Source organism: Pseudomonas farris (genome assembly GCF_019145235.1).
GTDB classification, from domain to species: domain Bacteria; phylum Pseudomonadota; class Gammaproteobacteria; order Pseudomonadales; family Pseudomonadaceae; genus Aquipseudomonas; species Aquipseudomonas farris.
Map to the genome: position 1 here is coordinate 57,672 of NZ_JAHSTV010000003.1, position 57,161 is coordinate 114,832.

Sequence of the window (57,161 nt, forward strand, 5' to 3'; positions counted from 1 at the left end):
CCAAGCTGCCACCGCCTTTGGCGCCACTGGAGCATCCGCTGGTGATCCGCCTGTCAGCCGAAGATGACGATAACCGAGAGCCGCTGAGCCACGTTTGAGCCTGGTACGTTTCTGTTGTTTGGGTCGGTCAGCCAACCTCCCGAATCAGCCGCCAGGCCTCATCCACCGACAGTGGTTGTTTCATCCGTTCGGCGAGCATTGCCATGGCCCGCTCCTGATCGCAGGCAACGGCCGCCGCCACCACGCCGTTCTTGCCGAACAGGCCGATAAACGGTGGATGGTCAGGGTCGCCCTTGAACTCGACCTCGTCCCAGGCTTCGGCGTGTCCGAGGTAGTCGTAGTTTTTGCCGAAGTGCCAGGTCCAGAAATACGGCACGTCGAGGTAGCGCTCATCGCCGCCGAGCATATTCGCCGCCGCAATTCGCGCCTGTTGCTGGGCCAGGCGCCAGTGCTCGATCCGTTGGGGCTGGCCGTTGAGCGGGAAGGTCGCAATGTCGCCGACGGCCCAGAGCCCGTCGGTCACGCGCATTCCGCCATCCACCTTCAGAGACTGATCCTTTTCTTTTGGCAGATCGGTAAACGGGGTCGTTGCCGGGGTGACGCCAATGCCGACCAATACCAGATCTGCCGGCAAACGCTGACCGTTGTCCAACAGCACCGCTTCGACCTTGCCTGTGCCTTCGATCTGCGCGGCTTCGCCATCGGTATGAAACACCACGCCATTGGCCTCGTGCAGGGCACGAATTGCCTTGCCGACGGCATCGCCGAATTGCGCCTCGAAAGGGATGGCATGGCGGGCCAGGACAGTGACCTCCAGGCCGTACTGGCGCAGGGAAGAGGCGGACTCCAGAGCAATGAAACTGTCGCCAACAATCACTGCCCGTTGACCGGGTTTGGCGGCTGAAAGAATCTGCAGCGCCTGCGCTTTCGAACGCAATACGAACACCTGTGGCAGATCGGCGCCAGGCAGTGAAAGATGATTGGGTGCGCCGCCGGTGGCGATCACTGCGCCGTCATAGCTCAGCGATTGACCATCGGCCAGGCGCAGAGTCCGATTCGGTGCATCCAGGCCCATCACATCGCTGTTTATCCGTTCAATGCGCTGTTCACGATAAAAATCTTCATCCCGCAGAGGCGGAACTTCGTCCGGTGGCATCTCCCCGGCAATCACGAATTTGCTCAATACCGTACGGTCGTAACCGGCCTCGGGCTCGCGGTCGATCAGCAACACCCGGCCGCCGAAGCCTTTCTCCCGCAATGCCGCTGCACACGCTGTTCCTGCAGCACCGGCACCGATGATCACAAAGGTTCGCTTATCGTCCGCCGGTGGGGTGCTCGCGGTGGGCATCGGCTGGTCATCGACCCAGACCTCATCGTCGCGGACTTCAAGCGGGTAGCGCCGCAGACTGTCCAGGGACGGTGGCTCGCATAACGCGCCGTCTTCGAGCCGATAGGCTGCCTTGTGCCACGGACAGATCAGCCGCCCATGACACAACGCACCTTCGGCCAGCGGTGCTCCGGCGTGGGGACATTTGCCCTGATAGGCGCGCAATTGATCGCCGACCCGCAGCAAGACGATTTTCATCTTGTCGATCCGGACCTCAAGGCCACGGTCTTGGGGCACATCGGCGAAACGGGCGACGCGATGCAGTGCCATGATCGATCTCCAGGCAGGTGTTTCACTTAGGAGTTTGGCGCCTTTTCCGAGGTTCAGCCAATTCCCGCTGCCACCGCACGAACGGTCCGGCTATAGTTTGCCAGCCGACGATGGCCCCACCCCGCACAAGGTGCTCCGGTATGACCCGATTGACCTCTTTGAAACCTTGGCTGGCGGCCATTGCAGTCGCCCTTTGTGTGCAGTTTCCTGCACAGGCCCAAGAGCGTTTCACCCTCAGCATTCCCGGCGTTTCGGACAATCGCCTGTTCACGTCGGTGGCGGCCAGCGATGCCAACGGTTGCGGCGGCAAAAACCAGTCTCCGGCCCTGAGCTGGAACGCCGGCCCTCCGGGCACCCTCAGCTACGCCATCGTCATGCACGACCCGGACGGCCAGAAAGGCCTGGGCGTCGATCACTGGATTCATTACGGCATCAAGGCCACGACGCACCAGATCCCGGCCGGCGTCGGCGCCAAATCCGCCCTCGAAGGCGTGGGCGGCAGCAACAGCAAAGGTACCACCGGTTACATCGGTCCTTGCCCGCCCATCGGCGACAGCTCCCACCACTACCTCATTCAGCTTTACGCCCTGGACCTGGCGCCAGACGCCTTGCCTGCCGGCCTGACCCGCGCGCAGCTGATGGAGCAGATCAAAGGCCATGTGCTGAAAAACAGCAGCGTGGTGCGGCGTTATCACCGCTGAAGATTTTTTTGGTGAGTTAACCCGAAGCTGACGGGCTGTCCGTCTCAGAGGATGAATGAGTCAATTTCTTCCTGAGGTCAGCCCCCATGTCCCTCCCTCTGCACTACCTCTGCCCTGCAGCCCAGGGTTTCGCCGCCGGGTTGCTGCTGGCCATTGCCGGTTGCGGCGCTTCATCCACGTCAGACTCTAAGATAGACAGCCCGGCAGCGGTTGCGCCTCCGGTTCAAGGTGCGCTGAAAACTGAAGTGTTGGTGCGCGAGGCGGTCATGGCGGATACCGCGCAGGCCAAGCGCAGCGCGCGACCGGCACCGTCGGCCGCTTTCGCGCCCATGCCGGCCGGTGAAGTTTATCCACAGGGCTATCGGGATGAGCAGCGGGAGCAATATCAGGCGCTGGCGGATAACCCGATTCACAGCGTGATCGAGGCGCCGGTCTCGACCTTCAGTGCCGATGTCGATACCGGCGCTTACGCCAATGTCCGGCGCTTGCTTAATCAGGGGCGCTTGCCTCCCGAAGGGGCGGTGCGGCTGGAAGAAATGGTCAATTACTTCCCCTACGATTACGCCTTGCCCACCGATGGCTCGCCGTTCGGCGTGACCACCGAGTTGGCGCAATCGCCCTGGAACCCCCATACCCGCTTGCTGCGCATCGGCATCAAGGCATCTGATCGCGCGGTGGCGGAGCTGGCCCCGGCGAACCTGGTGTTTCTGGTGGACGTGTCCGGCTCGATGGACCGTCGCGAAGGCTTGCCCATGGTCAAAAGCACGCTGAAATTGCTGGTCGATCAACTGCGCGAGCAGGACCGGGTTTCGCTGGTGGTGTATGCCGGAGAATCGCGCGTGGTGCTGGAGCCGACTTCCGGACGGGAAAAAGCGAAAATTCGTACCGCCATCGATCAATTGACTGCGGGCGGCTCGACCGCCGGAGCGTCGGGTATCGAACTGGCTTATCAACTGGCGCAACAGGCGTTTATCCCCAAAGGCATCAACCGCATCCTGTTGGCCACCGACGGTGACTTCAACGTCGGCATCAGCGACTTCGACAGCCTCAAACAAATGGCTGTGGATAAACGCAAAACCGGCGTGTCCCTGACCACCTTGGGTTTTGGTGTGGATAACTACAATGAACACCTGATGGAGCAACTGGCCGATGCTGGCGACGGCAACTACGCCTACATCGACAACCTGCGCGAGGCGCGCAAAGTACTGGTGGATCAGCTCGGCTCGACCCTCGCGGTGGTGGCGAAAAACGTGAAACTGCAGGTGGAGTTCAACCCGGCGCAGGTCAGCGAATATCGGCTGCTGGGTTATGAGAATCGCGCCTTGAAGCGTGAGGATTTCAGCAACGACAAAGTCGACGCCGGAGAAGTCGGCGCAGGGCATACGGTGACAGCGTTGTATGAAATTGTGCCCAAGGGTGAGAAGGGCTGGCTGGAACCGCTGCGCTATGGCAATCCTGCGGCCGATGTTTCCGCAAAAACCGGTGAATTGGCGATGCTGCGAGTGCGTTATCAGTTGCCGGAAGGTGGGAATAGTCGCTTGATCGAGCGGCCGATCCTGAGAGGGGAGGCCGGTAAACTGTCGGCAGCCAGCAATGATCTGCGCTTTGCCGCGGCCGTCGCTGCCTTTTCCCAGCAGCTCAAGGACGGGCGTTACACAGGTGATTTCAGCCTCAAGGACACCGAAGCCCTGGCCCGTGGCGCACGGGGTGATGATCACTTCGGCCTGCGCAGTGAATTCGTGCAATTGGTGGCGTTGGCGCAGAGCCTGCGAACCCCTACCGCCTTGAATCAACAGCCCAACGACAACCGGATAGAGTGAAAGAGGCCAGCGCTGACATGTCCGATTCTGCAATCAGCTCAGCCGCCGGCAGCGACGAATCGCTGCTGGCGCGCTACCGCTCCGGCGACGGGCCGGCGTTCGAAGTTTTGTACGCCCGCCACCGTCAGGGCCTTTATCGATTCCTCCTCGGCCTCAGCGGTAAACCCGAACTGGCCGAAGAGGTGTATCAGGAAACCTGGCTGAGCCTGATCCGCAGCACCAGTCAGCCACAAGGCCGGGCGAACTTTCGTACCTGGCTCTACCAGATTGCCCGCAACCGACTGATCGATCACTGGCGCAAACACGGAATCCACAACCCCTTGCACGACAGCTATGACGAACAAACCCACGCCCTGATCGATAACGCGGCCGATCCCGAACAACTGCTGAGCCTGAGCCGCGACGGTCAACGCCTCGAAGCCGCCCTGCAAACCCTTCCTGCCGACCAGCGCGAAGTGTTCCTGCTGCGCGCCCACGGCGACCTCGACCTGCCGCAAATCGCCACCCTCACCGAAACACCGCTGGAAACCGTTAAAAGTCGCTTGCGCTACGCCCAGCAAAAACTGCGTCGGCTGCTGGCCGAGGAGGTACTGACATGACTGACGCCCCAAAAACACCGTCATCGCCTGACGATGAAGTGCTCAAGCATTTTCGCGACCACGCAACCGGCGAACCACCGGCGCATCTCGATGCCTTCATCCTCGCCACCGCACACCGCGAAGCCCCGGCACCGAAGCCGAACCTGTGGCAACGCTGGCTCCGCGCCTGCCAGCAGCCTCGCTGGCAAGTGGCATTCGCCAGCCTCGTCGGTGTGGCCCTGATGTTGGCGCTGGTGCAGCGCACGCCGGAGCAACTGCCGAGTTACGACTTCGCGCCTGCGCCTAAGGCGTCTGCACCGGCCGCCAAACCGGAAGGCGCTGCTCGCTCCCAGGCTGCACCGACCGGCGCTTTATCTGCCCCCGCACCTGCTGCGCCCATGGCGGAGTTTTCTGCACCGTTACAGCGCGAGTCGATCAATAGCGAAATGGCGGACGAAGCAAAAGTCAGTAAACGCTTAGCCGCACCGGCCAAGTCACTGGATGATCAGTTACGTGAAGTGATACATCTGCAAGAGACCGGTCAAACCCAAGCCGCCGAGGCGCTGATGACGACATTGCACAAACGCTTTCCCAAGGAAAACCTCACGGCCCGACTCAAGGATTTGCAGAAGAAATGAGGTGAACAGCGGTCGGCAAATTTGGCATCGATACCCGAAAGCGCGCACTATCGGCCCATAGCCGATGCGTTGGAGGATGCCGTGGCACAAAAAATCGACCGCATCGCCCAAATGCTCAACTGCCCGGTCAAGGGTGAGGAATTACGGCGAGCAGTGACTGAGAGTCGTAAGGAGTTTCTTCTGGCGAAGCAGGCAGAAGAAGCGCTTGAGGAAGACGTTCTTGATGATGAGTTGATCGAGGGCGAAGACGACGATGATGACTACGACGAGTTTGACTGGACGACAGAATGAAAAAACCGCTTCAGCGACCCGTTGCCGTTCTCAACCATAACCGTCCTGCTGCTCACCCTTTGCCACACACGGCCTATCAGCAACGAGCCGTAGAAATACGTGAGTCTATTGGCGTCAGCCGTAATGACCCACGTCCGGCTATTCCTGCCGAAACACTATTTGCCGAGCTTGATGCGCTCATTGATGAGGTTGAAGCAGAGCGTAGCCGCCCTTGAAAACACTCACTCAAAAATTGCAGACCCCGAAAAATCGGGGCCTGCAATTTTTTGGGTGAGTTGCCGCTATTCTGCGGCTTGTTGCGTCGTCGACTGCGGTGGTCGCGTCAAAACTTTCACCACATCATCAATCACAGCCTTACCCATCGCCGTCAAATAGTGTGCGGCCCAGGCATGGCGGTCGGTGTCTTTTGAGTAGGCAGCGTCCTCAGCAAATGACTTGGCCAGGAACAACAGGTCGGACGCCTGCGCCAACGCTTCGCTGATGGGTACACCACCGTTCACTCGAACCAGCGGTTCAACAGAGCAGTAGTGGAAGGGGGTGAAACCGATGGTTTTCAGTTCAGATTGGTCAGTCATTGTCACCTCCATTGACGGAGGTGCGGTGGAAGCGTGATTCAAGATAGCGTTGAGGGGTGAACCGAATTTCGTACGGATTTGTATTGCGCATGGTCTAGCTCCTTGACGAGGAACTGCTACTTTTTCGTTACCAAGCGAATAGGTGGCAGCTGTGCGCAGGTTGGTAAACCGGGAGTCAAGGAATCCGGCACGCCCGAAGACGTCCCACGCACAGCCGCCATAACTCAAAATTGCGGGCGTAAAAAAACGCCTGCAAATCTAATGGGGGCGCTGTTGCGCTTAACTCTCGGGTTACCAAGCCCGGTCGCTGAATTGGCAGCGACGGCAGAAGGGTAACGCGCAGGCTGATCTCCTGCAACCTCCGAGGGTCGTAGGGATTTTCCTCAGAATCAACCGGAAGAGGGATGATTCTGAAGGAGACGACTTCGAGGACGATGAGATTGGGGACGACGATCTTGACTGGGGGGCACCCTGGCAGTTGTTCGGTTAAACCGAACAACTGAATTTTCCACCAGCTAGCCCTGAGTTACGGAGGTGTGCACAAAAAAGCGCCAGACCTTAAGATCTGAGGCTTTCTCGTTTTTGCGTATGGCCAGGCGTCGTTTGAACTGGAGGCAGTGAAGCCCGTTTTGTATGGGCTTCAGTTGTGGTGTTTCGGTTAGACGTACGGTTTGAGCAGGTGCGGATAATTTGGGACTTTGTCTGGAAAGCAGTACAGCACGCGGCCTGCTACTCAGAACCTACTGCATGAACCAAGGGACTTCGGATTGGTTAACCGTTCCACTGAATGCTGACAGGCTCAGTGACGATTTTTTTGTGAGATGCTGCACAGTGCCTCAATACCTAATCTTTCACCTTCTGTCTCTTTCAAGGTCCGGCGCTGTTCGGCATAGAGTTCATATTCCGCCCACGCTTTTTCCTCTGCGGTCTGTTTACTGATTTGCCCCGCACCTTGTAGAACCTCACGACTGTTGAACTCCAGAAACTGGTCCAGCTTCTCCTGCCAGTCCCGCAGAAAAATCTGCTTGCGCATCAATGCCTGATCTTCTGCGAAATCCAGCCACATGGTAACGATGCGATTTAGAGCACTGATTTCCTCTTGATTGAGGTAATTCTTGGCGATCGTGACATCGTTTTTGCGTACTTCATCCCCTTTGAAGCTGGTCAAGCCCATATTCAGCTTGGTGGCGTCAACGCGCTGGACAATCAACTCGGCAGCTGTCAGGCCGGTGCTGGCGAAGTGAAGTTTGTTTTGGATGATTTGGAAGAACGCCGTGGTCTCCCTGTTCGATGGCGCATAATCGGCAGCCATCGCGAAAATATCCCTTACCCTTAAGTAGACCCGTCGCTCGCTGGCGCGAATGTCTCGAATGCGTTCAAGCAACTCGTCGAAATAATCGGGTACTTGCGAGTGGCCCACTGGCGGGTTTTTCAACCGTTCGTCATCCATCACGAAGCCTTTCACCAGATACTCCTGAAGTATCTGTGTGGCCCACTGACGGAACTGAGTACCGCGTTTGGAGCGAACCCGGTAGCCCACCGCGAGAATCAGCGGCAGGCTGAAATATTTGACGTTGTAAGGTTTGTTGTCGGTGGCAGTTGTTCGGTAAAACCGAACAACTGAATCTTCCACCAGTTCACCCTCGGCGAAAATGTGGCTGATATGCCCGCTGATGGTGGCTTTGGCCTTGCCATACAGTTCACAGATCATCGCCTGGGAGAGCCACAGCGTATCGGCCCCGAAGCGACATTCCAGGCGTACCTGACCGTCAACACTTTGAAACAGCAACAGCTCGCCTTGGGGGGCCGTAGGAAAGTCGGCGTCGTTCTGATCAATCATCTGGGCGCTCCACGATCAGCTCTGGTTAGTCTATGCGTCGGCTGGAAAAGAGTTCAAAGCGGTTTGACACAGTGTGTCGGAAATCAACCACCATCATGAACCCGATTGTCGTGAGTTTATGTTTCCAAGTGCCGTCATTTCATGGATTTCGAAGCAACAAAAAAGCCCCAGACCCTGCGGGTCTGAGGCTTTCTCGTTCTTGCGTATGGTGCACCAGGCGGGATTCGAACCCACGACCCCTGCCTTCGGAGGGCAGTACTCTATCCAGCTGAGCTACTGGTGCAATGCGGGCGCCATGATACTCATATGCACTGCGGGCGTCCATGCTGCTGAATCGCCTGTGCTTTTCGAAAGCGTAACCTGCGTTTGCTACGCTGATCTGAAAAAATAGGCAAATGCGGCGTTTTCGTTCTTTTTTTCGAACAGGCTATTGTCCTTTACCCCCTTTGATCCTAGGATTCGTTTGAGATTTCAAACGCTCTTGTCTGGGTGCTGAACCGCACGAGTTCGATTTGTGCGCTATTTATGTGCTTCAGCCCGGTGAATGATTTCCCTGACGGCAGCCTATAAGGCGCCTTTCTACAATCATAATTCGCTCCGCGCGTGCCGCGGTGCTGTTAAGGAAAGCCGACATGCAGCTTAAAGACACCCAGTTGTTCCGCCAGCAGGCCTTTATCGATGGCGCTTGGGTCGATGCGGACAACGGTCAGACGATCAAGGTCAACAACCCGGCAACGGGTGAAATTCTGGGCACTGTGCCGAAAATGGGCGCTGCCGAAACCCGCCGTGCAATCGAAGCCGCGGACAAAGCGCTGCCGGCCTGGCGTGCACTGACCGCCAAGGATCGCGCGAACAAGCTGCGTCGCTGGTTCGAGCTGATCATCGAGAACCAGGACGACCTGGCTCGCCTGATGACTCTGGAACAAGGCAAGCCATTGGCTGAAGCCAAGGGCGAGATCGTTTACGCCGCTTCCTTTATCGAGTGGTTCGCCGAAGAAGCCAAGCGCGTCTACGGTGACGTGATTCCGGGCCACCAGCCAGACAAGCGCCTGATCGTGATCAAGCAGCCGATCGGCGTGACCGCAGCGATCACCCCGTGGAACTTCCCTGCCGCGATGATCACCCGTAAAGCTGGCCCGGCCCTGGCCGCCGGTTGCACCATGGTGCTCAAGCCTGCTTCGCAAACTCCGTTCTCGGCTTTCGCCTTGGCTGAACTGGCCCAGCGTGCCGGTATTCCGAACGGCGTGTTCAGTGTTGTGTCCGGCAGCGCCGGCGACATCGGCAGCGAGCTGACCAGCAACCCGATCGTACGCAAACTGTCCTTCACCGGTTCGACTGAAATCGGTCGTCAGCTGATGGCTGAATGCGCCAAGGACATCAAGAAAATCTCCCTGGAACTGGGCGGTAACGCGCCGTTCATCGTGTTCGACGACGCGGACCTGGATAAGGCCGTCGAAGGCGCGATCATTTCCAAGTACCGCAACAACGGCCAAACCTGCGTCTGCGCTAACCGCCTGTACATTCAGGATTCGGTCTACGACGCGTTCGCCGAGAAGCTGAAAGTGGCCGTGGCCAAGCTCAAGATCGGTAACGGTCTGGAAGACGGCACCACCACTGGCCCGCTGATCGACGAAAAAGCCGTGGCCAAGGTTCAAGAGCACATTGCTGACGCCGTCGGCAAAGGCGCAATCGTGCTGTCCGGTGGCAAGGTGATGGAAGGCAACTTCTTCGAGCCGACCATCCTGACCAACGTGCCGAACAACGCTGCCGTGGCCAAGGAAGAAACCTTCGGCCCATTGGCGCCACTGTTCCGCTTCAAAGACGAAGCCGACGTGATCGCGATGTCCAACGACACCGAGTTCGGTCTGGCCTCGTACTTCTATGCTCGCGACCTAGGCCGTGTGTTCCGTGTAGCTGAAGCCCTGGAATACGGCATGGTCGGCGTTAACACCGGGTTGATCTCCAACGAAGTCGCGCCGTTCGGCGGCATCAAGGCGTCGGGCCTGGGCCGTGAAGGCTCCAAGTACGGCATCGAAGATTACCTGGAAATCAAATACCTCTGCCTGGGTATCTAAGCTCGGCCCGGCAAGGCATTGCTTCAAGCGCAAAGGGCACGAGAGCGCTGTCCCTTTGCGACGCTTCAAACGGAATTTTCTCTGTGGCCGGGAAAGCTGTGGCAGTCGATCATCGCATGCTGCCGTAGTTGCCTCCCCGCCGCATTTTCCTTGAACCACGCCGCCCGATGAGCGGTGAATGAGGACACTATGAGCAAGACTAACGCATCCCTGATGAAACGCCGCGAAGCCGCTGTACCGCGCGGTGTTGGCCAGATTCACCCGATCTTCGCCGAGTCCGCGAAGAACGCCACCGTGACCGACGTTGAAGGTCGCGAGTTCATCGACTTCGCCGGCGGTATCGCTGTGCTGAACACCGGTCACGTGCACCCGAAAATCATCGCCGCCGTCACCGAACAGCTGAACAAGCTGACCCACACCTGCTTCCAGGTGCTGGCCTACGAGCCGTACGTGGAAGTGTGCGAAAAAATCAACGCCAAGGTGCCAGGTGATTTCGCCAAGAAAACCCTGCTGGTGACCACCGGCTCCGAAGCCGTGGAAAACTCCATCAAGATCGCCCGCGCCGCTACTGGCCGTGCCGGCGTGATCGCGTTCACCGGCGCTTACCACGGTCGCACTATGATGACCCTGGGCCTGACCGGTAAAGTCGTGCCTTACTCGGCCGGCATGGGCCTGATGCCAGGCGGCATCTTCCGCGCGCTGTACCCGAACGAGCTGCACGGTGTGAGCATCGACGATTCGATCGCCAGCATCGAGCGCATCTTCAAGAACGACGCCGAACCGCGTGATATCGCTGCCATCATCATCGAGCCGGTTCAGGGCGAAGGTGGTTTCTACGTCGCGCCTAAAGAGTTCATGAAGCGTCTGCGCGCCCTGTGCGACCAGCACGGCATCCTGTTGATCGCTGACGAAGTGCAGACTGGCGCTGGCCGTACCGGCACCTTCTTTGCCATGGAACAGATGGGTGTTGCCGCCGACCTGACCACCTTCGCCAAATCCATCGCCGGCGGTTTCCCGCTGGCCGGTGTGTGCGGCAAGGCCGAATACATGGACGCTATCGCTCCAGGCGGCCTTGGCGGTACTTACGCCGGTAGCCCGATCGCTTGCGCCGCGGCCCTGGCCGTGATGGAAGTGTTCGAAGAAGAACACCTGCTGGATCGCTGCAAAGCGGTCGGCGAGCGTCTGGTGACTGGCCTGAAAGCCATCCAGGCCAAGTACCCGGTCATCGGCGAAGTGCGTGCCCTGGGCGCGATGATCGCAGTCGAGCTGTTTGTCGACGGCGACAGCCACAAGCCTAACGCTGCTGCTGTGGCATCGGTTGTGGCCAAGGCGCGCGACAAGGGCCTGATCCTGCTGTCGTGTGGCACCTACGGCAACGTTCTGCGCGTACTGGTACCGCTGACCTCGCCGGATGAGCAACTGGACAAAGGCCTGGCGATCATCGAAGAGTGCTTCGCCGAGCTCTGATTGAATTGTGATCTGATCGACAAAAAACCCGCCTCGGCGGGTTTTTTTATGCCGCTTGAAACCATCAGGGGCAATTGAGCTGTATCGAATGGCCATCATTGACTAAGGTGCAAGCATTGCCGTTGGAGTGTGCGATGACTGCTGTGGTGTTACCCGCTGTACCTCGTGTGCTGATTGCCGAGGCCGACCCCTGGTCTCGCGATCTGCTCAAGCAGATGTTGTTGAATGTGCGCTGCGACGCACGGCTGGACCTGTGTGCCGATGGCCAGGAGGCACTGCACCTGTTGGCGGAAAATCCTTACGACCTGGTGATCGTCGACTGGGAGTTGCCTGGCGTAGATGGCCTGAACGTCTTGCGCAGTGTCCGTCAGCGCAAACGTAATCCGCCGCTGCCCTTCATCCTGATGAGCAGCCGCAACGACAGCGCCAGCGTACGTGAAGTCTTGCCCCTGGCGCCCACGGCGTACCTGACCAAACCCTTGAACATGGAAAGCCTGACCCAGCGCCTGCAGGATTTGTTGCTGAACGCCGGTGAAGAGGTGTCGTGTGAGGTGCCGTCATTGGCGCCAGGCATGACCTTGTCGGTGTACCTGGAGCGGCGACGCGAACTGGCGGAAGGTGCGCCGTTGATGACCGATGTGCAGGTGGCGATCAAACGTAGCCTCAATCCCAATGGCCTCGATCTGACGCGGCTGGAAGACGAAATCCGCACCGACCCACAAATCACCGCTGTCTTGATCGCCGCCGCCAACAGCGCCGCCCAGCATCATGGCGTCGCCGTGCAAACCTTGGCTCAGGCGCTGCACCGCTTGGGCACCGGGCAAAGCATGAACCTGATTCTGGGTCTCGCCCTCAAGCGCAGTGCCCGGCTCAGCGATCCGCAGCTGGCGGACTATGCCGAGCGTTATTGGGAGTTGTCCCTGCACACCGCCGAATACGCGCGAACGCTGGCGCGCTTGCTGGATCTGGATCAGGCGCGCTGTTATTGCGCGGGCATGCTGCATTGCCTCGGCGACCTGGCGTTGCTGCGCTGTTTGCAGGAGTGGAAGCAGGCCGGCGGTGAGCTGGATGAATGGGAAGAAGTTGGCGATGCCCTGGCCGGATTCGGCGCGGCCTATGGTTCGGCGCTGCGGGCCCGCTGGCGCCTGCCTCTGGAGCTGCGAGAGCTGATTGCGGCGGTGTACCAGCTCGGTGGCGGGGTTTACTCCCGCGAGGCGCTAGTGATGAACATGGCCGCCCAGTTGGCGCGCCTGACCGAGCATGAGGGGATCGAAGCGTTGTCCAAGAGCCGCACGGCGCGGTTGCTCAAGATCGGATTGCCGGAGCTGATGCGTTTGCGCAAGAAGTGAATCTGACACGAAACCCTGTGGGAGCGGGCTTGCTCGCGAAAGCGATGTGTCAGCCACATTTATGCTGACTGACACACCCTCTTCGCGAGCAAGCCCGCTCCCACATTTGGTCTGTGTTGGGCCGATCAGCCAGAGATAATCCGGTTCTTGCCCTGGCGTTTGGCCTGGTACATCGCCGCATCGGCGCGGGCGAACAGGGTGTCGATGCTTTCATCCTCGTGCGTAAGGCTGCTCAGGCCTTGGCTGACGGTGATGCCGAACGTCTGGTCGTCATGGCTGAAGCTTAACCGCTGAATTTCCCGTTGCAGACGCTCGGCTACTTGCATGGCCATGTCTGGTGCACAGCCGGGAAACACCGCTGCGAATTCCTCACCGCCGATCCGTCCGAACAGATCACCACGCCGCAGCGCCGCGCGACCGCTCTCGGCGATGCATTGCAGCACCTTATCGCCTTCCTGATGACCATAGGTGTCATTGACCACTTTGAAGTCATCGATATCGAGCAACAGGAACGCCATCGGCGCGCCGTTCAACCGCGCTTGCTCGAATTCGTGATGGGCGCATTCGAAGAAGTGTCGGCGATTGCTGCTTTGGGTCAACACATCGGTGCTGGCCAGGCGCTGCAGCTCGGCTTCCATCTGCTTTTTCTCGGTGATGTCTTCGGCAATGCCGACGATGATCACTGGTTGGCCCGGCTCGGCCTGACGGTTGATGAAGCACTTGTCGCTGAGCCAGCGCACCTGGCCGTCGGCGGCGATGATGCGGTATTCGCGATCTTCAACGGCGCCTTTGACCAGCACTTGGGCGAGGCTGCGCTCGGCATAGTCCAGATCGTCGGGATAGACGCTGTCGCGCCAGTGGTTGAAGTCGGACAGCAACAGACCGGCGGGGCGGCCGAAAATCCGGTCATAGGCTGGGCTGACGTAGAGCACCTGACGGGTTTCCCAGTTGAATGCCCAAAGCACGGCGTTGACGCTGACCAGCAGAGAGCTGAACAGCTGTTCGCGTTCGCTCAGGCGTGCCACTTCACCTTGGGCATGCATCAGCGCCATCAGCGTTTGCGCGGCCTCGGGCCACTGCGGAAGGGATGTGTCTTGTAGGCTTTTATTAACCATCGGCACAAATCTCAAAGGGCGTGCCGCTATGTCGACAGCGGCCGGGAACAAAGCCCGCCTGGATGGCGAAGTGTCTTTGAGATAGGGGATTTGGAGCGAAGTTCCCGCTTGGGGGAAGGGGCCCGCTGGGCGGTATGGCTGCTTGAATTGACGACGCGTTTTTACGGGTGAGACGCGTCGTCAGGTTTTGCGTCTGCTGCGCAGCCGAACGGGGGCAAGCCCCCTCGCCACAGAGGATCAGGCGTTGGCAGGGCGCAGGGAGTAGGTTTTCAACTGGTCGGCGAAATCACGCAGGGATTGAATCCCGCTGGCCTCGGCCTCGTGTACCCAATCCTTGATGGCAGCCAGCATGTCGTGACCATTTGAGCTGGTCTTGACCCAGATCTGCTGCAAGGCCAGACGTTTTTCGTAAATTACCTTCAGCGCCTGGCTGTGCTCGAGCATGGTCTGGATGCGCATATGGTGCTTGTCGTCCAGCAGGCTGGTTTCCCGCGAGAGCAAACGCTTGGCCCGGTGGAACTGGTGACGGACCGAGTGATCGACCTTTTCCAGCTCTTGCTTGACCAGCGGCGCGATTACCAACTTGCGGTACTGGGCCATGATCTGGAAGCGGTTGTTGAGGATCGCCATCGCGGTGTCCATGTCCAGGCTGCCTTTGCCTTCAACACGGTGAGCGATGGGCGCGACCCGCTGGACCTTGGCCAGACGCAGGAAGCTGAAGACCTGGATCCAGGCCCAGCCGAGGTCAAATTCCCATTTCTTCACCGACAGTTTGGCGGAGTTAGGGTAGGTGTGATGGTTGTTATGCAGTTCTTCGCCGCCGATCAGGATGCCCCAGGGCACCAGATTGGTCGCCGCATCGCGGCATTCGAAGTTGCGGTAGCCGATGGCATGGCCCAGGCCATTGACCACGCCTGCGGCCCACACCGGGATCCACATCATCTGGATGGCCCAGATGGTGATACCGATGGTGCCGAACAGCAGCAGGTCGATGACGCCCATGATCGCCACGCCCAGCAGCGGGAAGCGGCTGTAGAGGTTGCGTTCGATCCAGTCTTCGGGGCAGTTTTTGCCGTAGATGCGCAGGGTCTCGGGGTTTTCCGCTTCGGCGCGGTACAGCTCGGCGCCTTTGCGCAGAACGGTGGACAACCCCTTGATGACCGGGCTGTGCGGGTCATCGACGGTTTCGCATTTGGCGTGATGCTTGCGGTGGATAGCCGTCCACTCGCGGGTGTTCTGCGCCGTGGTCAACCACAGCCAGAAGCGGAAGAAATGTTTCAGGCCTGCATTGAGCTCAAGCGAGCGATGGGCTGAATAACGATGCAGATAAACCGTGACGCCGACGATCGTCACGTGGGTCATCAGCAGGGTGACTGCCACCAGTGACCAGGGCGATAAGCCAAGAAAACCTTCGTACCACATAGCCTATAGGACCCTCGATAAAGAAAAAAACAGCCGTTGCATTATCACTTAGCCCACAGATAAAACCAGTCGCCCTTTCAGATAAGAGTGGCTGGATGTTTCTTTAATCTATAATTCCAGTCTTTTTGTAGGGACATGGACGCTCTAATGTCAGCCACCTATCGCGATGCTTTGCGTGCAACGCTGCTCTATCTGGTGCTTTCCGTAGCCTGGCTCCAGTTTAGTGGTTATTTACTGAACAGGTTCTTCGATAGTTCCACCGACCTGCTGCGCTGGCAACTGATCAACGGTTATGCCTGGGTGGCGTTCAGCGCCGGGCTGATCTTCATTGCACGGGCACGATTGTTTCGCTGCCTGGGTGTCGGCGCCAAATTGCGTGAGCGCACTGCAGACCGGGAGCGTTTGCGTCAGGCGGCAGCGGTGTTCGATTGCACCCGTGAAGGGGTGTTGGTCACTGATAGCAAAGGCTTGATCATCCATGTGAACCCGGCGTTCATGGAAATCACCGGCTACCCGCGCGAGGAAGTGCTGGGTCAGCGACCGAATATGTTCAAGTCGGGCCATCACCCACCGGGTTTCTACCAAGCGATGTTCGTGACACTCGACAGCCTCGGCGAGTGGAGCGGGGAAATCTGGAACCGTCGTAAAAGCGGCGAGATCTACCCGCAATGGCAGACGATCCGCCTCATCCGCGACGATCAGGGGCAGCTCAGCCAGTACGTTGCGGTGTTTTCCGACATTAGCGCGATCAAGAACTCCGAACATGAATTGACATACCTGGCCCATCACGATCCGCTGACTGATCTGCCCAATCGCCTGCTGCTTACCGACCGTGCCGGGCAGGCCGTGGCCTCGGCGCAGGTCCATAAGCGCGGTTGTGCGTTGCTGATGATCGACCTCGATCATTTCAAGTTGATCAATGACAGTCTCGGTCACAGTGTCGGTGACCAACTGCTCAAGGCTGTGGCTGAGCGCCTGAATGCCTTGTTCGGCCCGGGCAATACGCTGGCGCGGCTCAACGGCGACGAATTTGCAGTACTGACTGAAAACTGCCCACAACCGGGGCATGCCGCGGCGCTGGCTCAGCGGGTCATCGATGGCCTTAAAGAACCGTTCCAGGTCGACGGGCATCTGCTGTTCATCAATGCCAGCATCGGCATCAGCCTGTTCCCCAGCGATGCCTTGAGCGCCGAGCAATTGTTGCGCAATGCCGACTCGGCCCTGTTCAAGGCCAAGAGCGCGGGCCGCGACGGCTACGCCCTCTACACCGAAGAATTGACCGCGCATGCTCAGCAACGTGTGGAGATCGCGTTCCAATTGCGACGCGCGCTGGAGCAGCAGGAGTTGCGGGTTTATTACCAGTCCGTGCATGACCTCAAAACCAGTCGCCTGATCGGCGTCGAGGCCCTAGTGCGCTGGGAGCATCCGCAACGCGGTTTAATATCGCCGGCAGAGTTCATCCCCATCGCCGAACGCACCGGACTGATCGCCGAGATCGACGCCTGGGTCATGCGCCAGGCCTGCCAGCAGATGTGCCAGTGGCAAGCGGCGGGCGTGGTGTTGTCGTTTGTCGCGGTGAACGTTTCTTCTCGCCTGTTCGCCCGGCGCGAGTTGTATCAGCAGGTGGCTCAGGTGCTGCACGACACGGGCCTGGATCCGGCCTATCTGGAGCTGGAGGTCACTGAAAGCGCAGTAATGGAAGACCCGGAAGTGGCGCTGGAGCAGATGCATCGCTTGCGCGAGTTGGGCGTGCGGCTGGCCATCGATGACTTCGGCACAGGCTATTCATCGTTGCTGCGACTCAAGCGTTTGCCGGTGCAAAAGCTCAAGATCGATCAGGGATTTGTCGCGGGCTTGCCGGGTGATGAGGACGACGCGGCGATCGCGCGGGTAATCATTGCACTGGCTCAGAGCATGGGGATGCAAGTGCATGCCGAGGGGATCGAGCAGGTCGAGCAGGCGGCTTTCCTGCTCGAGCACGACTGCGATTTGGGGCAGGGGTACTGGTTTGGAAAGCCAGTGCCGGCGGCATTATTGGATTGGGCCCGGGCGCCAACGATTGGATGAGCGCTTGATCTGCTTTTTGTGGCGAGGGGGCTTGCCCCCGTTGGGTCGCGTAGCGGCCCCCAATTTTTGCGTCTGCTACGCAGCCGAACGGGGGCAAGCCCCCTCGCCACAGGGTTTTGTGAGCCCCTTGTCCCCCGCAAACCCTTGCCTTATCAATTAATTCATTATGGTTATATAAACATTCTTAAATAGTCTTTTTAAGAATATCAGCGCCTATCTACTATTGCCCCTACGCCGTAAGCAGTGCCCGCCACTGCCAGGCATCTCTCATTAAAGGAGCAGCACCATGAGCGCATCCCTACGTAGTGTTGACGGGCAGGACGAAGCCACCATTTTGCGTGAGATCCAGAGCGCCTTGCGCGATCTGCGCTTTGGTGCGGTGGAAATCACTGTGCACAACGCCCAGGTGGTTCAGATCGAACGCAAAGAGAAATTCCGTTTGCAGAACCCGAACAACAAACCGAGCTGAAGCGAAAGATCAAAAGAACAGGCAACCCGTTCCAGACCATAAGAAAAAGCCAACACATCAAGAATTCCAGGAGCTTTCACCATGTCGTCGATTCGTCATTTTGCTTTGGCCGCCCTGGCCAGTGCCCTTTTTGCTGGTTCCGCGGTTGCCAAGGATTACGAGCTGCTCAACGTGTCGTATGACCCGACCCGTGAGCTGTACCAGGAGTACAACGCCGAGTTCATCAACTTCTGGAAAAAAGACCACGCTGGCGACAACGTGAAAATCCAGCAGTCCCACGGTGGTTCGGGCAAGCAGGGCCGGGCGGTGATCGACGGTCTGCGGGCCGACGTGGTGACCCTGGCTCTGGCCGGTGACATCGATGAAGTCGCCAAGCTGGGCAAGAGCCTGCCGGTCGACTGGCAGAAGCGTCTGCCGGAAGCGAGCACGCCTTACACCTCGACCATCGTGTTCCTGGTGCGCAAGGGCAACCCGAAAGGCATCAAGGACTGGGGCGACCTGACCAAGAACGGCGTGGAAGTCATCACCCCGAACCCGAAAACCTCCGGCGGCGCACGCTGGAACTTCCTCGCGGCCTGGGCCTATGGCCTGAAAGCCAACGGCGGTAACGAGACCAAGGCCAAAGAGTACGTGCAGACCCTGTTTAAACACGTGCCTGTGCTGGACACCGGTGCTCGCGGCTCGACCATCACCTTCGTCAACAACGGTCAGGGCGACGTGTTGCTGGCCTGGGAAAACGAAGCCTTCCTGGCGTTGAAAGAAGACGGCGGCGCCGACAAGTTCGACATCGTCGTGCCTTCGCTGTCGATCCTGGCCGAACCACCAGTGGCCGTGGTCGACAAGAATGCCGAGAAAAAGGGCAACACCGAGATCGCCGAGGCGTACCTCAAACACCTGTACAGCCCGGCCGGCCAGGAAATCGCGGCAAAAAACTTCTATCGTCCACGTGACAAGGATGTGGCCGCCAAGTACGCCAAGCAGTTCCCGACACTGGAGTTGGTGACCATCGACAAGGACTTCGGTGGCTGGAAAACCGCGCAACCGAAATTCTTCAATGACGGTGGCGTGTTCGACCAGATTTATCAGGCGCAATAACCTGAAATGGATCAGTCAATGGACCTAATGTTGGTCAGTTGAGCGCAATCCATGTGGGAGCGGGCTTGCTCGCGAAGACGGCGGCACAGTCAGTATTGATGTCGCCTGATACACCGCCTTCGCGAGCAAGCCCGCTCCCACAGGTTTCGCACCTTTACTGCTGGCATTAGTCAACAGGCCCCGATTTCACCGTCGGGGCTTAGCGCATTTTCAACCAAGGACTTTTATGTCGCGTCGTATCTCCCCCGTCATACCCGGCTTCGGGCTGACGCTGGGCTACACCTTGGTGTACCTCAGCCTGATTGTGCTCATTCCACTGGCGGCGATGTTTGTTCATGCCGCTCAACTTACCTGGGAGCAGTTCTGGGCAATTATTTCGGCGCCACGGGTACTGGCGGCGCTGAAGCTGAGCTTCGGCACCGCGCTCTATGCCGCGATAATCAACGGCATCATTGGCACGCTGCTGGCCTGGGTGCTGGTGCGCTACACCTTCCCGGGACGCAAAGTCATCGATGCGATGATCGATTTGCCGTTTGCTTTGCCCACGGCCGTGGCCGGTATCGCACTGACCGCGCTGTACACCCCTACCGGCCTGGTGGGTCAGTTCGCGGCGGACCTGGGTTTCAAGATCGCCTACACCCCCCTCGGCATCACGCTGGCGCTGACTTTCGTGACGCTTCCATTCGTAGTACGTACGGTACAACCTGTACTGGCCGATATCCCGCGTGAAGTGGAGGAAGCGGCGGCTTGCCTCGGGGCGAAACCGTTACAGGTTTTTCGCCATATTCTGGTGCCCGCGCTGTTGCCAGCCTGGCTGACCGGGTTCGCTTTGGCCTTTGCCCGCGGGGTCGGCGAGTACGGTTCGGTGATTTTTATCGCCGGCAACATGCCGATGAAAACCGAAATTCTGCCGCTGCTGATCATGGTCAAACTCGACCAGTACGATTACACCGGCGCCACCTCCATTGGTGTACTGATGCTGGTGGTTTCCTTTGTCCTGTTGCTGCTGATCAACTTGCTGCAGCGGCGCATCGAAACCCCATAAGGAGGCGCGAACATGTCCCAATCGTCTATTGCAGCAGCCTCCTCGAACGCCGCCCGACGTGGCAGCGCCACTTCGCGGCGAATCCTTATCGGCCTCGGCTGGTTAGTATTTGCGCTGTTTCTGTTGTTGCCGCTGTTCATCGTGGTGTCCCAAGGCCTGAAGCTGGGCCTGGGGGCGTTCTTCACCGCGATCTTTGAGCCAGACGCCTTGTCGGCGTTGAAACTCACCGTGATCGCGGTGCTGATTTCGGTACCGTTGAACCTGGTGTTCGGTGTCAGCGCGGCATGGTGCGTGAGCAAATACTCGTTCCGCGGCAAGAGCATGCTGGTGACCCTGATCGACCTGCCGTTCTCGGTGTCGCCGGTGATTGCAGGTCTGGTTTACGTGTTGATGTTCGGCGCCCAAGGGCTGTTCGGCCCGTGGTTGCAGGACCACGACATCCAGATCGTCTTCGCCTTGCCGGGCATCGTGTTGGCGACGATTTTCGTCACCGTGCCGTTCGTGGCCCGTGAGTTGATCCCGCTGATGCAGGAACAAGGCACCCAAGAAGAAGAGGCCGCGCGCCTGCTCGGGGCCAATGGCTGGCAGATGTTCTGGCACGTCACCGTTCCCAATATCAAATGGGGCCTGATCTATGGCGTGGTGCTGTGTACGGCCCGGGCCATGGGTGAGTTCGGTGCGGTGTCGGTGGTTTCCGGGCACATTCGCGGGGTGACCAACACCCTGCCGCTGCACGTCGAGATCCTCTACAACGAATACAACCACGTGGCCGCGTTCGCCGTGGCGAGCCTGTTGCTGATCCTGGCGCTCTTCATCCTGCTGCTCAAGCAGTGGAGCGAAAACCGTATTAACCGCCTGCGCGCCAGCGCCGCGGAGGAATAAGTCATGTCGATCGAAGTGCGTAACGTCAGCAAGAACTTCCACGCGTTCAAGGCGCTGGACAATATCAGCCTGGACATTCAAAGCGGCGAGCTGGTGGCGCTGCTGGGGCCGTCCGGCTGCGGCAAGACCACGTTGCTGCGAATCATCGCCGGCCTGGAAACCCCGGATCAGGGCAACATCGTGTTCCATGGCGAAGACGTTTCCGGCCACGACGTGCGGGATCGCAATGTCGGTTTCGTGTTCCAGCACTACGCTCTGTTCCGGCACATGACGGTGTTCGACAATGTTGCTTTCGGGCTGCGTATGAAGCCGAAAAACCAGCGCCCGAACGAAAGCCAGATCGCGGTGAAAGTCCACGAACTGCTGAACATGGTGCAGCTGGATTGGTTGGCCGATCGCTACCCGGAACAACTCTCCGGCGGCCAGCGTCAGCGCATCGCGTTGGCCCGTGCCTTGGCGGTGGAGCCGAAAGTTTTGCTGCTCGACGAACCCTTCGGCGCGCTCGACGCCAAGGTCCGTAAAGAGCTGCGGCGCTGGCTCGCACGGCTGCACGAAGACATCAACCTGACCTCGGTGTTCGTGACCCACGACCAGGAAGAGGCGATGGAAGTCGCCGACCGTATCGTGGTGATGAACAAGGGGGTGATCGAGCAGATCGGTTCACCGGGCGACGTCTACGAAAACCCGGCCAGCGATTTCGTCTATCACTTCCTCGGCGATTCGAACCGTCTGCATTTAGGCGAAGACCGGCACGTGCTGTTCCGTCCACACGAAGTGTCGCTGTCGCGGCATGAACTGGAAGATCACCACGCGGCGCAAGTGCGGGATATTCGTCCGCTGGGCGCTACTACGCGGGTGACGCTGAAGGTTGAAGGCCAGAGCGAGTTGATCGAAGCTGAAGTGGTGAAGGATCACGACAGCCTGGTTGGATTGGCGAAGGGTGAGACGTTGTTCTTCAAACCGAAGGTCTGGCAGAAAGTCGCCAACCTTTAAAATCAAAAGCTTCGCGAGCAAGCCCGCTCCCACAGTGGATCTGCGTTGAACACACATCTGTGGCCAACCCAAAACCCTGTGGGAGCGGACTTGCTCGCGAAAGCGATCTACGCCGCAGCATCTTTCTGGCGCAAACGCACCCCCCCCACCCGCGCCTCGATCTGCTCTTTCAGCTCATGCCGCAACCCCAGCAAAAACGCCAACTCAACCACCACAAACAACGGGCCGACAATCAGCCCCGTCACATCATCGACAAACGCCGGTTTGCGTCCCTCGTAATGATGGCCGACAAACTGAATCGCCCATCCCACCACAAACATCCCGATACCGCTGGCCAGCCAGACCAGCGTAGTTTGCTGCGCGAGAACCTGACCCGCCCAAATGCACAGACCGAGCAACACGGACATCAACGCCCCAAGACGCACCTCCAGGCGCAGGTAAAACCACGCCGATGCCATCGCGACCAGCACCGCCGGCGAAATCCAGCCTCCGCCCCATTGCGGCCGTGACAGCAACACCGCGACCGCCACTACAATCAGCGGAATACCGATAAAGTGGCTGGCAATATTGCGCGGGTCACGGTGGTAGGCGGCGTATTGACTGAGATGGTCAACGAGGCTTTTCATTGTTATTCCTCCTGTAGGGTGACGGATGATGCCCCGGGTTCATCTCTCGCTCTGTCAGCCAGGCGACAATCTCCAGGAGTTTTCATGGACATGCAGGTTTGGCGTTCGCGCCTGGATACGGGGCAGTGGTTCAGTCATTTACCTGTTCCCTTACAGAATAGTCTGCTGGCTGCGGCCCGAGTGCGGCGCCTGCCGTCGGGGCAACTGCTGTTCAAACGCGGTGATCCGCCGTGCGGGCTGTATGCAGTGCTCGAAGGTTCGGTGCGCATTGGCGCGGTGAGCGAGCAGGGCAAGGAAGCGCTGCTGAGCCTGGTGGAAGCACCGCACTGGTTCGGCGAAATCTGCCTGTTCGATGGCCAGCCGCGAACCCACGATGCCTACGCCGTTGGCCAGTGCACGCTGTTGCACATCCCGCAGGCGACGCTACTGAAGTTGCTCGACCAACAACCGGTTTACTGGCGGCAACTGGCGTTGTTGATGAGCCACAAACTGCGCCTGACCTTCATCAACCTCGAACAGCTAAGCCTGATGCCAGCTCCGGCGCGCCTGGCCCATCGCTTGCTGATGATCGCCGAGGGTTACGGCGAAATCGATCCACCGCGCCGTGTTCTGCAACTGCCTCAGGAGCAGCTGGCGTCGATGTTGTCGCTGTCGCGCCAGACAACCAACCAGCTTCTCAAGGATTTGCAGGGGCAAGGGATTCTGGACCTCAAGTATGGCGAGATCGAGATTCTGGATGCCGAGCGGTTGCGAGCGTTGGCGGTGATTTGAAAAAAAGATCGCCACGGTATTGGTGGGCTTTATCCGCGAAGGCGCCTAGCCTGTGACAACGATAATCGAGGTGTGCCATGCGTGTGTTGCTAGTGGAAGACGAACCCGAGACCGCCAGTCTCCTGGCCAAAGGCCTGAGCGAAGCGAGTTACGCGGTGGACGTGGCGCTCAATGGCATGGACGGCCGGCGCTTTATCGAATCCGGCGAATACGAACTGATCATCCTCGACGTGATGCTGCCGGGGCTCAACGGCTGGCAGTTGCTGCAGCAGATCCGCAAGCTCGGCAACACGCCGGTGCTGCTCCTCACCACCAAGGACGGCATCGAAGATCGCCTGCGCGGGCTGGAGTTGCATGAGGATGATTACCTGCTCAAGCCGTTTGCCGTCAGTGAACTGGTGAAGCGGGTGCGCAAGCTATTGCGGCGGGATCGCGGGCGCTGAAGGTTGCGGCGTATGGACTACCGCCTTCGCGGGCAAGCCCGCTCCCACAGTGGTTCTGGGTGAATCACTGTGTTGTGAGCAACCGAAAACCCTGTGGGAGCGGGCTTACCCGCGAAGAGGCGGGAATATACAAAACACCTTCCGGATCTGTCACCGCAACCCATCCCGAAACTGCCCCGGCGTCATCCCGGTCCAGCGTTTGAACGCACGACTGAAGCTGCTGGTGTCGGCGAACCCCAGCAGATAACTGATTTCGCCCAACGAGCACAGCGGATCACGCAGGTGCAGCAACGCCAGGTTTTCCCGACTTTCGTTGAGCAGCGTATCGAATCGACAACCTTCGTCCGCCAGGTGCCGTTGCAGGCTGCGTAGACTCAAGTGCAGCGCCTGGGCGATACAATCGGCCGACGGTTCGCCTTCGGGTAATTGCTCTTCAATGGCGTCGCGAACCTTGCGCTCCCAGGTCAGGGGCTTGAGTTGCGCCAGGGTGCGTTTGAGCACGGTTTCGTTGTGCTCGGCCAGTTCCGGGTTGGCGTCGTCCAGGTGACTGTCGAAATCCAGCAGAGCGAACTCCAGTCGGTCTTCATCGGCGTTGAAATACACCGGCGAGCGGAACACTTTGTGCCATTGATGGGGGTCGGCAGGTTCCGGACGGCGCAGGTACACCGCCAACGGGGCGTAGTCACGGCCCAGGCGATTGCGGCAGGTGCGCACGTAAATCGCCGCGAAGGCATCAATGGCTTCGAAGGCTGGCGCGGGGTTGCCTTGGGGGATTTTCAGGCGGAAGCAGTAGCGATCCTCGGCGCGGATCAGCTCCAGATCCAGCGCGTTACTGACCACCTGGTGATAACGCACGATGCGCTCGAAGACCTCCCGCAAACTGCCGCTGGCCACCAACGCATAACCCAGCGCATGAAAGGTGGTGGGGCTGACGAAACGCGACACCCGCAAGCCAATCGCCGGATCGCCGCTGACCTGCACCGCTATTTGCCACAGGCGCGTGGTACCGGACAACGGGTAACGGGCGTTCGGGTCGTCCATCAACTGTGGGTCGAGCCCCGCCTGTTGGCACAGGGCGGTGCTGTCGAGCCCCAGCGCATCGAGCTGCTTGCGCAGGGCGCGGGTCCAGCTGGCGAGGGAGGTCGGTTCTGTCATGTTGATTGGCGCGTCCGGTCAACAGGTTGGCGTTCACGGCTACCGCTCAGTAAAGCATCACGGGGCAGGATGCGAACATCAATAACCAGAGGATGGAAGCATGGACGGTACTTCTGCAAGTCCCCAGCGACTGAATGCAGCACAGCGATCAGCGCATATTCGCGAGGTGGTATTGGCCAAGGGCGTCGAACTGCGTCAGCGCTACCCGATTCTCAACCATCAGGACGCCTTGGGTGCGGGCATTCTGGCCTTCGCCTTGGCCGGGATGATCGGCTCCGCAGCGCTGTACATCACCGGGTACATGGCTTGGTGGGTATGCCTGCTACTCAACGCGTTTTTTGCTTCGCTGACCCACGAGCTGGAGCATGACCTGATCCACAGCATGTACTTCCGCAAACAGCGCGTGCCGCACAACCTGATGATGGGTCTGGTGTGGCTGGCGCGACCGAGCACCATCAACCCCTGGATCCGCCGCCATTTGCACCTAAACCATCACAAGGTGTCCGGCAGCGAAGCCGACATGGAAGAGCGGGCGATCACCAACGGTGAGCCCTGGGGCATCGCGCGGCTGTTGATGGTCGGCGACAACGTGATGTCGGCGTTCATCCGCATGCTGCGGGCCAGGACCTGGGCGCACAAGTTCAGCATCATCAAGCGTTCTCTGAAAGTCTATGCGCCACTGGCGCTGGTGCATTGGGGGGCGTGGTACGTGTTTCTCGGTTTTCACGCCGCCAATGGCATTGCGCATCTGTTGGGTGCGCCTATCGAATGGTCGGCGACTACATTGACGATGATGCAGGTGATCGACATCGCTGCCGTGGTGATCATCGGCCCGAACGTGTTGCGCACGTTCTGCCTGCATTTTGTCAGCTCGAATATGCACTACTACGGTGACGTGGAACCCGGCAATGTGATCCAGCAAACGCAGGTGTTGAACCCTTGGTGGATGTGGCCGTTGCAGGCGTTCTGCTTCAACTTTGGCAGCAGCCACGGGATCCATCATTTTGTGGTGAAAGAACCGTTTTATATCCGCCAGATGACCGTCCCGGTGGCGCATAAGGTGATGCGCGAGATGGGGGTGAGGTTCAATGATTTTGGCACGTTCGGGCGGGCGAACCGGTTTGTGCGCAAGGAGAAAGTGGTGGGGGAAGAGGGGCGTACGGTTCGGGCTTGACGGGTTGTTTTTGAGGGCCTCTTCGCGAGCAAGCCCGCTCCCACATTTGATCTTCAGTGAACACAAAATTTGTGAACAACATAGATCCAGTGTGGGAGCGGGCTTGCTCGCGAATGCGGTCGTTCAGATGCCATCAATCCGGCTGAAACGGCGATTCACTCAAAATCACCCCGGTCTCATCCACATACCGCTGCCAATGCTCGATCAAGGCAGTGAGCTTCTCGGGCTGACTTAATGCCAGGTCATGAATCTCCCCCGGGTCGCTTCCCAAGTCATATAGCTGCCAAGTCGCCGGCCCCACTGGCCCCGGGATGTACACCGCTTTCCATTGCCCCTGACGAATCGCCCGCCGTCCAAACAACTCCCAGCCGGTGACGGTGTACTCGTCATGCACCTGCGCGGTCTCTCCGGACAGAAACCCCAACCACGATTTTCCGCGCAACGGCGCCACCGGCTTGCCTCGCCACTGCTTGCCCGGATGGCGCACACCCGCCAGATCGAGAAGGGTTGGCGTGATGTCCATCACCGTGCCGAAGCCATGGCTGATTTGCCCCTTGATCGGTAGTTGCGGGTAGTGCACCAGCGCCGGTACGCGAATCCCGCCCTCGGTGGTGAATGCCTTGAACAACCGCGACGGTGCGGTGGCGGTCTGAGCCCAGTTCGGGCCGTACCAGACGTAGGAATTGGCGCGGCCGATGTTGTCCAGGCTGTTGTCGTAATGCTGATTCAGGTACGTCAGCAGCTCGGGCCCGAACTTTGGAAACGCCTCCAACAGCGCACCCTCCGCCCCGTTGTCCGACATGAACAGGATGAAGGTGTTGTCCAGTTGCCCTTGGTTGCGCAGGTAATCGACCACACGGCCGATGTTCCAGTCCATGCGCTCGACCATCGCCGCGTAAACCTCCATGGCCCGTGCGGAGATCTGCCTTTGTTCGTCGCTCAAGGCCTCCCACTGAGCGCTTAGTTGAATCAGCGGATGGGGCTCGACATCGACGTCGATCAGCCCCAGAGATTTAAGCTTTGCCAAACGTTCAAGACGCAAAACTTCGGGGCCGGCGTCATAGCGGCCTCGGTATTTATCGACTATCTCTTTGGGTGCCTGCAACGGCCAATGTGGCGCGGAGAACGGCAGATAGGCGAAGAACGGTCGTGTCTGATCGCGCTCTTTGAGGTACTGCAGCAGCTTGTCGCCGAAGGCATCGGAGGAATAAAAATCCTTCGGCAGTTCATCGATGAAGGTGGTGTCTTCGATGTACAGCGCCGGGGTGGATTTCAGCAGTCTCGGTGTTTGTTCGTCATAGGTCGGCTCGAAACCGTAATGGTTGGCGGCGCCGGGCAGCAGCGAAAATGAGCGCTCGAAACCCCGGGCATGGGGTGCCAGTTCAGCGGTCAGGCCCAAATGCCATTTGCCGCTCATCAACGTCTGGTAGCCGGCCTCACGCAGCAGTTCGGGCAACGCCACTACGCGGTCGTTCAGATAGCCTTCGTAACCCGGTTTTCCGATCAGCTCCGGGGTCAGCGCTTCGGCCATGGTGCCGATGCCGGCGATGTGGTGATCGGTGCCGGTGAGCAGCATCGAGCGGGTCGGCGAGCAGGTCGGCGCGGTATGGAAATCGGTCAGTCGCAGGCCGTTGTTGGCCAGGGCGTCGAGGTTCGGCGTGGCAATTTCGCCGCCGAATGCACCGATATCGGAAAAGCCCAGGTCATCGGCCAGGATCACCAGAAAATTGGGACGTTGCGGCATCAAAAGTCTCCTGATCAGCAGGCAATAAAAGACAGCGGCAGATCGTGGATCTGCACCGGCCCGCTTGGTTGGTAATGGTCGTCGCTGGTGAGTTCGTGAAGCAGCTCTTCACGCAGCTGATGGAAATCGAAGTTGCTGCGCTGGCGCGGATGGGGCAGGGCAATGTCGACCACTTGCTTGATCCGCCCGGGGCGCGGTTCCATCACCACCACGCGGTCGGCGAGGAAGATCGCCTCCTCGACATCGTGGGTGACCAGCACCGTGGTGATTTTTGCCCGGGCGCGAATCGCCAGCAGCTCGTCCTGCATCTGCTGACGGGTCAAGGCATCGAGGGCGCCGAAAGGTTCGTCGAGCAGCAGAATTCGCGGGCTTGCCACCAGGCCGCGAGCGATAGCCACCCGTTGCGCCATGCCGCCAGAGAGTTGATGGGGATAGGCCCGGATGAAATCGGTTAGCCCCACCAGTTCGATGAAATCGCCGATGCGTTGGTGCTTTTGCTCGGCGCTCAGCGGCTCGTTGACCAGGCCCAGGCCGATGTTGTCTTCCACCGTCAGCCATGGAAACAAGCGATGTTCCTGAAAGACGATGCCGCGTTCGCTGCCGATGCCAGTGACGGCTGTTCCGTCCACCGTTATCTGCCCGCGAAACTGCGTATCGAGGCCCACCAACAGCCGCAGCAAGGTAGATTTTCCGCAGCCACTGGAACCGACGATGGCGACGAATTCGCCCTCGGCGATGTCCAGGCTGAATTCGCGAATGGCCTCCAGCTCAACGCCATCGACGTCGAAGGATTTGCCCACGTGATTGAAGCTGACAATCGGTGCGTTCATGCATGTCTCCAGCGGGTGGCGCGGATTTCGAGGCGTTGGCCTATGAGGTTGAGCAGGGCGCCGGTCAGTCCCACCAGCAACATGCCGGCCATGATCAGGTCCATGCGCAGCAGTTGCTGGGCACCGATCATCTGGCTGCCGATGCCACCGTTGGACGGCATGAAATATTCGGCACCGATGGTGCCGAGCCAGGCGTAGATCAGGCTCAGCCTGAGCCCTGCGAAAACTCCCGGCGCGGCGCCCGGCAAAACCAGTCGACGCAGCCGTTGCAGAAGACTCAGGCGCAACACCTGGGCGGCTTCGTTGAGTTGTGGCGAGAGGTTGGCGACGCTGCGCTGGGTGGCGATGAACAGCGGGAAAAACGCGGCGAGGGCGACGAACACCCATTTGGCCAATTCCCCCAGACCGAACCACGCAGTGAGCAACGGCACCCAGGCGAAAATCGCGATTTGACGGAGCGCTCCAAGCGTCGGGCCGAGCACGCGTTCGCTGGTGCGTGAAAGCCCCAGTAGCAGCCCCAGCGCAAAGCCGAGACCGCCGCCCAGCAGCAGGCCACCGAGGGTACGGCCCAGACTCAAGGCCATGCCGTTGATCAACGTGCCGCCGAACAAACCGTTCCAGGTGGTTTCCAGTACTACCAAGGGACTGACCAGAATGTTCGCGTCGACCCACTGCTGATTCGTCGCCAGTTGCCACAGCGTCAGCAACGCCAATGGCAGCAGCCACGGTTGCACGCGTTGCCAGCCCTGATAACGCGGGCCGCGACGAATCTCTGCGGTGGCCGGGTGCGGCCAGTGCACCAGTTTTTTGTCCAGCAGGCCGATGCCACGATCCATGACCACGCCAATGAGGCCAATGACCACGATGCAGACGAAGACGATATCAAGCATGAACAACTGTCGGGCCCAAACCATCAGGTAACCGATGCCTTCGCTGGAGGCGAGCAATTCAACGGCCAGCAACGACGTCCAGCCGGCTGACAGCGCAAGGCGCACGCCGGCCATGAACGCTGGCAGCGCTGCCGGTAGCACCAGACGGCGAATCAACAGTCTCGGCGGCAAGCGCAACACGGCAGCGGCCTCACGCAGCCTGGGTTGCGCATCACGCACGCCGACCAGCGTGTGCAGCGTCACCGGAACCACGATGGCTTTGATCAGCACTACCAGTTTCAGCACTTCGCCGATGCCAAAAAACACCATAAACAACGGAATCCACGCCAGGGTCGGGACTTGCGCCAAACCGGCGAATGTCGGGAAAACCAAGCGCTCGAGACGGCGACTGAACCCCAGCGCTGCGCCCAAAATCGCACCGGCGCCGATTCCGGCGAGCAGTCCCCAAAACAAGCGTTGCAGGCTGATCCACAGGTGGCTCCACAACTCGCCTTGGGACAATTCCACCGCGCTGCTCCAGACCAATGAAGGCGCGGGCAGGATCTGCTCGCTCATCCAGTGATTACGGCTGGCCAGCCACCAAAGTGCGAAAAGACTGATTGGCAACAGCCAGGGCAATAGCCGTTGGCTCAGGCTTGGCCAAAGGGCTCGATATTTGAGCGGCGGGGCGGTCAGCGGCAGGCTGAGCAGGGAAACACGGGCCATGGGTGACCTCCGTTGTCGACCTGTAGGAGCGAGGCTTGTGTGGCGAGGGGGCTTGCCCCAGTTCGACTGCGAAGCAGTCGTAAAATCAGTCACCACTTTCTAATTCAAGATCGCGGTGACTGTTTTTAGGGGCGCTTCGCACCCCAACGGGGCAAGCCCCCTCGCCACACAAGCTCGCTCCCATAGGTCAGATGTATGCAAATTCGATCTATAAAAATTTAATTCAATGCTATTGAGAGATAAGCGAGACCATTTAAGGCCTACAGCCCACACGCATCCAATGCATTCGAAGAATATTTTCGATGCTGTCCATGCATACCCGATCAAGATGCCCGCGCCAGCTTGCTTAGGTCTAAAAGATATAAAAATGTGAATTTATAGTATTTAAGTGCTGATGCAGATTAAGCCTACTTTCGACTCCTCAACGCCCGTCGCCACCAGGAGTCGCACCCATGAACCTCCCCTTCAAACGTGTCATCAGTCTGTTTGCCGCGCCGGCCCTGGCGGGTTTGCTGGCATTCACGGCCAACGCCTCCGAGCTCAAGGAAATCAGGATCGCCGTACCCGACCTCAGCGCTGGAACCCAGCACAGCGGCGGCGGGGTGGTGGACGTATTGCGCAGCCAGCAAATCTACGAAAAGGCCTTCGCCGACCAGGGCATCAAGATTCAGTGGAGTTTCTTCAAGGGGGCCGGGCCGGTGATTAACGAGGCTTTTGCCAACGGGCAGGTGGACCTGGCCTACCTCGGCGATCTGGCGGCGATCATCGGCAAGTCGAATGGCTTGGACACACGGCTGCTCAGCGCCACGGCACGTGGAGTGAAACAGTATCTGGGCGTGGTGCCGGGCTCGGGAATCAAAACGCTGCAAGACCTCAAAGGCAAACGTGTGGCGATCTTTCGGGGTACCGCCACCCAGTTGTCCTTCGATGCGGCATTAGCCAGCCAGGGTTTGAGCGAGAAGGACGTAAAGATCATCAACCTCGACTTCAACGGTGCCGTTGCAGCGCTGGCGGCCAAGCAGATCGATGCATCCTGGGGCAGCTCCGGGTTGACGGCTTTGCAAGCAAAAGGGTTGGCCGAGTTGCCTCTGAACACCAAGGACCTGGGCGGCGCGGGCAGTATTCAGGCTGTGTTGGTGGGTACCGGAAAGTTTGTCGACGAGAATCCCGAAGTCGTCGCCAAATTGCTGAAGGCCCAGCAGCAGGCAGTGGAGTGGTTGACTCAGGACAGCAACAAGGACGCGTACATTCAGTTGGTGTCGGGGTTGGCGAGTTACCCGGCGGTGATTCTCACGCAGGATCTGAAGGATCAAAAATTGAGCGAGGTTTTCCCGTCGACGCTGGACCCGGTGTTCCTGGGGAAATTGCAAGACGCGGTGGACCTGGCTTCGCAGCAGAAACTGATTCGCAAGCCGTTCAAGGTGAGCGATTGGGTGGCGCCTGAGTTGGCTGCCGCAAAACTTTAAAGCGAACACTTGTGGCGAGGGAGCTTGCTCCCGCTCGGCTGCGCAGCAGTCGCAATCCGGTCATCGCACTCTTTCTGAGTAAACGCGCTGGCTGGTTTGGGACCGCTTCGCGGTCCAGCGGGAGCAAGCTCCCTCGCCACAAAAGCTATCAAACCGCGACAGCGATTTGCTGTTTATCCACCGCCACCAACGTCTCGATCATTGCTCTTGCCGCCGGCGACAACCGAAACCCCGTGCGACTCACAATCCCGCACCGGGCATTCATGCTCTCGATGTTTTGCGGCAAATTGCGCCAGTGCAGCAGTGCCAACGAACCCTGGGCGATGTCCTCGACAAACGCCTCGTGGGTCCCCACGCCGATGGCATTGGATTGCAGCACGATCTTCACTAGCGCCGGAAAATGTTCAGTCTCGATGGTCGGCGAAAAGTCCATCCGCCCACTGAGGTTCGCCAGCAATTTGCGAATACCCGGCGGGATCAGCGTGGTCGCCAATGGATAGTCGAACATGTCGTTGGTCGACAGGCTTTCCTTGGCGAGCAGCGGATGCCCCGGCCGGCAGAAAAACACCCCGCGCTTGGGGGTCAGGGCCTGGGTCTGGAAGTTCGGATCGGCCTCGAAATGACGAATGTCAGCAATGAAGAATTCGATCTCTTCGCGGCTCAGTGCACGGCTGAGTTTTTCCCAGTTATCCACTTGAAAACAGGTGCGCACTTTCGGGTGTGCATTGATGAATTGCGCCACGGCGTCCGGCACCAGTTTCACTGCTGGCGCCGGGCCGCAACCGAAGCGCAGTTCACCGGCGTCGAGTTTGGTCATTTGCGTCACTTCGGCGCTGAGCAGTGCTGCCCCCTGCACCAATGTCAGTGCGTGTTGCAGTACTACCTGGCCTTCGGGCGTGGGGCGTAAATCCTTGTTGCCGCGGTCCACCAGCACGCAACCGAACTCTTGCTCCAGCCCCTGAATGCTGCGGCTGAATGCCGGTTGAGTGATGCCCATGGCGTCGGCTGCGCGGACAAAACTGCGGTATTCGTTGAGGGCGATGAAGTAGCGCAACTGGCGAAGATCCATATGCTTTCCCGGCATCCTAAAAATAGTTCGAAGGCATTTGCGACGAGGGTGGTTGAGGTTTTAAATGCAAGCTCTTATTCCGTCAACGAAGCATGTGAATATCTATTAGATCTAAAGTGAATATAGATAGAGCGTTGTTTCGCTGCCGCTCAACCGTCAGCAGTCCGATAGAGGGTCTACCCATGAGCAATGCCGCTTTAGCTGTAAAACCCGCTGTTCACGCGCTTGAAATCCATCCGGTGGCCGGCCGGATAGGCGCCGAGATCCGTGGCGTGCATCTCTCAGGTGAGCTGGATGCCGCCGTCATTGACGCCATCCAGCAGGCGCTGGTGCAGTACAAAGTGATCTTCTTCCGCGAGCAGACCCAGCTCGACGATCAGCGCCAGGAAGCCTTTGCGCATTTACTCGGCGAGCCAGTGGCGCACCCGACCGTGCCGGTGCGCGATGGCACTCGCTACCTGCTGGAACTGGACGGCGCTGAAGGCCAGCGCGCCAACTCCTGGCATACCGACGTGACCTTCGTCGACGCCTACCCGAAAGCCTCGATCCTGCGCTCGGTGGTCGCTCCGGCTTTCGGTGGCGATACCTTGTGGGCAAATACCGCCAGCGCTTACAACGAACTGCCGTTGGAGCTGCGTGAATTGGCCGACAAGCTCTGGGCCGTTCACAGCAATGAATACGACTACGCCGGCGCCAAGCCTGACGTCTCGGCAGAGAAGCTGGAGCGCTACCGCAAGGTCTTCACCTCAACCGTTTACGAGACCGAACACCCGGTGGTTCGCGTACACCCGATCAGCGGCGAAAAGAGTTTGCTGCTGGGGCATTTCGTCAAACGCATCAAAGGTTATTCCCAGGCTGATTCGGCGCATCTGTTCAACCTGTTGCAAAGTCACGTCACCCGCCTGGAGAACACCGTGCGCTGGCGCTGGAAGGCCGGTGACGTGGCGATCTGGGACAACCGCTCCACCCAGCATTACGCGGTGGATGACTACGGGACTCAGGATCGGGTGGTGCGCCGAGTGACGCTCAAGGGGGAAGTGCCGGTGGGAGTGGTGGGGCAGCGGAGTCAGACTATTAAAGGGGCTGAAATCGGCGTTGTCTGATCTGACGTATTCGCGGGCAAGCCTCGCTCCTACAGTTGCGCGCCGACCTTGATAATGGGCGCGACACAACACTGTAGGAGCGAGGCTTGCCCGCGAAGCTTTTTTTCACCACACCCCGATCTGCACCAGTTTCTCGGTCTCCGGTTCGCCATACCGAAACCGCTGCCCACGTAGATCAATCTCCTGATGGCTGATGGTCGTCCGTCGCTTCAACCCTCGCACCCACTCAAACAAATACCCTGCATGTTCTTCGCGAACAGAGGCGAACGCCGGATCTGCTCCCAAGTCGTGCAGCTCCTGCGGATCATTCAGCAAATCAAACAGCTGTGGCCCAAAGCCGTCATACGCCAGGTATTTCCAGCGTTCGCTGCGCACCATGGTCATGCGGCAACGGTCGATGGGCTGCCCCAGTCGCTCCCGCGCCGGAGCCTGAAACGCATAGTCGTATTCGCTGATCGCATAGCGGCGCCAGTCAGTTTCCAGCCCATGCAACAGCGCAATCAGCGAGCGTCCTTCAAGCCGATGTTCTGCGCCAGGTAGTCCCAGCGCTTCGAGAAAGGTTGGCAGCGCATCGATGGTTTCCACCAGTCGGTCATCCACCGAACCCCGCGTAACATCCGCCGCCGCACGCGGGTCGCGAACGATCAACGGAACGCCCACGGCAGGCTCCAGCAGAAATTCTTTCTCGCCCAGGTAGTGGTCGCCGAGGAAGTCTCCATGATCGCTGGTGAACACAATCAACGTGTCGTCCCAACGGCCGTTGCTCTGAAGAAAATCGAACAACCGCCCCAGCTGGTCATCGACCTGTTTGATCAAGCCCATGTAGGTGGGGATCACGTTCAACCGCACTTCATCGCGGGAAAAATTCAAGCTCTCTTCGTGCTGACGAAACGCACTGTACACCGGGTGATCGCTTTCCTTGCCCGGCACCGCACGCACGGGTGCGATCACCTGCGCGGGGCCATACAACGCGTGATACGGCGCCGGAGCGATGTAGGGCCAGTGGGGTTTGATGTACGACAGATGCAGGCACCATGGCTGCTCGCCTTGCTCGTCAATGAAGTCGATGGCGCGGTCGGTGGTATAGGCGGTTTCTGAATGCTGCTCAGGCACGCGGGCCGGCAAATGGGCGTTGCGCATTTTCCAGCCGCTGAGGATTTCCACTTGCTCACCTTGGGCCGCATTGGCCCAGTCGTGCCACGGATTACGGCCCTCGAAGCCTTGCTCGCGCAGGTAATGGGTGTAGGGCGCGGACTCGCGTTTTTCGTCGAACAACGGGTTGTCGGGGAAGATCCCATCATGGCGAAAGTACGCTTCGAATCCGACTTCGTTCAGCGCTTGCGCCTGCTCGCTGAGCGGGTCGATGGCCAAGCGCTGCAAGGCATCGAGATTGGGCGTGGCGTGGGTCTTGCCCACCAGCGCTGTGCGGATGTCATGAGGGCGAAGGTAATCGCCGAGGGTCAGTTCTTCCAGGGGCAACGGCACCGCGTTCCAGGCCACTTGATGGCTGCTGACGTAACGCCCGGTGTAGGCCGACATCCGTGACGGTCCGCAGATTGTGCCTTGGGTGTAGGCGCGACTGAAACGCACGCCGGCGGCGGCCAGGCGATCGATATTCGGGGTGTGCAAGTGCGGGTGGCCGTAGCACGACAGGTAATCGCGGCGCAGTTGATCGCACATGATGTACAGCACATTGCGCACGGGGGTCGGGGTGTTGGGCATGGGGTTCACCGATCAAAAGACAGGTGACGGTTTTCGCTGGTGCGGTGGGGTGGGGGCAAGTGCATTTGGGGAATGGGGTTTATGCAGAAAGTGCATCATTGCCTGGGCCGACGCTTTCGCGGGCAAGCCCGCTCCCACAGTTTTTGTGTGGATCACAAATTGTGGGCTTGCACAGATCCACTGTGGGAGCGGGCTTGCCCGCGATGAGGCCCGATCAGACAGCCAGATTCTCCAGCGAACACACGTCCTCATCCTGCCCATCGATCGCCTTGATCTGCGCAATCATCGCCTCAGCCAACGGCGACAACCGATACCCGGCCCGGCTGACAATTCCGTAACGGGTGTACAGCTCTTCCAGGTCATCGGCCAACCCATCGATCTTCAAGCACACCAGTTCACCCTTGGCATTGTGCAATGCATCGGAATAGACGCCGACGATGCCGATGACGTCCGAACGCATCACCACGCTGAGCAGGCTGGCGCTGTTCTCGCATTCCACATTCGGGGTGAAGTCCGGGCGGCCGCTGAGGTCGACGATGACTTTTCGCAGGTTCGGCGGGCGGATGCTGACCGCCATCGGATAGCTCATCAACTCGGCAGCACTGACGCTTTCGCGACCGGCCAACGGATGCCCGGCGCGGCAGCAGAAGTGCCATTTACGCGGGCGCAGACGCTGGGTCAGGTAGTCCGGGTCGGCCTCGAAATAGCGAGTGTCAGCGACGAAGAATTCGAACTCCTCACTCAGCAGTCGCTTGCTCAGGCTTTGCCAGTCGTCCACTTGGAACTGCACCCGTGCTTTCGGATAGCGCCCGATGAAGCTGCCGATTGCCCGCGGGATCAATCCCGCCGCGGGCGCCGGGCCGCAACCAAAGCGCAATTCACCGGCCTCCAGGCCATTGAACTGGCTGATCTCGTTGGCCATCTGCTGCGCACCGCTGACCAGTCGCCGCGCATGTTCGAGCAACACCTGACCCTGTTTGGTCGGCGCCAGATCCTTGCGTCCGCGATCCACCAACTGACAGCCGACGCTGTGTTCCAGTGCCTGAATGCTGCGGCTGAACGCCGATTGCGACAGGTTCACCGCCATCGCGCCCGCGACGAAGCTGCGCTGTTCGGCGAGGGCAATGAAGTGACGGAGCTGGCGCAAATCGATATGCATTTTTCACATTAAAAATATCGGGCAAATGCATTGGATATGCATTAGGTCGACTCCTTATAAAGGCAATCTCTTATGCAGTAAATATCTGTAAAAACATAAATAAATAACTTTAAAGAATATGCATCGCTGAAAAGTCACTGCGTGTTTTTTGACCAGGAGCTGCTCAATGAGTCCGTTGAACCCTGCCTCACCCTTGATACCACGACGGCTCAAACGCCTGCCCCTGGCCCTGTTGCTGGCGGGGAGCGCCCAAGCGTATGCGGCCGATACCACAACCCCCGAAGCGGTCCCCGCCGGGAAAGTCACGGCTGACAGCTCGCAGCTGGAAACCGTGACTGTCACCACCCGCCGCCGCGAAGAAAGCTCGCAGGACGTGCCGACGCCGATGAGTGTGGTCAGCGGTCAGGCGCTGGAATCACAGCGGGTCTATCGCATCCAGGATTTGCAACAACTGGTGCCCAGCGTCAACGTCGCCTACATGCATGCGCGCCAGTCCAGCGTGTCGATCCGAGGTCTGGGCAACAACCCGGCGAGCGATGGCCTGGAAGGCAGCGTCGGGCTCTACATCGACAACGTTTACCTCGGCCGGCCGGGCATGGCGGTGTTCGATCTGATGGACATCGAACAACTCGAAGTGCTGCGTGGCCCGCAAGGTACGTTATTTGGCAAGAACACCACCGCAGGCGTCATCAACATCAGCACTCGCGCCCCGACCTTTACCCCAGAGCGCAGTATCGAAACGTCGGTGGGCGAGGACGGTTACTTCCAGACCAAGGGCACGATTTCCGGGCCGTTGAACGACGAACTGACCGGGCGCTTTTCTGCTTATCGCACCCGCAGCGACGGCGACATCAACAACGAATTCAATGGCCATGATTTGAACGGCGGATCTCGCGAGGGCTTCCGTGGGCAGTTGCTGTACAAACCGAACGAGTCGTTCAACCTGCGCTGGATCGGCGACTACAACGAAGAGGACTCCAGCGCCGGCACTCGTGTGTTGTACAGCACCGGGCCGACCATCAATGGCGTCAACCTCTACCAGTCACGGGCCAACGCCGCCGGTGCGACGCTGGTCAATGGTTCCCACCGCAAGGTCAATCTGGACAACGATCAACACGTCACCGTGCATCAGGGCGGTACATCGCTGGAGGCCAACTGGACCTTGCCGAACGATTTCACCCTGACGTCGATCAGCTCCTATCGTTGGTGGAATTTCACCCCGCGCAATGACGACGGTCTGAACGTGGCAGCGACCTACAATGCCGGGGTTTCAGTGGAGGACAAACAGTATTCCCAGGAATTTCGCCTGGCCTCGCCGAAAGGTGAGTTCTTCGATTACGTGCTGGGCGCCTATTACTTCGGCTCGGATCTGGACAACAAATCCTTCGCCTATTACGGCCCGCAAGCGGACATCTGGAACGGCACGCCACGCGGCGCCTTGGCCAACGTCAACAGCGTGGGCCACGGCCATATCGAAACCGACAGCTTTGCATTGTTCGCTCAAGGCACCTGGCACCTCACCGAGCGTCTGGATTTTACTGCCGGGGGGCGCGGCACCTATGAAGAGAAAACCGCCTGGGTCACGCGCGATGCACCGGTGGGTGGCGCGGCCGTCACCGGCGCGGCGGCCACCGCAAGGCGCGGTCGTACCGGCGCTTACGATTCCGGCGATTTGAATCAATACAGTTCCAGTCCTTCCGGATTGTTGAACCTCAGCTACCGCTTCACCGATGACTTGCTCGGCTACGCAACGCTGTCCCACGGCGAGAAGTCCGGCGGGGTGAACCTTGCCGTCGGTTCAGCGCCAACCGCGGGCGCCGACTCATTGTTGATCGGCACCGAGCGCGCCAACAATGCCGAACTGGGTTTCAAGAGCACCCTGTGGGACCGTCGCCTGCAACTTAACGCCAACGTGTTCTGGACCCAGGTCAACGGTTACCAGACCAACGCCTACGACGCCGCGAACCGCGTGCAATACCTGACCAACGCCGGCTCCGTGCGCTCTCGCGGCGTGGAGTTCGAAAGCACCCTGATCCCGTTGCGCGGCCTGACGTTGAACGTTAACGGTTCCTACAACGACGTGAGCTACCTCTCCTACAAGGACGCACCATGCCCACCGGAAGTCAGCCTGGCTCCGGGCGCCCCGGCGTCTTGCGACCTCAGCGGCCACCAGGTGGTCGGTGCTTCGAAATGGATCGGCAACGCCAACGGCGAGTACAAATGGAACCTCGCCAACGGCTTCGAAGAGTACGTTACTGCAAGCTACGCGTTCCGCTCCAAAGCGGTGGGCACGGTGGAAGACTCTGACTACGGGCAGATCCCGAGTTATGCGGTGGTCAACTTATCCACAGGCCTGCGCGGCGACTTCAATCAGGGCCAATGGGACGTTTCCCTGTGGCTGAAAAACGCCTTCGACAAGACCTACTACACGACCCTGTGGACGGGCGGTAATGGCGGCTACGAAGGGCTACTCGGCACACCAAGGACGCTGGGCGTGACCGGTCGTTATGATTTCTGACTTAGTCCGAAGGGAAGTAATGAGTGCTTTGTTTTGGAATAAATTATGAAGTGTTTACATAGTCATTATTGCATTTTAGTAGATGAATAAAGCCTTTCTGATGTGGACAAAATCCAAGGGTCGAACCATGCTCACTGGCGTGAGTTTCCAGGAGGAAACTTGCTTTCATCGGAAGATACTTATTTAAACGATAAAGGAAATCGAACCATGTCGAGCATTAATGGTACTTATGTGAACTCCAACGCTGGCGCCAAGCTGGTTATTACCGATGGCAACGATTCCAATGGCACATTCAGTGGCTCGTTCAGCCAAGGTGGTGTGAACTACGAAGTCAGTTATGGGCATTACCACTTTCAGAACAGCACCGGGCAACCGACCATCGTCACCTTTACCGGTTTGAATGATGGCACTGGGTATCAGGCTTGGTCACTGTTTTCGCCGGACCACAACTATTCCCGACTTCGGGCAGCGGGTTCGCGTACCAACTTCGATGGTGATGTAGTGACATTGGGTGGCGAGTTCGTCAAGCAATAAACATTGCTGTAGTAACTAACAGGTTGATGCATTAGTCATGCATCAGCCTGTTTTTGTTTGTGAGTATCATTTAACGGATGTCCTTTCAAATTTTTAGTTGTGTTCACCGTCCCGCTCCCTCGGAAGTCCATGCTTTCCACAAATAATTTCAATGCGTAAAAAGCATCGTTTTTTACGCACTTGGCTACAAGCCTTGTACGACGTGGCTTTGGCGAATCTGACGATTTTTAATATTCTATTTTGATCTATGTGTAACATTAAAAATTACTTTAAGAGATAAGCGCCTGGCCCAATGATTCCCCCATCGATTGGACGCACGGGGGATATCAGGTGCGACCTGTCGGGTTTTTCGCAAAAGAGACCGCAGGGAGTAAATCAATGGGCAATGTCCAAACCGCTGTCCGTGCGCATGAGGCGCTGTGGCGCCAGGCACCGAGCGGCGACTTGGTCGATCTCGGCCGGCCACACCGTGTGCCCTTGGACCAGTTGCGTTTGCAGCGTGCGCCCAAGGGCATTCTGAGTCGACGGGAAACGATCCTGCTCGGTGTGCTGGCGTTGTTGGTGCATGGTGCAGTGATCTATTGGGTCAATCAGCAACCGACCAAGGCATTGCCAATCGTGCCGCCGGAGGTCCCGCCGATGACCATCGAGTTCACGCGCCCGGCACCGCCAGTAGTCGAGCCGCCACCACCGCAACCAGTACAACCGGTGATTGAGCCGCCGCCAGTGGAAGACGAACTGGCCGTGAAACCTCCACCACCGAAACCGATCCCCAAGCCGAAGCCTATCGCCAAACCGGTGCCGAAACCGACACCCAAAGCGGTCTTGCAGCCACCGGCACCGCCACAACCGGCGGTCCCTGTTGCGGCTCCGTCGCCACCTGCGCCACCGGCACCCGCACCGTTGACCCCAGCCTCGGCCAATGCCGCATACCTGAAAAACCCGGCCCCGGAATACCCGTCTCTGGCGCAGCGTCGCGGCTGGGAAGGCACGGTGTTGTTGCGAGTGCACGTGCTGGCCAGCGGCAAGCCCGGCGAAATCCAGATTCAGAAAAGCAGTGGTCGCCAGCCACTCGACGACGCGGCGTTAAGCGCTGTGAAACGGTGGAGCTTTGTGCCGGCCAAGCAGGGTGATGTCGCCCAGGACGGCTGGGTCAGCGTGCCCATCGATTTCAAGATTCATTAAACCGAAACCTTTTTAGCGCGAAACGTTTACACGAGGAATTCACCATGACGTTACTGGCATCTCCACTTGAATCCATCGAAAGCGCGGTGATCTGGCTGTTGGTGGTTTTTTCTGTCGCCACTTGGGGCCTGGCGTTGCTCAAGGGCGTGCAGTTCGGCCGGCTCAAGGCTCAGGATCGCAAGTTTCATAAACAGTTCTGGGCCGCTTCGAGTCTCGACTCGGCGGCCGAATTGAGTGAGACCCAGCCCGGTGCAGCAGCCCGTGTGGCGCAGGCCGGTTATGCGGCGATCCAGGTGGGTGAGGCGCCACAAGCGGCGGACCTGAGCCAGGCGATCAATCATCAAGATCGCCTCGAGCGGGCTTTGCGTCAGCAGATCGTGCGCGAACGCCGCTCGCTGGAAACCGGTTTGGCGGTAGTCGCGAGTATTGGCAGTACTTCGCCGTTTATTGGTTTGTTCGGCACGGTGTGGGGAATCATGGAAGCGTTGAAGGGCATCAGCGCAGCGGGCTCGGCGAGCCTGGAAACGGTTGCCGGACCGATCGGTGCGGCCCTGGTCGCCACCGGTGTGGGGATCGCCGTCGCAGTGCCGGCAGTGCTGGTTTACAACTATTTTTTGCGTCGCTTGAAATTGACGGTGGCGGATCTGGATGACTTCGCCCATGACTTCTACAACCTGGCGCAGAAGAGTTCGTTTCGCGTGCTGATTCACCCGGCGGCGCACAAGGTTGCGGTCCAGGGCGGCGTGCAGAAAGTGAAGGAGGCGTCCTGATATGGCCTTTTCCACGCAAGACAGTGATGAGGTGTTGAGCGAGATCAACGTGACGCCGCTGGTGGATGTAATGCTGGTACTGCTGGTGGTGTTCATCGTCACCGCGCCGCTGCTGACCAATGCGATTCCGATCAACCTGCCCAAGACCGAAGCCGTGGCACCGGTGGAGCAGAAAGACCCGCTGGTGGTAAGTATCGATGGCGCCGGCAAGTTGTTTATCAACAAGGATGAAATCCAGCCGGATTTGCTGGAATTCAAGCTTCAGGCGGCGAAGGCCAAGGATCCAGAGGTGCGAGTGCAATTGCAGGCGGACGATGAGGTGAACTACGGCGAAGTGGCGCGGGCCATGGCGTCCATTGAGCGGGCAGGGATTACCAAGTTGTCGGTGATTACCGCGCGTTAATAAATTTACGATTTCCGGGGCCGTCTCCTTGGCAGGGTGCGGCCCCTTTTTTATTCCGGCCAAACACCACTCCCACATTGATCGCGTCATATATTCGATATAGGTCTTAATAAATAGCTTCTTATTCCTTAACGAATATAACTCTCCTCCCTATACTCGATCAGGAACAGACACGCAGCAGGAGAGCTCCCCCATGCGCAACGAATCAATTCGCTACCTGATTGTGCCGGGCTGGCAAGGATCGCCAGAAGATCATTGGCAAACCCATTGGCAGAACAGCCTGCCAAACAGTGCGCGGGTGGAGCAGGCCGACTGGCTGACGCCTCGTCGTGAGGACTGGGTTGCGGCACTGGCCGAGGCGATTGCCGCCGACAGCACGCCCGTGATTCTGATCGCTCACAGCCTGGGCTGCATCACCGTCGCCCATTGGGCAGCCACGGCACCGCTGCCATTTTTGCGTCAGGTGCGCGGCGCGTTGCTGGTCGCGCCAGCGGACGTCGAGCGCCCGGCTTGCGCGCCGGCCCTGCGCAACTTCGCACCGATCCCGACTCATTTGCTGCCGTTTCCGAGCCAGGTCGTCAGCTCCGACAACGACAGCGCGGTGAGCGCGCCACGAGCCCTTGAATTGGCGCGCCAATGGGGCGCCGAGGCGGGGATTTTATCGGGTGCCGGGCACATCAACGTGAAGTCCGGTCACCAGCGCTGGGAGCAGGGTTTTGCGTACCTCTATCGTCTGCAAAACCGCATGGAACAGCACGCCCTGCGTCGCGCCTGAACCTTTTATTTTTTTCTTTTTTTTAGAATCGGCCCCCGCCTCCCGGCGGTTTTGGGCGGGAGTCTGCCATGAGCTTGCATGAAACATTCGGTCAGCCGCTGCTGACCTTTCCCGATGCGGAAAAAAGCCCGCTGAGCATTCGCGCCAAGGCGTTGGTGTTCGTCGATCCGCGTTCCCGGCAGTTGCGCCAGGAGCTGGAACAACTGGCGCCACGTTCGATCTCGGTGTTGATCCGCGGTGAAACCGGCAGCGGTAAAGAATTGCTGGCGCGACATATCCATCGCGCCAGTGACCGTGGGGGATTGTTCGTGGCAGTCAATTGCGGGGCGATCAGCCCGACCTACGCCGATGCTGAACTATTCGGCTATGCCGCAGGCAGCTACAGCGGTTCGGCCAGCAGTCGCGCTGGCTGGTTTGGTTCGGCCAATGGCGGCACGCTCTATCTGGACGAGATCGGCGACTTGCCGTTGCCAATCCAGATCAAGTTGCTCGCCGCCCTGGAAAACCACGAAGTCACCCGCGTCGGCGCTCAGCAGCCAAGCCCGGTGGACGTACGTCTGGTGGCCGCCACCAGCATCGATCTGGCTCAGGCCGTGGCTGCCGGAAAATTCCATGAGCGGCTTTATCACTACCTCAGCGAAGGCCAGCTCGAACTGCCGGCCTTGCGTGAGCGGGTGGGCGATATTCTGTCGCTGGCCGAATACTTCCTCGGCATCTACAGCCAACGCCTCGACCTGCCGGTGCCATTGATCAGCGAAGCCGCGCAGCATCTGCTGGAGCAGCACAGTTGGCCGGGCAACACCCGGGAGCTGGAGAACGTCATTCACTTTGCGCTGTTGGTGAGTACCGGCGACGAGATTTTGCCGGAACATTTGAATCTGCCCGAGGCGGTTGTGTCGCTGGTGACGATCGAGCAGCAACTCAAACAGATACTCGGCAACGGTTCCGCCGCCGAGAAAGACGCTTTGAAAAAACTGCTCAAAGACGCCGGGCTTTTGTAGGCGCTGGCGCAGCCTGCGATCTTTTGATCTTGATCGTTGGTGGCTTTGAAATCGCCAAAATCAAAAGATCGCAGCCTTCGGCAGCTTCTACATCGGGCGTGACGGTTGTATGAACAAAATGGAATATGAAAGTGAATAAAAGATATTGTTCGGGAATAAAAAATCCCGGTATTGTCCGCGTCACGCCAGCGATAGCACATCACTGGCACTCGTACTCATTAGCCGTCGTCGATGATGGCCGCGAATTTCCATAAGGACACTGCATGAAAAAGGTTCTGTTGTTCACCGCATTGGCGGCTGCCCTGACCGCGGGCCTGGCCCAGGCTGGCGAGAAACTGGTGGTTGCGGCGACGCCGGTTCCACATGCCGAGATTCTTGAACTGATCAAGCCAACCCTCGCCAAAGAAGGCGTGGACCTGGAGATCAAAGTCTTCACCGACTACGTTCAGCCGAACGTGCAGGTCGACCAGAAGCGTCTGGACGCCAACTACTTCCAGACCCTGCCGTACCTGAAAAACTTCAACGAAGGCAAAGGCACTAATCTGGTGACCGTGATCGGTGTACACGTCGAACCATTTGGCGGCTACTCGAAGAAAGTCAAAAGCCTGGCTGAGCTGAAAGACGGTGCAACCATCGCCATCCCGAACGAAGGCAGCAACAGCGGCCGTGCCCTGATCCTGTTGCAGAAGGCCGGCCTGATCGAGTTGAAAGACCCGAAAAACGCCGTGGCCACCCCGAAAGACATTGCCAAGAACCCGCACAACTTCAAGTTCAAGGAACTGGAATCGGCCATGTTGCCGCGAGTTCTGGACCAGGTCGACCTGGACATGATCAACACCAACTACGCGTTGGACGCGGGTTTGAACCCGGCTAAAGACGCGCTGGTGATCGAAGGCGCCGATTCGCCTTATGTGAACTTCCTGGTGGCTCGTCCGGACAACAAGGACAGCGTCGCCATCCAGAAACTGGCCAAGGCCCTGACCAGCCCGGAAGTGAAGGCGTTCATCGCCAAGAAATACAGCGGCGCGGTACTGCCGGCGTTCTGATTGATCGCAGTCTCCAACCCCTTCAAGGTTTCAACGCCGACGGCTAATACAGCGTCGGCGTTTTTATTGAGGGGGGGGCACCTGTGGCGAGGGGGCTTGCCCCCGTTCGGCTGCGTAGCAGTCGCCGATCAGTCCATGAGGTGTGACAGAGGGAATCGGGATGCAGATTATAGGGCTGCTTCGCAGCCCAACGGGGGCAAGCCCCCTCGCCACAACAAGTCCCCAGCCACAGAGGAATCTGCTCACCTGAAGATCGTTCAGGCCACTCTGGCCTTCAGCGCCTTGCGCAACGCCATCAGCAATTTCACGATGTCCTGCGGATCCAGCTGCTGTGGCACGTTTACATCAGCCATTTTTCTCTTCCTTGTGATGGTTCGGCCGGGAGTCTGGCCAAAAGCTGCACGTCCTTGGAGGGGTACTTTAAAAAAAAGATCCTTCCTACAGCGCAAAGGAAAATAGTCGTCCTCCACTGCCGCAACACAGGGGATCTTCGATGAACACAACATCTGGGTCAGTCGCCGAACCAGTGTAGGAACGAGCCTGCTCGCGATTCAGTTGTTCAAGCGCCGATCAATCCGGCCAATACCACGCCGGTTCATCCAGCATCCGCTGCCCGACCATCCCGGTCTGGCCGAAATTCTTTTCCAGCACAATGCAATTGCATTCCGGATCTTGCTGCAACGCCGAGATCAAGCGCCGCGCATGGGACACCACCCACACCTGACACTGCTCGGACGCTCGAATGACCAACCGCGCCAACGCAGGCAACAGGTCCGGATGCAGACTGGTTTCCGGCTCGTTCAACACCATCAGCGTCGGTGGCCGAGGGGTCAGCAATGCCGCGACCAGCAGTAGATAGCGCAACGTCCCGTCCGACAACTCGGCGGCGGACAACGGCCGCAACAACCCTTCCTGATAAAATTCGATCGCAAACCGTCCGCCCTGCAGCGGTGCGATGTCCAACGTCGCGCCGGGGAACGCATCGCTGATTGCCGCCTGCAAGGCTTCGGGATCGCCGATTTCGCGGATGGTCTGTAATGCCGCGGCGAGGTCGCGACCGTCGTGGTGCAACACCGGCGTGCGGGTGCCCAGTTGCGGTTGGCGCACTGGCGCGTCGGCATCGCTGCGAAAGTGATCGTAGAAACGCCAGCGGCGGATGAACTCGCGTAACTCCAGAACCTCCGGTGAAGAACGCAAACTGCCGACCTGATCGAACAGGCTGTCGAAATTCGGCGTGTGCTGAGCCAGTACATCCCAGCTGCGATTGGCTCGGGCACGGATCATCGGGCCGTCGCGATCCACCAGCAGGCTGGCCGGCCGATAAATCGGCCCGGCCCAGACGCATTCACGCTTGATTTGCGGGTCGAGGTTGAAGCGTGACGGAATAGGTGAACTGTGTTCGGGCAGCATGAAGTGGCCGTTGGAATCGGGCAGCCCGAGGCTGATCGAATAGCTGAAATCCTCACCGGCAAACCCCAGTCGCAGTCGTTTGACGCCGTGTCGTACGCTCGGCTCGATCGGGACTTCGCCGTTGCGCATGCGTCGAGTGATGTTTTCCGGCCCCGCCCAGAACGTTGAATCCAGCCCACCCTCACGGGCCAACGCATTGACCACCCCGCCCTGAGCGGTTTCCGCCAGCAGGCGCAAGGCGCGGTAGAGGTTGGATTTGCCGCTGCCGTTGGGACCGGTGATCAAGTTCAACCGGCCCAGCGGAATCACCAATTTATTGATCGAGCGGTAATTGGCCACCGCGAGGGTTTTGAGCATGGGTAGCTTCCTGCTGCATGGTTCGTCATTCTGCCTTATTGTCAGCAACACGGTGATCCCTGTGGCGAGGGGGCTTGCCCCCGTTGGGGTGCGAAGCAGCCCTAAAACCAGTCACCGCGTTTCTTTCAGGATCTCTGCGTCAGCCGGTTTACGACTGCTGCGCAGTCGAACGGGGGCAAGCCCCCTCGCCACAGGTAAGCGCCTCAGCCACAGGGAATGCAGCAACCCCGTGCACCTGTTGAACCCTGTTCTAAGCTCACAGTCGTATCGTCACTGGCACGGTCGTACAACGCAAAGGAGTTTGCATGGCAGGTCCCGGATTGAAATTAATGGTTGGTCTGAGCCTCATCGCCTTGCTGACCGCCTGCGGCGATAAAAAGCCCGTCGAGAAGGACCGCCCACGAGTCTTCGTGCAAGAGGTCAAACCATCGGATTACGCCGCCGCGGTGACACTCACCGGCGACGTCCAGGCGCGGGTACAAACCGAATTGTCGTTTCGCGTGGGCGGCAAGATCATCCAGCGTCTGGTCGATGTCGGTGACCGGGTCTCGGCCAAACAAGTGCTGGCCAGACTCGACCCGAAAGACCTGCAAACCAATGTTGACTCAGCCCAGGCTCAAGTCGTTGCCGAACAGGCCCGGGTCAAACAAACCGCCGCGGCCTTCGTTCGCCAACAAAAACTCCTGCCCAAGGGCTACACCAGCCAGAGCGAATACGATTCCGCCCAAGCCGCCTTGCGCAGCAGTCAGAGCGCATTGACTGCCGCTCAGGCGCAGTTGGCCAACGCCCGTGATCAACTGAGCTACACCGCGTTGATTGCCGATGCGCCGGGGGTGATTACCGCGCGCCAGGCTGAGGTCGGCCAAGTGGTGCAGGCCACGGTGCCGATTTTCAGCCTGGCCCGGGACGGCGAGCGTGACGCGGTGTTCAACGTTTATGAATCGCTGCTGGCCGAGCCGCCGTCGGATAGATCGATTGTGGTCAGCCTGCTCGACAACCCGAAGATCAAAACTACGGGTACTGTTCGGGAAGTCACGCCGGCAGTGTCCGCGCAGACCGGCACGGTGCAAGTCAAAGTCACCCTCGACAGCCTTCCCGAGGGCATGCAGCTCGGGTCGGTGGTGAGCGCCACCGCCAAGCCAGTCGGCAAAACCGCAGTGGAGCTGCCTTGGTCGGCCCTGACCAAAAACCTCAGTGACCCGGCTGTGTGGCTGGTGGACGCCGAGGGCAAGGCGCAATTGCACACGGTCACCGTCGGCCGTTACCTGACCGGCAAAGTGATTGTCAGCGCCGGCCTCAACGGTGGCGAAAAAGTCGTCATCGCGGGCGGCCAATTATTGCATCCGGGCGTGAAGGTGGAGATCGTCGAAAACACCTATAAGACGCCAATGACAGGAGCCCAGCCATGAAGCGCCTGTTGCTGTTGTCCGCCGCTGCACTCCTGGTAGCTTGCTCTGATGAGGAAGCGCCGCCAGAACCGGTTCGGCCGGTGTTGTTCGTGGAGGTGAAAGCGCTCAATCAAGAAGACCTCGGCCGGTTTGCCGGCAGCATTCAGGCCCGTTACGAAAGCAATATCGGTTTCCGGGTGCCGGGGCGTATCGCCAGCCGTAATGTCGATGTCGGCGCCGAAGTCCAGAAGGGCGCATTGCTCGCGACCCTCGACCCCACCGATCAGCAGAACCAGTTGCGCTCGGCTCAAGGTGATCTGGCGCGTGTTCAGGCGCAGCTCATCAATGCCCAGGCCAACGCCCGGCGTCAGCAGGAGTTGTTCAATCGCGGGGTTGGCGCGCAGGCGCAACTGGACATCGCCCAGACCGACCTGAAAACCACTCAGGCCTCTCTCGATCAAGCCAGCGCCGCAGTCAGTCAGGCGAAGGACCAACTCAACTACGTCGAGTTGCGCACCGATCACAAAGCCATTGTCACCGCGTGGAATGCCGAAGCCGGGCAGGTAGTGACGGCCGGCCAGCAAGTGGTGACCCTGGCGCAGCCGGACATCAAGGAAGCGGTGATCGACTTGCCCGACACCCTGGTCGATCAATTGCCTGCCGACGTGGTGTTCCAGGTCGCCTCACAACTGGACCCGAGCATCACCAGCACTGCCATCGTGCGCGAAATCGAACCCCAGGCCCAAAGCGCAACCCGTACCCGTCGCGCCCGCCTGAGCCTGACCGATACGCCGCCGGGCTTTCGCCTCGGCACGGCGATCAGCGTGACCCTCAGCTCCGCGATCAAGCCACGCCTCGAACTGCCGGTGAGCGCGCTGCAGGAGGTCGACGGCAAACTGCGGATCTGGGTCGTTGATCCGCAGACGCAAACCGTTTCCCCACGGGACGTCAGCCTGATCAGCCGGACCGATGACACGGTGGTCCTGGCCAACGGCGTGAAGTCCGGCGAGCGGGTGGTCAGTGCCGGTGTGAACAGCCTCAAGCCGGGGCAGAAAGTGAAAATTGACGAGGACAGCCCGCAATGAAAGGGAGTTTCAACTTATCCGAATGGGCCCTCAAACATCAGTCGTTTGTCTGGTATTTGATGTTCGTCGCGCTGCTGATGGGCGTGTTCTCGTACCTGAACCTGGGCCGCGAAGAAGACCCGTCGTTCACCATCAAAACCATGGTGATCCAGACCCGCTGGCCCGGCGCGACCCAGGAAGAAACCCTCAAGCAGGTCACTGACCGGATCGAGAAAAAACTCGAAGAACTCGACTCGCTCGACTACGTGAAAAGCTACACTCGCCCCGGCGAATCGACGGTCTTCGTCAACCTGCTCGACACCACCAGCGCCAAGGACATCCCGCAAATCTGGTACCAGGTGCGCAAGAAGATCAACGACATTCGCGGTGACTTCCCGCAGGGCCTGCAAGGGCCGGGCTTCAACGATGAGTTCGGCGACGTGTTCGGTTCGGTGTACGCCTTTACCTCCGACGGCCTGTCGATGCGCCAGTTGCGCGATTACGTGGAACAGGTGCGTGCCGAAATCCGCGAAGTCCCGGGGCTGGGCAAGGTCGAGATGGTCGGCGAGCAGGATGAAGTCCTTTACCTGAACTTCTCCCCCCGCAAACTGGCCGCCCTCGGCATTGATCGGCGCGAGGTGGTGCAGACCCTGCAATCGCAGAATGCCGTGACCCCGGCCGGGGTGATCGAGGCCGGCCCGGAGCGAATTTCGGTCCGGACCTCGGGGCAGTTTGCCTCTGAGAAAGACCTGGCCAACGTTAACCTGAAGCTCAATGACCGCTTCTACCGACTGGCCGACATTGCCGACATCAGCCGTGGCTATGTAGATCCGGCGACCCCGGAGTTTCGCTTCAACGGTCAGCCAGCCATCGGCCTGGCGATCGCCATGAAAAAGGGCGGCAACATTCAGGACTTCGGCAAGGCGCTGCACCTGCGCATGGATGAGCTGACGGCGGACCTGCCGGTGGGCGTTGGCGTACACACCGTTTCCGACCAGGCTGTCGTGGTGGAGGAAGCCGTCGGCGGCTTCACCAGTGCGTTGTTCGAAGCGGTGGTAATTGTGCTGATCGTCAGCTTCATCAGTCTGGGTGTTCGCGCCGGGCTGGTGGTGGCGTGTTCGATTCCGTTGGTGCTGGCGATGGTCTTCCTCTTCATGGAATACAGCGGCATCACCATGCAGCGGATTTCCCTCGGTGCGCTGATCATCGCCCTCGGTCTGCTGGTGGACGACGCGATGATCACGGTGGAGATGATGGTCACGCGCCTGGAAATGGGCGAAACCAAAGAGCAAGCGGCGACTTTCGCCTACACCTCGACCGCATTCCCGATGCTCACCGGCACGTTAGTCACCGTGGCCGGTTTCGTGCCAATCGGTTTGAACGCCAGCTCCGCCGGTGAGTACACCTTCACGCTGTTTGCTGTGATCGCGGTGGCCATGCTGGTGTCGTGGGTCGTCGCCGTGTTGTTCGCCCCGGTGCTCGGTGTGCACATTTTGAGCGCCAAGGTGAAGCCTCATGACGCAGAGCCGGGGCGCATCGGTCGGGCGTTCAATGGCGGCCTGCTCTGGGCCATGCGCAATCGCTGGTGGGCGATTGGCATCACTGTGGCGCTGTTTGTGCTTTCGGTGTTTTCCATGCAGTTCGTGCAGAGCCAGTTCTTCCCCTCCTCGGACCGCCCGGAAATTCTCGTCGACCTGAACTTGCCGCAAAACGCTTCGATCGCCGAAACCCGCATGGTCGTGGATAAGCTCGAAGCGACGTTCAAGGATGATCCGGACATCGTGCGCTGGAGCACTTACATTGGCGAGGGGGCGATCCGTTTTTACCTGCCCCTCGACCAGCAATTGCAGAACCCGTACTACGCGCAACTGGTGATCGTCAGCAAAGGCCTGGAGTCACGCACGGCCCTGACTGCGCGACTGCAAAAGCGCCTGCGTGAAGAGTTCGTCGGTGTCGGCAGTTACGTCCAGGCCCTGGAAATGGGCCCGCCAGTGGGGCGGCCGATTCAGTACCGGGTCAGCGGCAAGGACATCGATCAGGTGCGCAAACACGCTATCGCCCTGGCCACCGAACTGGATAAGAACTCGCACATCGGCGAAATCATTTACGACTGGAACGAGCCGGGCAAAGTGCTGCGCATCGACATCGCCCAGGACAAGGCCCGGCAATTGGGGCTGTCGTCCGAAGACGTGGCGAACCTGATGAACAGCATCGTCGTCGGCTCGCCGGTGACGCAGGTCGATGACGATATCTACCTGATCAATGTGGTCGGCCGCGCTGAAGATGCCGAGCGCGGCAGTCCGGAAACGCTGCAGAATTTGCAGATCGTCACCCCCGGCGGCACTTCGATTCCGCTGCTGGCGTTTGCCACGGTGCGGTATGAACTGGAGCAGCCGCTGGTCTGGCGTCGCGATCGCAAACCGACCATCACCATCAAGGCCGCGGTGCGCGACGAGATTCAGCCGACTGATCTGGTGAAACAGCTGCAACCGGACATCGACAAATTCGCCGCCAGTTTGCCGGTGGGCTACAAAGTCGCCACCGGCGGTACGGTGGAGGAAAGTGGCAAGGCCCAAGGGCCGATTGCCAAGGTCGTGCCGTTGATGCTGTTTTTGATGGCGACCTTCCTGATGATCCAGTTGCACAGCGTGCAGAAGCTGTTTCTGGTGGCCAGCGTCGCGCCGCTCGGGCTGATCGGCGTGGTGCTGGCGCTGATCCCGACGGGTACGCCGATGGGCTTCGTGGCGATCCTCGGGATTCTGGCACTGATCGGCATCATCATCCGCAACTCGGTGATTCTGGTGACCCAGATCGACGCTTTCGAGAAGGACGGCTACACGCCGTGGGACGCGGTGGTGCAGGCCACGGAACATCGGCGCCGACCGATTTTGTTGACGGCGGCGGCAGCGAGCCTGGGGATGATCCCGATTGCCCGGGAAGTGTTCTGGGGGCCGATGGCGTACGCGATGATTGGCGGGATCATCATCGCGACGTTGCTGACACTGCTGTTTTTGCCGGCGCTGTACGTGGCCTGGTACAAGATTCGCGAGCCGAAGAAAGAGGTGCAGTAAGGCGAGCGCTGCGCGCTCATCGCGAGCAGGCTCGCTCCCACAGGGGAGTGAGGTCAACTGTGGGAGCGAGCCCGCTCGCGATGGCGATCTACAATTTTCCAACATTTTACTGACCGACAGCCCCGTTCCACTTGCCTTACCCTCCCTGCTCTTGACGCAGAAGGGACACCCCATGCAGCCTCTCCATCGCTATCTGTTGCTGATCTGTACCTCGCTGCTCTCGCCTTGGGCCTTGGCCGATATCGTTCTGGAAAACCCGCTGTGGCGTGTCGAACTCGATCCTGCGACCTTGGCAGTTCGCGCCACTCCCGCGCACAACTTGCCCGTGCAGCCGTCGGCCGGAGTACCCGGGCACAAGGCCAGTCATCTTGTGCAAACCGCCAACCGCATCGACTGGCAATGGGACGACGGCGCCTGGACCCTGAGTGCCATCCTCGACCAGCGCGACCTCTCCCTGTCCATCACCGCCCGCGACCCCGGAGATCTGAGCTTCCTCAGGCAACCGGGCAGCGCCATGGGCAAAGGCCTGATCTGGCCGCTGGCCGAGGGGCATTACGTGCCCGCCGGTGATCCGCTATGGCAATCCTTTTTGCTCGATCAGGGCGAGTTCAATACCACCCAGGACCTGAGCCTGCCGCTGTGGGGCGTCGATCACGGTGGCTTTACCCTCAATTGGTTGATGACCAATCCTTACAACAATCACCTGACGTTCAGCGCCGAGGGTAAGACCCTGGCGCTGGCCGTCCGTCACGCTTTCACCGCGCTTGAGCCCGGCACACCGCTGACCTTCACGCTGTCGTTGGGCGATGCCGATCCGTTGGCTGGTGCCAAACGCTATCGGCAATGGTTGATCGACAACGGGCAATACGAACCCTTGAGCGACAAACTGCTGAAAACCCCCGAAGCGAAAAAATTGCTGGGAGCCAGCCATGTTTATCTGTGGGGCAATGATCTGCTCGGGCCCGACGATGTGCGTAGTTGGCCGGCATTGCTGAGACTGCTGCGGGGCACAGGTGCTCTGGCCCGCGAGTTGCGTGGCGGCTTCGACGCTGAAACCCGGCAGATTCTAAGCCGCGCCCAACCACCCCTCGACCGTTACCAGCAAACCACGTTGCTGCGCAGCCTCAACGGCGCGCTCAACCAAAAAGCGCGAAGCGGTTGGCAGGCAGTCGCTGAGCCGGACATGCAAAAACTGGCTGAGGGTTATGGCCGGTTGCGCACGGAAGTGGCGAGAGCGTTCGTCGAGGCGCTGACGGCAACCCCTGAACGCTGGGGTAGCACGTTGTCGCCAAGAATGTTTGACCAGTTGCAAGCCGCCGGGTTGTCGCGCTTGTGGTTGGGCCTCGGCGAGGGCTGGGAGGGAGGTCTTTGGCATCCCGAGGCGGTGCGCCAAGGCGTAGGGGCCGGGTATCTGGTGGCGCCTTACGACTCTTATGAAACGGCGTTGACCACCACTGAAAACCCGGACTGGACCACCGCGCACCTCGGCTCGCGGGCTAACCTTGAGTGTGCGATTGTCTTGAGCAGCGGCGCCTTCAAAAGCGGCTTCCAGCAGTCCGGGCATTACACCGATCCGCGTTGTGTGCGGCCGTTGCTTGAGGCTCGAATCAAAGCTGTACAGACTAAGGCCGGGTTCAATAGCTGGTTTCTCGATGCCTACGCCACGGGCATGGTGTTCGACAGTTATCGCCCCGGAGCCACCCTGACCCAGGCGCAAAACGCCGAGGGCAATATCGACGCCTCACGCTGGTTGAACGAAACGTTGCAGCTGCCGGCCGGCTCCGAGGACGGCAACGCCACCACGGCCCGGGGCGTGCTGTTTGCCCATGGCATGCAGACACCGGTGATCGGCTGGGGTGATCCGGACATGAGCAAGAACCCCAAGTCGCCTTATTACCTGGGCCGCTGGTTTCCCAACGAAAAGCCCCAGGTCTTTTTCAAAACGGTGCCGCTCAAGGAACCCTATCGCACGGTGCACTTTGCCCCGCAGACGCGCTTGCCGCTGTATCAGGCGGTGTTCCACGGTTCGGTGATCACCACCCATCACTGGCTGTTCGACAGTCTTAAACTGAGCAATGTGCGGGCCGAGAACGAACTGATGCAGTTGCTCTATAACGTGCCACCGCTGTATCACCTGAGCGCTGATACGTTGAAGCAGCGACTGCCGGTAATTGCACGGCAGGATGTTTTTTTTCGGCCGCTGCATGAACGTCTGGCGACTGAGGCGATGGCGGATTTTCGTTGGCTGACGGAGGATCGCCTGGTGCAGCAGACGACGTTTGCCGATGGCACGCGGCTGGTGGCCAATTTTGATTCGCGCGAGCGCGAGGTTGGAGGCAAGCCACTGGCTGGGCAGAGCATCAGGGCGTTTGGTGTGGATGGGGCGATGATGAACTATCAGGTTTCTTCGTCGCCCTGAAGATCATCGCGAGCAGGCTCGCTCCCACAGTAGAGCGCATTCCAACGTGGGAGCGAGCCTGCTCGCGAAAGCGTCCGGCCTGACTACACAGGCTTACGCCAAACACTCGCCAACCAAGGCTGTTGCTCCCGCGGCAGCCCCGCCGGCCGGTAGTAATGCTCAAGCTCCACAAATCCCGCTTCAGTCAGCAGTTCCTGCCACGCGTGAAGATCGTAATACGCCCCATACCGCGGCCCGTTCCAGCCTTCCTGATTCTCACCACGAGGATTGGAGCTGAACAACACCCCACCCGGTTTCAACGCCTCGCGCAGTTGCTTCAACACCCGAGGCAATTCCTGACTTGGGATGTGGAACAGCACTGCATTGGCAAAAATCCCGTCAAACCGCTCGGCCGGCAGATCGAGTTTCAGAAAATCCTGCTGCCAGACTTCGCAACCACTGTCTTCCCGCGCCATCTGCGCAAACTTTTCCGAACCGTCGAGGCCGACGGCGGTGTGGCCCAGGTGAGTGAAGGTTTTCAGGTCACGGCCAGGGCCGCAGCCGAAGTCGAGAATGCTGAACGGCGCCTCACCCTGAATATGCCGCAGCAGGGCCTCGATGTTCTGGCTGACATCGTGATCGCGAGTGCCTTCACGGAAGTCTTCGGCCACCGAGTTGTAATGGCTCAGGGTGGTGGAGGTGATCTGCTCCAGGTCGTCGGGAGTCTGTTTCATGGTCGGCTGCGCAGGCAATTGGGATTCACTGAATATACGCCATCAAGCCTGGGGCTGCTGCGCAGCCATTCGCGAGCAAGCCCGCTCCCACACTGGATCGCGTCGAACACAAATTCCATGTTCACCGAAGATCAAATGTGGGAGCGGGCTTGCTCGCGAAAGCGGTATCACTGACAACCAATGACTAAAGCCTGACTCAGCTTTGTTTCATCCCCAGACATTCAATGGACCGATCGACCATCGCCTTGGCAATCTCCAGCAAATGCCAGACGGAGAATACCAATGCCCGATCGGCACCCTTGAGTTGATCGCCGCACTGATACGCCGTGACCGAAGCGCAGCGCAGTAGGTCAGCCACATAGAGCTGGGTATCCTCGAAGCTCACGTCTTTGCTGACGTTGTAGAAGCGAAACTCGTCGGGCGGAGAGGGCTGATCGCCGGTGAGGTAGAAATCAATCGCACGGTAGAGCGCCGATCGATCCCTGGGCGGGTCTTCGGTGGCGGTTTCGTTGGTGGGTGTTTCGGGAGGTGGATCGGGTACGGATTTTTTCATGTGATGCTCCTATTGCTACATGGGAGCCATCACTTATCGCCTACTAAACGATTGGGTGGCGGCTGCGCGCAGGTTAGTAGGCCGGTCAATAGGAAAACCGGTGCACCCGAAGGTGCCCCACGCACAGCCACCATATTCTGCATGCGGCAAACATTGCCGGACATGAGCAAGGAATCGCTATGCGCCTATTGATCCGGGCTACTAAACCCGATCACTGATGAGCAGTGACGGACCGAGACTAGCCACGGAATTTGGCAGGCGCAAGCGAGCGGAATGATCTAGGAAACGTCCTGCAAAAGAAAGGGATCGGGCCTGCTGGCACTCTGATTTTCTTGTGCGAAATGTTCCCTTCAGAGGTCGGTGATTACCTGTGGCGAGGGGGCTTTTGTGGCGAGGGGGCTTGCCCCCGTTCGGCTGCGCAGCAGTCGTAAAACCTGCTGGTCGGTGTTGTCTGACACACCTCATTGAATGGTTTTGGGGCCGCTTCGCGACCCAACGGGGGCAAGCCCCCTCGCCACAATAGCCCTTCAACCGCACCGAACTCAGCGCTTGTTGAGACCCCGCGCCAACCGATCCCCACCCAACTGAATCACCGCCACCAACACCACCAGCAACACAATCACCGTCAACATGATCTGGCTGTCAAACCGCTGATACCCATACCGATAAGCGATGTCCCCCAACCCTCCGGCCCCAATCGCTCCGGCCATGGCTGACGAGTTGATCATCGTCACCAACGTAATGGTGAAACCACCAACAATCCCCGGTAACGCTTCAGGCAGCAGTACATGCCAGACGATATGCCAGCGTCGGCAGCCCATTGCCTGCGCCGCTTCAATCAACCCATGGTCGACCTCGCGCAAACTGACCTCGGCGATGCGCGCAAAGAACGGCGTGGCCGCTATGGTCAGCGGCACCACGGCAGCCCACACGCCGTAAGTGGTGCCAACGATCAACCGGGTAAACGGAATCAACGCCACCATCAAAATCAAAAACGGAATCGAGCGAAACAGGTTCA

The 57,161-nt window shown here is 59.3% G+C and carries 50 protein-coding genes and 1 tRNA gene (2 of these 51 cut by a window edge); 33 read left to right on the forward strand and 18 right to left on the reverse strand.

Going from position 1 to position 57,161, the window contains the following annotated elements; genetic code table 11:
- Positions 1-98 carry the 3' end of a poly-beta-1,6-N-acetyl-D-glucosamine biosynthesis protein PgaD gene (gene pgaD / locus KVG95_RS06530; protein WP_217855058.1) on the forward strand. The gene continues 430 nt to the left of window position 1, outside the view, so 98 of the gene's 528 nt are visible here — the last part of the coding sequence; its start codon lies beyond the left edge, outside the window; it ends in the stop codon at positions 96-98.
- Positions 99-127: 29 nt separating this feature from the next.
- Here the strand turns inward: pgaD and KVG95_RS06535 are convergent, their stop codons facing one another.
- Positions 128-1,657, reverse strand: coding sequence for an FAD-dependent oxidoreductase (locus KVG95_RS06535; protein ID WP_217855059.1), 1,530 nt, complete (start codon positions 1,655-1,657; stop codon positions 128-130).
- A 140-nt stretch (positions 1,658-1,797) separates the two neighbouring features.
- Here KVG95_RS06535 and KVG95_RS06540 point away from each other — a divergent pair, with 140 nt between their 5' ends.
- From KVG95_RS06540 to KVG95_RS06565, 6 genes are all read left to right on the forward strand, one after another.
- Positions 1,798-2,358, forward strand: a complete 561-nt coding sequence (locus KVG95_RS06540) for a YbhB/YbcL family Raf kinase inhibitor-like protein (RefSeq protein ID WP_217855061.1) — start codon at positions 1,798-1,800, stop codon at positions 2,356-2,358.
- 86 nt (positions 2,359-2,444) lie between these two features.
- Entirely contained in the window at positions 2,445-4,178 is a 1,734-nt protein-coding gene (locus tag KVG95_RS06545) for a vWA domain-containing protein (protein WP_217855063.1), read from the forward strand.
- A 17-nt stretch (positions 4,179-4,195) separates the two neighbouring features.
- Positions 4,196-4,777, forward strand: coding sequence for an RNA polymerase sigma factor (locus KVG95_RS06550; protein ID WP_217855065.1), 582 nt, complete (start codon positions 4,196-4,198; stop codon positions 4,775-4,777).
- A complete protein-coding gene (locus KVG95_RS06555) occupies positions 4,774-5,394 on the forward strand; it encodes a hypothetical protein (protein WP_217855067.1) in 621 nt (206 codons plus the stop codon). Before KVG95_RS06550 ends, KVG95_RS06555 begins: the two co-directional genes overlap by 4 nt.
- 21 nt (positions 5,395-5,415) lie before the next feature.
- Complete coding sequence (locus tag KVG95_RS06560) at positions 5,416-5,685, forward strand: hypothetical protein (RefSeq protein ID WP_225922942.1); 270 nt, start codon at positions 5,416-5,418, stop codon at positions 5,683-5,685.
- Positions 5,682-5,900 (forward strand): hypothetical protein, encoded by a 219-nt coding sequence (locus tag KVG95_RS06565; RefSeq protein WP_225922943.1) that lies wholly within the window; start codon positions 5,682-5,684, stop codon positions 5,898-5,900. The genes KVG95_RS06560 and KVG95_RS06565 overlap by 4 nt, the downstream gene beginning before the upstream one ends.
- 66 nt (positions 5,901-5,966) lie before the next feature.
- Here KVG95_RS06565 and KVG95_RS06570 read toward each other — a convergent pair whose 3' ends face one another.
- The 3 genes from KVG95_RS06570 to KVG95_RS06580 all read right to left on the reverse strand — a co-directional run bounded on the left by KVG95_RS06570 (position 5,967) and on the right by KVG95_RS06580 (position 8,383).
- The gene (locus KVG95_RS06570; RefSeq protein WP_217855071.1) at positions 5,967-6,260 is read right to left on the reverse strand and encodes a DUF3077 domain-containing protein; all 294 of its coding nucleotides are present in this window, start codon (positions 6,258-6,260) and stop codon (positions 5,967-5,969) included.
- A 799-nt stretch (positions 6,261-7,059) separates the two neighbouring features.
- Positions 7,060-8,100 carry a virulence RhuM family protein gene (locus KVG95_RS06575; RefSeq protein ID WP_217855073.1) on the reverse strand — a complete coding sequence of 347 codons (1,041 nt, stop codon included), beginning with the start codon at positions 8,098-8,100 and terminating at the stop codon, positions 7,060-7,062.
- A gap of 206 nt (positions 8,101-8,306) precedes the next feature.
- A tRNA-Arg gene (locus KVG95_RS06580) sits at positions 8,307-8,383 on the reverse strand.
- 349 nt (positions 8,384-8,732) lie between these two features.
- On the opposite strand from KVG95_RS06580, the gene gabD reads away from it, so the two are divergent.
- The 3 genes from gabD (at position 8,733) to KVG95_RS06595 (ending at position 12,991) form a co-directional block, all read left to right on the forward strand.
- Complete coding sequence (gabD, locus tag KVG95_RS06585) at positions 8,733-10,175, forward strand: NADP-dependent succinate-semialdehyde dehydrogenase (RefSeq protein WP_217855075.1); 1,443 nt, start codon at positions 8,733-8,735, stop codon at positions 10,173-10,175.
- A 189-nt stretch (positions 10,176-10,364) separates the two neighbouring features.
- On the forward strand, positions 10,365-11,642 hold the full coding sequence (gabT, locus tag KVG95_RS06590) for a 4-aminobutyrate--2-oxoglutarate transaminase (RefSeq protein WP_008068635.1): 1,278 nt from the start codon (positions 10,365-10,367) through the stop codon (positions 11,640-11,642).
- Between the two features lie 134 nt (positions 11,643-11,776).
- Entirely contained in the window at positions 11,777-12,991 is a 1,215-nt protein-coding gene (locus KVG95_RS06595; protein ID WP_217855078.1) for a response regulator, read from the forward strand.
- Positions 12,992-13,116: 125 nt separating this feature from the next.
- On the opposite strand, the gene KVG95_RS06600 is transcribed toward KVG95_RS06595, so the two are convergent.
- Together KVG95_RS06600 and desA are read right to left on the reverse strand one after the other, a co-directional pair.
- Positions 13,117-14,106 (reverse strand): GGDEF domain-containing protein, encoded by a 990-nt coding sequence (locus KVG95_RS06600; protein WP_217855080.1) that lies wholly within the window; start codon positions 14,104-14,106, stop codon positions 13,117-13,119.
- Between the two features lie 237 nt (positions 14,107-14,343).
- A complete protein-coding gene (gene desA / locus KVG95_RS06605; protein WP_007899628.1) occupies positions 14,344-15,528 on the reverse strand; it encodes a delta-9 fatty acid desaturase DesA in 1,185 nt (394 codons plus the stop codon).
- Positions 15,529-15,675: 147 nt separating this feature from the next.
- Here desA and dibA point away from each other — a divergent pair, with 147 nt between their 5' ends.
- The 6 genes from dibA (at position 15,676) to KVG95_RS06635 (ending at position 22,079) form a co-directional block, all read left to right on the forward strand.
- Positions 15,676-17,595: a phosphodiesterase DibA gene (dibA, locus tag KVG95_RS06610; protein ID WP_217855082.1), complete on the forward strand. Its 1,920-nt coding sequence runs from the start codon at positions 15,676-15,678 to the stop codon at positions 17,593-17,595.
- A 286-nt stretch (positions 17,596-17,881) separates the two neighbouring features.
- A complete protein-coding gene (gene oscA, locus KVG95_RS06615; RefSeq protein ID WP_052962923.1) occupies positions 17,882-18,064 on the forward strand; it encodes a sulfur starvation response protein OscA in 183 nt (60 codons plus the stop codon).
- An 81-nt stretch (positions 18,065-18,145) separates the two neighbouring features.
- A complete protein-coding gene (locus tag KVG95_RS06620) occupies positions 18,146-19,159 on the forward strand; it encodes a sulfate ABC transporter substrate-binding protein (protein ID WP_217855084.1) in 1,014 nt (337 codons plus the stop codon).
- A 226-nt stretch (positions 19,160-19,385) separates the two neighbouring features.
- Positions 19,386-20,204 carry a sulfate ABC transporter permease subunit CysT gene (cysT, locus tag KVG95_RS06625; RefSeq protein WP_008068641.1) on the forward strand — a complete coding sequence of 273 codons (819 nt, stop codon included), beginning with the start codon at positions 19,386-19,388 and terminating at the stop codon, positions 20,202-20,204.
- A 12-nt stretch (positions 20,205-20,216) separates the two neighbouring features.
- Positions 20,217-21,086, forward strand: a complete 870-nt coding sequence (gene cysW / locus KVG95_RS06630) for a sulfate ABC transporter permease subunit CysW (RefSeq protein ID WP_052962920.1) — start codon at positions 20,217-20,219, stop codon at positions 21,084-21,086.
- A gap of 3 nt (positions 21,087-21,089) precedes the next feature.
- The gene (locus KVG95_RS06635) at positions 21,090-22,079 is read left to right on the forward strand and encodes a sulfate/molybdate ABC transporter ATP-binding protein (RefSeq protein WP_030131596.1); all 990 of its coding nucleotides are present in this window, start codon (positions 21,090-21,092) and stop codon (positions 22,077-22,079) included.
- Between the two features lie 107 nt (positions 22,080-22,186).
- Here the strand turns inward: KVG95_RS06635 and KVG95_RS06640 are convergent, their stop codons facing one another.
- Positions 22,187-22,705 carry an Mpo1 family 2-hydroxy fatty acid dioxygenase gene (locus tag KVG95_RS06640; protein WP_217855086.1) on the reverse strand — a complete coding sequence of 173 codons (519 nt, stop codon included), beginning with the start codon at positions 22,703-22,705 and terminating at the stop codon, positions 22,187-22,189.
- An 84-nt stretch (positions 22,706-22,789) separates the two neighbouring features.
- On the opposite strand from KVG95_RS06640, the gene KVG95_RS06645 reads away from it, so the two are divergent.
- Both KVG95_RS06645 and KVG95_RS06650 read left to right on the forward strand, forming a co-directional pair.
- Positions 22,790-23,476: a Crp/Fnr family transcriptional regulator gene (locus KVG95_RS06645; RefSeq protein ID WP_217855088.1), complete on the forward strand. Its 687-nt coding sequence runs from the start codon at positions 22,790-22,792 to the stop codon at positions 23,474-23,476.
- A 77-nt stretch (positions 23,477-23,553) separates the two neighbouring features.
- Positions 23,554-23,919 (forward strand): response regulator, encoded by a 366-nt coding sequence (locus KVG95_RS06650; RefSeq protein WP_217855090.1) that lies wholly within the window; start codon positions 23,554-23,556, stop codon positions 23,917-23,919.
- A 150-nt stretch (positions 23,920-24,069) separates the two neighbouring features.
- On the opposite strand, the gene KVG95_RS06655 is transcribed toward KVG95_RS06650, so the two are convergent.
- Positions 24,070-25,074 carry an AraC family transcriptional regulator gene (locus KVG95_RS06655; protein WP_217855092.1) on the reverse strand — a complete coding sequence of 335 codons (1,005 nt, stop codon included), beginning with the start codon at positions 25,072-25,074 and terminating at the stop codon, positions 24,070-24,072.
- A 100-nt stretch (positions 25,075-25,174) separates the two neighbouring features.
- Between KVG95_RS06655 and KVG95_RS06660 the strand changes: the two genes are divergently transcribed.
- Entirely contained in the window at positions 25,175-26,248 is a 1,074-nt protein-coding gene (locus KVG95_RS06660) for a fatty acid desaturase (RefSeq protein ID WP_217855094.1), read from the forward strand.
- A 133-nt stretch (positions 26,249-26,381) separates the two neighbouring features.
- Here the strand turns inward: KVG95_RS06660 and KVG95_RS06665 are convergent, their stop codons facing one another.
- Genes KVG95_RS06665 through KVG95_RS06675 form a run of 3 tightly spaced genes read right to left on the reverse strand, consistent with a single transcriptional unit; the run spans position 26,382 to position 30,417 of the window.
- Complete coding sequence (locus KVG95_RS06665) at positions 26,382-27,992, reverse strand: arylsulfatase (protein WP_217855096.1); 1,611 nt, start codon at positions 27,990-27,992, stop codon at positions 26,382-26,384.
- Between the two features lie 14 nt (positions 27,993-28,006).
- Positions 28,007-28,822, reverse strand: coding sequence for an ABC transporter ATP-binding protein (locus KVG95_RS06670; RefSeq protein ID WP_217855098.1), 816 nt, complete (start codon positions 28,820-28,822; stop codon positions 28,007-28,009).
- Positions 28,819-30,417, reverse strand: a complete 1,599-nt coding sequence (locus KVG95_RS06675; RefSeq protein WP_217855100.1) for an ABC transporter permease — start codon at positions 30,415-30,417, stop codon at positions 28,819-28,821. The genes KVG95_RS06670 and KVG95_RS06675 overlap by 4 nt, the downstream gene beginning before the upstream one ends.
- A 452-nt stretch (positions 30,418-30,869) precedes the next feature.
- On the opposite strand from KVG95_RS06675, the gene KVG95_RS06680 reads away from it, so the two are divergent.
- Complete coding sequence (locus KVG95_RS06680; protein WP_217855103.1) at positions 30,870-31,883, forward strand: ABC transporter substrate-binding protein; 1,014 nt, start codon at positions 30,870-30,872, stop codon at positions 31,881-31,883.
- 148 nt (positions 31,884-32,031) lie between these two features.
- Here the strand turns inward: KVG95_RS06680 and KVG95_RS06685 are convergent, their stop codons facing one another.
- Positions 32,032-32,952: a LysR family transcriptional regulator gene (locus KVG95_RS06685; RefSeq protein WP_217855105.1), complete on the reverse strand. Its 921-nt coding sequence runs from the start codon at positions 32,950-32,952 to the stop codon at positions 32,032-32,034.
- A gap of 182 nt (positions 32,953-33,134) precedes the next feature.
- Between KVG95_RS06685 and KVG95_RS06690 the strand changes: the two genes are divergently transcribed.
- Positions 33,135-34,055, forward strand: coding sequence for a TauD/TfdA dioxygenase family protein (locus tag KVG95_RS06690; protein WP_217855107.1), 921 nt, complete (start codon positions 33,135-33,137; stop codon positions 34,053-34,055).
- A gap of 105 nt (positions 34,056-34,160) precedes the next feature.
- Here the strand turns inward: KVG95_RS06690 and KVG95_RS06695 are convergent, their stop codons facing one another.
- Positions 34,161-35,777: an alkaline phosphatase family protein gene (locus KVG95_RS06695; protein ID WP_217855109.1), complete on the reverse strand. Its 1,617-nt coding sequence runs from the start codon at positions 35,775-35,777 to the stop codon at positions 34,161-34,163.
- Positions 35,778-35,991: 214 nt separating this feature from the next.
- Positions 35,992-36,936 carry a LysR family transcriptional regulator gene (locus KVG95_RS06700; protein ID WP_217855111.1) on the reverse strand — a complete coding sequence of 315 codons (945 nt, stop codon included), beginning with the start codon at positions 36,934-36,936 and terminating at the stop codon, positions 35,992-35,994.
- Between the two features lie 166 nt (positions 36,937-37,102).
- On the opposite strand from KVG95_RS06700, the gene KVG95_RS06705 reads away from it, so the two are divergent.
- The 8 genes from KVG95_RS06705 (at position 37,103) to KVG95_RS06740 (ending at position 45,168) form a co-directional block, all read left to right on the forward strand.
- On the forward strand, positions 37,103-39,454 hold the full coding sequence (locus KVG95_RS06705; RefSeq protein ID WP_217855113.1) for a TonB-dependent receptor: 2,352 nt from the start codon (positions 37,103-37,105) through the stop codon (positions 39,452-39,454).
- 207 nt (positions 39,455-39,661) lie between these two features.
- Entirely contained in the window at positions 39,662-39,988 is a 327-nt protein-coding gene (locus KVG95_RS06710) for a hypothetical protein (RefSeq protein WP_217855115.1), read from the forward strand.
- A gap of 378 nt (positions 39,989-40,366) precedes the next feature.
- Positions 40,367-41,173, forward strand: coding sequence for an energy transducer TonB (locus tag KVG95_RS06715; protein ID WP_217855117.1), 807 nt, complete (start codon positions 40,367-40,369; stop codon positions 41,171-41,173).
- Positions 41,174-41,217: 44 nt separating this feature from the next.
- Positions 41,218-41,943, forward strand: a complete 726-nt coding sequence (locus KVG95_RS06720) for a MotA/TolQ/ExbB proton channel family protein (protein WP_217855119.1) — start codon at positions 41,218-41,220, stop codon at positions 41,941-41,943.
- Between the two features lies 1 nt (position 41,944).
- Positions 41,945-42,346: an ExbD/TolR family protein gene (locus KVG95_RS06725; protein ID WP_217855121.1), complete on the forward strand. Its 402-nt coding sequence runs from the start codon at positions 41,945-41,947 to the stop codon at positions 42,344-42,346.
- 193 nt (positions 42,347-42,539) lie between these two features.
- Positions 42,540-43,121: an alpha/beta hydrolase gene (locus KVG95_RS06730; protein WP_030131588.1), complete on the forward strand. Its 582-nt coding sequence runs from the start codon at positions 42,540-42,542 to the stop codon at positions 43,119-43,121.
- Positions 43,122-43,189: 68 nt separating this feature from the next.
- The gene (locus KVG95_RS06735; RefSeq protein WP_217855123.1) at positions 43,190-44,122 is read left to right on the forward strand and encodes a sigma 54-interacting transcriptional regulator; all 933 of its coding nucleotides are present in this window, start codon (positions 43,190-43,192) and stop codon (positions 44,120-44,122) included.
- Between the two features lie 263 nt (positions 44,123-44,385).
- Positions 44,386-45,168 carry a MetQ/NlpA family ABC transporter substrate-binding protein gene (locus tag KVG95_RS06740; RefSeq protein WP_217855125.1) on the forward strand — a complete coding sequence of 261 codons (783 nt, stop codon included), beginning with the start codon at positions 44,386-44,388 and terminating at the stop codon, positions 45,166-45,168.
- A gap of 570 nt (positions 45,169-45,738) precedes the next feature.
- On the opposite strand, the gene KVG95_RS06745 is transcribed toward KVG95_RS06740, so the two are convergent.
- Positions 45,739-46,935, reverse strand: coding sequence for an AAA family ATPase (locus KVG95_RS06745; RefSeq protein ID WP_217855127.1), 1,197 nt, complete (start codon positions 46,933-46,935; stop codon positions 45,739-45,741).
- Between the two features lie 305 nt (positions 46,936-47,240).
- Here KVG95_RS06745 and KVG95_RS06750 point away from each other — a divergent pair, with 305 nt between their 5' ends.
- From KVG95_RS06750 to KVG95_RS06765, 4 genes are all read left to right on the forward strand, one after another.
- Complete coding sequence (locus KVG95_RS06750) at positions 47,241-48,344, forward strand: efflux RND transporter periplasmic adaptor subunit (RefSeq protein ID WP_217855130.1); 1,104 nt, start codon at positions 47,241-47,243, stop codon at positions 48,342-48,344.
- On the forward strand, positions 48,341-49,408 hold the full coding sequence (locus tag KVG95_RS06755) for an efflux RND transporter periplasmic adaptor subunit (RefSeq protein ID WP_217855132.1): 1,068 nt from the start codon (positions 48,341-48,343) through the stop codon (positions 49,406-49,408). The genes KVG95_RS06750 and KVG95_RS06755 overlap by 4 nt, the downstream gene beginning before the upstream one ends.
- Positions 49,405-52,458, forward strand: coding sequence for an efflux RND transporter permease subunit (locus KVG95_RS06760; RefSeq protein WP_217855134.1), 3,054 nt, complete (start codon positions 49,405-49,407; stop codon positions 52,456-52,458). The genes KVG95_RS06755 and KVG95_RS06760 overlap by 4 nt, the downstream gene beginning before the upstream one ends.
- 172 nt (positions 52,459-52,630) lie before the next feature.
- The gene (locus KVG95_RS06765) at positions 52,631-54,877 is read left to right on the forward strand and encodes a glycoside hydrolase (protein WP_217855136.1); all 2,247 of its coding nucleotides are present in this window, start codon (positions 52,631-52,633) and stop codon (positions 54,875-54,877) included.
- Positions 54,878-54,960: 83 nt separating this feature from the next.
- On the opposite strand, the gene KVG95_RS06770 is transcribed toward KVG95_RS06765, so the two are convergent.
- From KVG95_RS06770 to KVG95_RS06780, 3 genes are all read right to left on the reverse strand, one after another.
- Positions 54,961-55,590 (reverse strand): class I SAM-dependent methyltransferase, encoded by a 630-nt coding sequence (locus KVG95_RS06770; protein WP_217855138.1) that lies wholly within the window; start codon positions 55,588-55,590, stop codon positions 54,961-54,963.
- A gap of 196 nt (positions 55,591-55,786) precedes the next feature.
- Positions 55,787-56,143 (reverse strand): DUF6124 family protein, encoded by a 357-nt coding sequence (locus tag KVG95_RS06775; protein ID WP_217855140.1) that lies wholly within the window; start codon positions 56,141-56,143, stop codon positions 55,787-55,789.
- Between the two features lie 542 nt (positions 56,144-56,685).
- A protein-coding gene (locus KVG95_RS06780; RefSeq protein ID WP_030128490.1) for a methionine ABC transporter permease crosses the window boundary here: on the reverse strand, positions 56,686-57,161 show its 3' portion. 169 nt of this gene lie beyond the right edge of the window; only the last 476 of its 645 coding nucleotides appear in the window; the start codon falls outside the window, past its right edge — the gene reads right to left on this strand; it ends in the stop codon at positions 56,686-56,688.

Excerpts from the sequence above, each read along its gene's own strand:
- KVG95_RS06535 (WP_217855059.1), bottom strand. The coding sequence starts at position 1,657 with ATGGCACTGCATCGCGTCGCCCGTTTCGCCGATGTGCCCCAAGACCGT.
- KVG95_RS06540 (WP_217855061.1), top strand. The coding sequence starts at position 1,798 with ATGACCCGATTGACCTCTTTGAAACCTTGGCTGGCGGCCATTGCAGTC.
- KVG95_RS06545 (WP_217855063.1), top strand. The coding sequence starts at position 2,445 with ATGTCCCTCCCTCTGCACTACCTCTGCCCTGCAGCCCAGGGTTTCGCC.
- KVG95_RS06550 (WP_217855065.1), top strand. The coding sequence starts at position 4,196 with ATGTCCGATTCTGCAATCAGCTCAGCCGCCGGCAGCGACGAATCGCTG.
- KVG95_RS06555 (WP_217855067.1), top strand. The coding sequence starts at position 4,774 with ATGACTGACGCCCCAAAAACACCGTCATCGCCTGACGATGAAGTGCTC.
- KVG95_RS06565 (WP_225922943.1), top strand. The coding sequence starts at position 5,682 with ATGAAAAAACCGCTTCAGCGACCCGTTGCCGTTCTCAACCATAACCGT.
- KVG95_RS06570 (WP_217855071.1), bottom strand. The coding sequence starts at position 6,260 with ATGACTGACCAATCTGAACTGAAAACCATCGGTTTCACCCCCTTCCAC.
- KVG95_RS06575 (WP_217855073.1), bottom strand. The coding sequence starts at position 8,100 with ATGATTGATCAGAACGACGCCGACTTTCCTACGGCCCCCCAAGGCGAG.
- gabD (WP_217855075.1), top strand. The coding sequence starts at position 8,733 with ATGCAGCTTAAAGACACCCAGTTGTTCCGCCAGCAGGCCTTTATCGAT.
- gabT (WP_008068635.1), top strand. The coding sequence starts at position 10,365 with ATGAGCAAGACTAACGCATCCCTGATGAAACGCCGCGAAGCCGCTGTA.
- KVG95_RS06595 (WP_217855078.1), top strand. The coding sequence starts at position 11,777 with ATGACTGCTGTGGTGTTACCCGCTGTACCTCGTGTGCTGATTGCCGAG.
- KVG95_RS06600 (WP_217855080.1), bottom strand. The coding sequence starts at position 14,106 with ATGGTTAATAAAAGCCTACAAGACACATCCCTTCCGCAGTGGCCCGAG.
- desA (WP_007899628.1), bottom strand. The coding sequence starts at position 15,528 with ATGTGGTACGAAGGTTTTCTTGGCTTATCGCCCTGGTCACTGGTGGCA.
- dibA (WP_217855082.1), top strand. The coding sequence starts at position 15,676 with ATGTCAGCCACCTATCGCGATGCTTTGCGTGCAACGCTGCTCTATCTG.
- oscA (WP_052962923.1), top strand. The coding sequence starts at position 17,882 with ATGAGCGCATCCCTACGTAGTGTTGACGGGCAGGACGAAGCCACCATT.
- KVG95_RS06620 (WP_217855084.1), top strand. The coding sequence starts at position 18,146 with ATGTCGTCGATTCGTCATTTTGCTTTGGCCGCCCTGGCCAGTGCCCTT.
- cysT (WP_008068641.1), top strand. The coding sequence starts at position 19,386 with ATGTCGCGTCGTATCTCCCCCGTCATACCCGGCTTCGGGCTGACGCTG.
- cysW (WP_052962920.1), top strand. The coding sequence starts at position 20,217 with ATGTCCCAATCGTCTATTGCAGCAGCCTCCTCGAACGCCGCCCGACGT.
- KVG95_RS06635 (WP_030131596.1), top strand. The coding sequence starts at position 21,090 with ATGTCGATCGAAGTGCGTAACGTCAGCAAGAACTTCCACGCGTTCAAG.
- KVG95_RS06640 (WP_217855086.1), bottom strand. The coding sequence starts at position 22,705 with ATGAAAAGCCTCGTTGACCATCTCAGTCAATACGCCGCCTACCACCGT.
- KVG95_RS06645 (WP_217855088.1), top strand. The coding sequence starts at position 22,790 with ATGGACATGCAGGTTTGGCGTTCGCGCCTGGATACGGGGCAGTGGTTC.
- KVG95_RS06650 (WP_217855090.1), top strand. The coding sequence starts at position 23,554 with ATGCGTGTGTTGCTAGTGGAAGACGAACCCGAGACCGCCAGTCTCCTG.
- KVG95_RS06655 (WP_217855092.1), bottom strand. The coding sequence starts at position 25,074 with ATGACAGAACCGACCTCCCTCGCCAGCTGGACCCGCGCCCTGCGCAAG.
- KVG95_RS06660 (WP_217855094.1), top strand. The coding sequence starts at position 25,175 with ATGGACGGTACTTCTGCAAGTCCCCAGCGACTGAATGCAGCACAGCGA.
- KVG95_RS06665 (WP_217855096.1), bottom strand. The coding sequence starts at position 27,992 with ATGCCGCAACGTCCCAATTTTCTGGTGATCCTGGCCGATGACCTGGGC.
- KVG95_RS06670 (WP_217855098.1), bottom strand. The coding sequence starts at position 28,822 with ATGAACGCACCGATTGTCAGCTTCAATCACGTGGGCAAATCCTTCGAC.
- KVG95_RS06675 (WP_217855100.1), bottom strand. The coding sequence starts at position 30,417 with ATGGCCCGTGTTTCCCTGCTCAGCCTGCCGCTGACCGCCCCGCCGCTC.
- KVG95_RS06680 (WP_217855103.1), top strand. The coding sequence starts at position 30,870 with ATGAACCTCCCCTTCAAACGTGTCATCAGTCTGTTTGCCGCGCCGGCC.
- KVG95_RS06685 (WP_217855105.1), bottom strand. The coding sequence starts at position 32,952 with ATGGATCTTCGCCAGTTGCGCTACTTCATCGCCCTCAACGAATACCGC.
- KVG95_RS06690 (WP_217855107.1), top strand. The coding sequence starts at position 33,135 with ATGAGCAATGCCGCTTTAGCTGTAAAACCCGCTGTTCACGCGCTTGAA.
- KVG95_RS06695 (WP_217855109.1), bottom strand. The coding sequence starts at position 35,777 with ATGCCCAACACCCCGACCCCCGTGCGCAATGTGCTGTACATCATGTGC.
- KVG95_RS06700 (WP_217855111.1), bottom strand. The coding sequence starts at position 36,936 with ATGCATATCGATTTGCGCCAGCTCCGTCACTTCATTGCCCTCGCCGAA.
- KVG95_RS06705 (WP_217855113.1), top strand. The coding sequence starts at position 37,103 with ATGAGTCCGTTGAACCCTGCCTCACCCTTGATACCACGACGGCTCAAA.
- KVG95_RS06710 (WP_217855115.1), top strand. The coding sequence starts at position 39,662 with ATGTCGAGCATTAATGGTACTTATGTGAACTCCAACGCTGGCGCCAAG.
- KVG95_RS06715 (WP_217855117.1), top strand. The coding sequence starts at position 40,367 with ATGGGCAATGTCCAAACCGCTGTCCGTGCGCATGAGGCGCTGTGGCGC.
- KVG95_RS06720 (WP_217855119.1), top strand. The coding sequence starts at position 41,218 with ATGACGTTACTGGCATCTCCACTTGAATCCATCGAAAGCGCGGTGATC.
- KVG95_RS06725 (WP_217855121.1), top strand. The coding sequence starts at position 41,945 with ATGGCCTTTTCCACGCAAGACAGTGATGAGGTGTTGAGCGAGATCAAC.
- KVG95_RS06730 (WP_030131588.1), top strand. The coding sequence starts at position 42,540 with ATGCGCAACGAATCAATTCGCTACCTGATTGTGCCGGGCTGGCAAGGA.
- KVG95_RS06735 (WP_217855123.1), top strand. The coding sequence starts at position 43,190 with ATGAGCTTGCATGAAACATTCGGTCAGCCGCTGCTGACCTTTCCCGAT.
- KVG95_RS06740 (WP_217855125.1), top strand. The coding sequence starts at position 44,386 with ATGAAAAAGGTTCTGTTGTTCACCGCATTGGCGGCTGCCCTGACCGCG.
- KVG95_RS06745 (WP_217855127.1), bottom strand. The coding sequence starts at position 46,935 with ATGCTCAAAACCCTCGCGGTGGCCAATTACCGCTCGATCAATAAATTG.
- KVG95_RS06750 (WP_217855130.1), top strand. The coding sequence starts at position 47,241 with ATGGCAGGTCCCGGATTGAAATTAATGGTTGGTCTGAGCCTCATCGCC.
- KVG95_RS06755 (WP_217855132.1), top strand. The coding sequence starts at position 48,341 with ATGAAGCGCCTGTTGCTGTTGTCCGCCGCTGCACTCCTGGTAGCTTGC.
- KVG95_RS06760 (WP_217855134.1), top strand. The coding sequence starts at position 49,405 with ATGAAAGGGAGTTTCAACTTATCCGAATGGGCCCTCAAACATCAGTCG.
- KVG95_RS06765 (WP_217855136.1), top strand. The coding sequence starts at position 52,631 with ATGCAGCCTCTCCATCGCTATCTGTTGCTGATCTGTACCTCGCTGCTC.
- KVG95_RS06770 (WP_217855138.1), bottom strand. The coding sequence starts at position 55,590 with ATGAAACAGACTCCCGACGACCTGGAGCAGATCACCTCCACCACCCTG.
- KVG95_RS06775 (WP_217855140.1), bottom strand. The coding sequence starts at position 56,143 with ATGAAAAAATCCGTACCCGATCCACCTCCCGAAACACCCACCAACGAA.